The 57671-nt window shown below is 45.9% G+C and carries 52 protein-coding genes and 1 other annotated feature (1 of these 53 cut by a window edge); of the genes, 15 read left to right on the top strand and 37 right to left on the bottom strand.

Annotation, left to right across the window (positions count from 1 at the left end):
* The 5 genes from BK127_RS03750 to BK127_RS03730 form a co-directional block, all read right to left on the bottom strand.
* Positions 1 to 1870 carry the 5' portion of a hypothetical protein gene (locus BK127_RS03750; RefSeq protein WP_076228659.1) on the bottom strand. Its footprint begins 431 nt before the window's first position, so the window shows 1870 of its 2301 coding nt (coding positions 1–1870); its start codon is at positions 1868 to 1870; its stop codon lies beyond the left edge, outside the window.
* A 193-nt stretch (positions 1871 to 2063) separates the two neighbouring features.
* Entirely contained in the window at positions 2064 to 3239 is a 1176-nt protein-coding gene (locus BK127_RS03745; protein ID WP_076228658.1) for an ABC transporter permease, read from the bottom strand.
* Complete coding sequence (locus BK127_RS03740) at positions 3236 to 3958, bottom strand: ABC transporter ATP-binding protein (RefSeq protein ID WP_076228657.1); 723 nt, start codon at positions 3956 to 3958, stop codon at positions 3236 to 3238. Before BK127_RS03740 ends, BK127_RS03745 begins: the two co-directional genes overlap by 4 nt.
* Before the next feature lie 28 nt (positions 3959 to 3986).
* Positions 3987 to 5675 (bottom strand): permuted SH3 domain-containing protein, encoded by a 1689-nt coding sequence (locus BK127_RS03735; protein ID WP_076228656.1) that lies wholly within the window; start codon positions 5673 to 5675, stop codon positions 3987 to 3989.
* A 19-nt stretch (positions 5676 to 5694) separates the two neighbouring features.
* Positions 5695 to 6555: an FAD:protein FMN transferase gene (locus BK127_RS03730; RefSeq protein ID WP_076228655.1), complete on the bottom strand. Its 861-nt coding sequence runs from the start codon at positions 6553 to 6555 to the stop codon at positions 5695 to 5697.
* A gap of 486 nt (positions 6556 to 7041) precedes the next feature.
* Between BK127_RS03730 and BK127_RS03725 the strand changes: the two genes are divergently transcribed.
* The gene (locus tag BK127_RS03725; protein ID WP_076228654.1) at positions 7042 to 7725 is read left to right on the top strand and encodes a response regulator transcription factor; all 684 of its coding nucleotides are present in this window, start codon (positions 7042 to 7044) and stop codon (positions 7723 to 7725) included.
* Positions 7722 to 9182: a sensor histidine kinase gene (locus BK127_RS03720; RefSeq protein WP_076228653.1), complete on the top strand. Its 1461-nt coding sequence runs from the start codon at positions 7722 to 7724 to the stop codon at positions 9180 to 9182. The genes BK127_RS03725 and BK127_RS03720 overlap by 4 nt, the downstream gene beginning before the upstream one ends.
* 15 nt (positions 9183 to 9197) lie before the next feature.
* Here the strand turns inward: BK127_RS03720 and BK127_RS03715 are convergent, their stop codons facing one another.
* The 7 genes from BK127_RS03715 to BK127_RS03685 all read right to left on the bottom strand — a co-directional run bounded on the left by BK127_RS03715 (position 9198) and on the right by BK127_RS03685 (position 17787).
* Positions 9198 to 10829 (bottom strand): response regulator transcription factor, encoded by a 1632-nt coding sequence (locus BK127_RS03715; RefSeq protein WP_076228652.1) that lies wholly within the window; start codon positions 10827 to 10829, stop codon positions 9198 to 9200.
* Positions 10804 to 12549 carry a sensor histidine kinase gene (locus BK127_RS03710; protein ID WP_076228651.1) on the bottom strand — a complete coding sequence of 582 codons (1746 nt, stop codon included), beginning with the start codon at positions 12547 to 12549 and terminating at the stop codon, positions 10804 to 10806. Before BK127_RS03710 ends, BK127_RS03715 begins: the two co-directional genes overlap by 26 nt.
* Positions 12550 to 12654: 105 nt before the next feature.
* On the bottom strand, positions 12655 to 13470 hold the full coding sequence (locus BK127_RS03705) for a carbohydrate ABC transporter permease (RefSeq protein WP_076228886.1): 816 nt from the start codon (positions 13468 to 13470) through the stop codon (positions 12655 to 12657).
* Positions 13471 to 13477: 7 nt separating this feature from the next.
* A complete protein-coding gene (locus BK127_RS03700; protein ID WP_076228887.1) occupies positions 13478 to 14353 on the bottom strand; it encodes a carbohydrate ABC transporter permease in 876 nt (291 codons plus the stop codon).
* 78 nt (positions 14354 to 14431) lie between these two features.
* Complete coding sequence (locus tag BK127_RS03695) at positions 14432 to 15766, bottom strand: ABC transporter substrate-binding protein (RefSeq protein ID WP_076228650.1); 1335 nt, start codon at positions 15764 to 15766, stop codon at positions 14432 to 14434.
* Positions 15767 to 16011: 245 nt separating this feature from the next.
* The gene (locus tag BK127_RS03690; RefSeq protein ID WP_076228885.1) at positions 16012 to 17295 is read right to left on the bottom strand and encodes an MFS transporter; all 1284 of its coding nucleotides are present in this window, start codon (positions 17293 to 17295) and stop codon (positions 16012 to 16014) included.
* A 96-nt stretch (positions 17296 to 17391) separates the two neighbouring features.
* Positions 17392 to 17787 carry a hypothetical protein gene (locus BK127_RS03685; RefSeq protein WP_076228649.1) on the bottom strand — a complete coding sequence of 132 codons (396 nt, stop codon included), beginning with the start codon at positions 17785 to 17787 and terminating at the stop codon, positions 17392 to 17394.
* Positions 17788 to 17998: 211 nt separating this feature from the next.
* Between BK127_RS03685 and udk the strand changes: the two genes are divergently transcribed.
* Positions 17999 to 18640: a uridine kinase gene (gene udk, locus BK127_RS03680; RefSeq protein WP_076228648.1), complete on the top strand. Its 642-nt coding sequence runs from the start codon at positions 17999 to 18001 to the stop codon at positions 18638 to 18640.
* Here udk and BK127_RS03675 read toward each other — a convergent pair.
* From BK127_RS03675 to BK127_RS03645, 7 genes are all read right to left on the bottom strand, one after another.
* Positions 18576 to 18866, bottom strand: coding sequence for a hypothetical protein (locus BK127_RS03675; RefSeq protein WP_179097374.1), 291 nt, complete (start codon positions 18864 to 18866; stop codon positions 18576 to 18578). The two genes, udk and BK127_RS03675, sit on opposite strands and share 65 nt — an antisense overlap.
* An 87-nt stretch (positions 18867 to 18953) precedes the next feature.
* A complete protein-coding gene (locus BK127_RS03670) occupies positions 18954 to 21260 on the bottom strand; it encodes a thiamine pyrophosphate-dependent enzyme (protein WP_076228646.1) in 2307 nt (768 codons plus the stop codon).
* Positions 21261 to 21317: 57 nt separating this feature from the next.
* Complete coding sequence (locus BK127_RS03665; RefSeq protein ID WP_076228645.1) at positions 21318 to 22325, bottom strand: 2-oxoacid:acceptor oxidoreductase family protein; 1008 nt, start codon at positions 22323 to 22325, stop codon at positions 21318 to 21320.
* Positions 22326 to 22480: 155 nt separating this feature from the next.
* Complete coding sequence (locus tag BK127_RS03660) at positions 22481 to 23044, bottom strand: NUDIX hydrolase (RefSeq protein WP_076228644.1); 564 nt, start codon at positions 23042 to 23044, stop codon at positions 22481 to 22483.
* A 153-nt stretch (positions 23045 to 23197) separates the two neighbouring features.
* Positions 23198 to 24016, bottom strand: coding sequence for a hypothetical protein (locus tag BK127_RS03655; RefSeq protein WP_256711160.1), 819 nt, complete (start codon positions 24014 to 24016; stop codon positions 23198 to 23200).
* Positions 24017 to 24237: 221 nt separating this feature from the next.
* The gene (locus BK127_RS03650; RefSeq protein ID WP_076228643.1) at positions 24238 to 24618 is read right to left on the bottom strand and encodes a spore coat protein; all 381 of its coding nucleotides are present in this window, start codon (positions 24616 to 24618) and stop codon (positions 24238 to 24240) included.
* Between the two features lie 18 nt (positions 24619 to 24636).
* A complete protein-coding gene (locus BK127_RS03645; protein WP_076228642.1) occupies positions 24637 to 24861 on the bottom strand; it encodes a hypothetical protein in 225 nt (74 codons plus the stop codon).
* A 306-nt stretch (positions 24862 to 25167) separates the two neighbouring features.
* Here BK127_RS03645 and BK127_RS03640 point away from each other — a divergent pair, with 306 nt between their 5' ends.
* On the top strand, positions 25168 to 25764 hold the full coding sequence (locus BK127_RS03640; protein ID WP_076228641.1) for a class I SAM-dependent methyltransferase: 597 nt from the start codon (positions 25168 to 25170) through the stop codon (positions 25762 to 25764).
* Positions 25765 to 25929: 165 nt separating this feature from the next.
* On the top strand, positions 25930 to 26907 hold the full coding sequence (locus BK127_RS03635) for a YpdA family putative bacillithiol disulfide reductase (protein ID WP_076228640.1): 978 nt from the start codon (positions 25930 to 25932) through the stop codon (positions 26905 to 26907).
* A 306-nt stretch (positions 26908 to 27213) separates the two neighbouring features.
* Here the strand turns inward: BK127_RS03635 and BK127_RS03630 are convergent, their stop codons facing one another.
* Positions 27214 to 27942, bottom strand: a complete 729-nt coding sequence (locus BK127_RS03630) for a phosphonate ABC transporter ATP-binding protein (RefSeq protein ID WP_076228639.1) — start codon at positions 27940 to 27942, stop codon at positions 27214 to 27216.
* Positions 27943 to 28115: 173 nt separating this feature from the next.
* Here BK127_RS03630 and BK127_RS03625 point away from each other — a divergent pair, with 173 nt between their 5' ends.
* Positions 28116 to 29006: a polysaccharide deacetylase family protein gene (locus BK127_RS03625; RefSeq protein WP_076228638.1), complete on the top strand. Its 891-nt coding sequence runs from the start codon at positions 28116 to 28118 to the stop codon at positions 29004 to 29006.
* 67 nt (positions 29007 to 29073) lie between these two features.
* Here BK127_RS03625 and BK127_RS03620 read toward each other — a convergent pair whose 3' ends face one another.
* Positions 29074 to 30867 carry a copper amine oxidase N-terminal domain-containing protein gene (locus tag BK127_RS03620; RefSeq protein ID WP_144026354.1) on the bottom strand — a complete coding sequence of 598 codons (1794 nt, stop codon included), beginning with the start codon at positions 30865 to 30867 and terminating at the stop codon, positions 29074 to 29076.
* A gap of 26 nt (positions 30868 to 30893) precedes the next feature.
* Positions 30894 to 32696 (bottom strand): stalk domain-containing protein, encoded by a 1803-nt coding sequence (locus BK127_RS03615; protein WP_076228636.1) that lies wholly within the window; start codon positions 32694 to 32696, stop codon positions 30894 to 30896.
* A 392-nt stretch (positions 32697 to 33088) separates the two neighbouring features.
* On the opposite strand from BK127_RS03615, the gene BK127_RS03610 reads away from it, so the two are divergent.
* The 4 genes from BK127_RS03610 (at position 33089) to trpS (ending at position 36191) form a co-directional block, all read left to right on the top strand.
* Positions 33089 to 33280, top strand: coding sequence for a hypothetical protein (locus tag BK127_RS03610; RefSeq protein ID WP_076228635.1), 192 nt, complete (start codon positions 33089 to 33091; stop codon positions 33278 to 33280).
* Positions 33281 to 33385: 105 nt separating this feature from the next.
* Entirely contained in the window at positions 33386 to 34564 is a 1179-nt protein-coding gene (locus BK127_RS03605) for a M20 family metallopeptidase (RefSeq protein ID WP_076228634.1), read from the top strand.
* 125 nt (positions 34565 to 34689) lie between these two features.
* Positions 34690 to 34953, top strand: a binding site (T-box leader).
* 57 nt (positions 34954 to 35010) lie between these two features.
* Entirely contained in the window at positions 35011 to 35181 is a 171-nt protein-coding gene (locus BK127_RS43565) for a hypothetical protein (protein WP_179097373.1), read from the top strand.
* 11 nt (positions 35182 to 35192) lie between these two features.
* Positions 35193 to 36191 (top strand): tryptophan--tRNA ligase, encoded by a 999-nt coding sequence (gene trpS / locus BK127_RS03600; protein ID WP_076228633.1) that lies wholly within the window; start codon positions 35193 to 35195, stop codon positions 36189 to 36191.
* Between the two features lie 101 nt (positions 36192 to 36292).
* Here the strand turns inward: trpS and BK127_RS03595 are convergent, their stop codons facing one another.
* The 9 genes from BK127_RS03595 to BK127_RS03555 all read right to left on the bottom strand — a co-directional run bounded on the left by BK127_RS03595 (position 36293) and on the right by BK127_RS03555 (position 44165).
* Positions 36293 to 36619 carry a hypothetical protein gene (locus tag BK127_RS03595; RefSeq protein WP_083689030.1) on the bottom strand — a complete coding sequence of 109 codons (327 nt, stop codon included), beginning with the start codon at positions 36617 to 36619 and terminating at the stop codon, positions 36293 to 36295.
* A 141-nt stretch (positions 36620 to 36760) separates the two neighbouring features.
* Positions 36761 to 37348 carry an NADPH-dependent FMN reductase gene (gene ssuE, locus BK127_RS03590; RefSeq protein WP_076228631.1) on the bottom strand — a complete coding sequence of 196 codons (588 nt, stop codon included), beginning with the start codon at positions 37346 to 37348 and terminating at the stop codon, positions 36761 to 36763.
* Between the two features lie 120 nt (positions 37349 to 37468).
* Positions 37469 to 37687, bottom strand: coding sequence for a YezD family protein (locus BK127_RS03585; RefSeq protein WP_076228630.1), 219 nt, complete (start codon positions 37685 to 37687; stop codon positions 37469 to 37471).
* Between the two features lie 57 nt (positions 37688 to 37744).
* On the bottom strand, positions 37745 to 38554 hold the full coding sequence (locus tag BK127_RS03580; RefSeq protein ID WP_076228629.1) for an alpha/beta hydrolase family protein: 810 nt from the start codon (positions 38552 to 38554) through the stop codon (positions 37745 to 37747).
* 115 nt (positions 38555 to 38669) lie between these two features.
* Positions 38670 to 39731 carry a sulfate/molybdate ABC transporter ATP-binding protein gene (locus BK127_RS03575; RefSeq protein WP_076228628.1) on the bottom strand — a complete coding sequence of 354 codons (1062 nt, stop codon included), beginning with the start codon at positions 39729 to 39731 and terminating at the stop codon, positions 38670 to 38672.
* 6 nt (positions 39732 to 39737) lie between these two features.
* Positions 39738 to 40622 carry a sulfate ABC transporter permease subunit CysW gene (gene cysW, locus BK127_RS03570; protein ID WP_076228627.1) on the bottom strand — a complete coding sequence of 295 codons (885 nt, stop codon included), beginning with the start codon at positions 40620 to 40622 and terminating at the stop codon, positions 39738 to 39740.
* A gap of 17 nt (positions 40623 to 40639) precedes the next feature.
* The gene (gene cysT, locus BK127_RS03565; protein ID WP_076228626.1) at positions 40640 to 41473 is read right to left on the bottom strand and encodes a sulfate ABC transporter permease subunit CysT; all 834 of its coding nucleotides are present in this window, start codon (positions 41471 to 41473) and stop codon (positions 40640 to 40642) included.
* Positions 41474 to 41627: 154 nt separating this feature from the next.
* Positions 41628 to 42722, bottom strand: coding sequence for a sulfate ABC transporter substrate-binding protein (locus BK127_RS03560; protein WP_076228625.1), 1095 nt, complete (start codon positions 42720 to 42722; stop codon positions 41628 to 41630).
* Positions 42723 to 43085: 363 nt separating this feature from the next.
* Positions 43086 to 44165 (bottom strand): CobW family GTP-binding protein, encoded by a 1080-nt coding sequence (locus BK127_RS03555; RefSeq protein WP_076228624.1) that lies wholly within the window; start codon positions 44163 to 44165, stop codon positions 43086 to 43088.
* Positions 44166 to 44444: 279 nt separating this feature from the next.
* On the opposite strand from BK127_RS03555, the gene BK127_RS03550 reads away from it, so the two are divergent.
* From BK127_RS03550 to BK127_RS03540, 3 genes are all read left to right on the top strand, one after another.
* Positions 44445 to 44726, top strand: coding sequence for an ArsR/SmtB family transcription factor (locus BK127_RS03550; protein WP_076228623.1), 282 nt, complete (start codon positions 44445 to 44447; stop codon positions 44724 to 44726).
* A 71-nt stretch (positions 44727 to 44797) separates the two neighbouring features.
* Positions 44798 to 46006, top strand: coding sequence for an MFS transporter (locus BK127_RS03545; protein ID WP_076228622.1), 1209 nt, complete (start codon positions 44798 to 44800; stop codon positions 46004 to 46006).
* A gap of 159 nt (positions 46007 to 46165) precedes the next feature.
* A complete protein-coding gene (locus BK127_RS03540; protein WP_076228621.1) occupies positions 46166 to 47506 on the top strand; it encodes an N-acyl-D-glucosamine 2-epimerase in 1341 nt (446 codons plus the stop codon).
* A gap of 88 nt (positions 47507 to 47594) precedes the next feature.
* Here BK127_RS03540 and BK127_RS03535 read toward each other — a convergent pair whose 3' ends face one another.
* Positions 47595 to 48002: a DUF4395 domain-containing protein gene (locus BK127_RS03535; protein ID WP_076228620.1), complete on the bottom strand. Its 408-nt coding sequence runs from the start codon at positions 48000 to 48002 to the stop codon at positions 47595 to 47597.
* 10 nt (positions 48003 to 48012) lie between these two features.
* On the bottom strand, positions 48013 to 50640 hold the full coding sequence (locus BK127_RS03530; RefSeq protein WP_076228619.1) for a type IA DNA topoisomerase: 2628 nt from the start codon (positions 50638 to 50640) through the stop codon (positions 48013 to 48015).
* A gap of 305 nt (positions 50641 to 50945) precedes the next feature.
* Between BK127_RS03530 and BK127_RS03525 the strand changes: the two genes are divergently transcribed.
* Positions 50946 to 51755 carry a methyltransferase domain-containing protein gene (locus BK127_RS03525; protein WP_076228618.1) on the top strand — a complete coding sequence of 270 codons (810 nt, stop codon included), beginning with the start codon at positions 50946 to 50948 and terminating at the stop codon, positions 51753 to 51755.
* Positions 51756 to 51838: 83 nt separating this feature from the next.
* Positions 51839 to 52348, top strand: a complete 510-nt coding sequence (locus BK127_RS03520) for a TlpA family protein disulfide reductase (protein WP_076228617.1) — start codon at positions 51839 to 51841, stop codon at positions 52346 to 52348.
* A 39-nt stretch (positions 52349 to 52387) separates the two neighbouring features.
* Here the strand turns inward: BK127_RS03520 and BK127_RS03515 are convergent, their stop codons facing one another.
* Genes BK127_RS03515 through BK127_RS03500 form a run of 4 tightly spaced genes read right to left on the bottom strand, consistent with a single transcriptional unit; the run spans position 52388 to position 57508 of the window.
* Positions 52388 to 53704 (bottom strand): ABC transporter permease, encoded by a 1317-nt coding sequence (locus tag BK127_RS03515; protein ID WP_076228616.1) that lies wholly within the window; start codon positions 53702 to 53704, stop codon positions 52388 to 52390.
* 3 nt (positions 53705 to 53707) lie between these two features.
* Complete coding sequence (locus BK127_RS03510) at positions 53708 to 54394, bottom strand: ABC transporter ATP-binding protein (protein WP_076228615.1); 687 nt, start codon at positions 54392 to 54394, stop codon at positions 53708 to 53710.
* Positions 54394 to 55416 (bottom strand): hypothetical protein, encoded by a 1023-nt coding sequence (locus BK127_RS44460; RefSeq protein WP_218638992.1) that lies wholly within the window; start codon positions 55414 to 55416, stop codon positions 54394 to 54396. Before BK127_RS44460 ends, BK127_RS03510 begins: the two co-directional genes overlap by 1 nt.
* Before the next feature lie 37 nt (positions 55417 to 55453).
* Positions 55454 to 57508 carry an alkaline phosphatase gene (locus tag BK127_RS03500; RefSeq protein WP_076228614.1) on the bottom strand — a complete coding sequence of 685 codons (2055 nt, stop codon included), beginning with the start codon at positions 57506 to 57508 and terminating at the stop codon, positions 55454 to 55456.
* Positions 57509 to 57671: the final 163 nt, after the last annotated feature.

Raw genomic sequence — 57671 nt, 5'->3', positions numbered from 1 at the left:
GCTTTAATTTTAATGAATTGGAGCTGTCCAGAATACTCAACTTAAAGTTTCCTTGTGCCGATGGCGGCAGCATGTACGAATAACTGTATACATAAGCTGAATCCGGAATCAACTGCGTGAGAGATGTTGTTTGACGTGTTCCCGGGAAGATAGTTCCCGAGCTATCTGTTAAAGTCGTGTCAAACGTTGGCAATGCCAGCGTGTCATTACTTTTGTTCAAAAATTTAAATTTGGCAATGACGGTCTGATAACCATTGTCAGCGTTGGTATGCCCATTCAACTCCACCATGGAAACATCCAGATTATTATCAATGACATGGCTGCCAGTAGAGAAAGTGAATGGCTGTCCCAACTCATACTGTGGAATGGAGTTCAGATTGGAAGCAGCAGCAAGCCCTTCTTGCAAACTAACTATCGCTATTGGCAACGAACTTGTAATCGATGAAGTGCTATTCGATTGAGAAGCCGACGACGAGTTAGATGAATTGTTAGATGAAGAATTACTGTTTGTTGTCGTGTTCGTGGCAGCACCGGTTGTTGATGAATTTGTTGTCGACGAGTTAGTCGTCGAGGCTCCGGTTGAACCTGATGTGTTCGTATTGGTTGAATTCGATGCAGATGAGTTGTTGGATGTGGAAGCAGTTCCCGTTCCTGAAACCTTGCCAGTATCGGATACCAGGAATTGAAGCTTATCTGCTGCTATCCCTTCTGGCAATACAACTGCGAATCGGTAAATGCCGGATTCTCCAGGCGCAATATATGCCTCTGGCGAGACAACGGTCTCTGCACTCACAGATAGCGCTGCATCACTGGAGATTAATGTGCCTAATAATGAAGGTGTCTGCAAGGTGCTCTTGCTATCGTTGTGAATAACAGCCGTAACTAATGCCCCTTTTTTAGTGGAGATCAACTGTTCCTCCGCTTTTTGCAGCTCCAATGTAACACCTGTCCGGCCTTGAACAAGGTAAGGAGTACGATCACCCATTTTAACTAGTTGAAATATGGAAGACAACGATAGTTTGCCAAATGATTTAATACCAGTATTATCGAGCGAAAGCTCCAATGACATTTTATCGGTAACCGGTACAGAATCCGTTGTGGCAGTTAACAATACATGCTTGGTTTGACCTGCGTTAATGGAGCTGCCGTCTAAAGCATTGGATGCCAGTACCATGGTTCTGCCTTGACCATCACGAAGCAAATATTTTAATCCTGAGGGCAGTGTAATGGTCTCTGAGCCTGTCGGGGTTACAGCTGCGTCTATCAGTATGGTCCATTTCCCATCCTGAGGTACGGTAATCGCCTTGATCGCCTCGATGGATACATACGAGCTTGTGGTCAACGAGGTGTCTACCTCAGCCAGATTCAGCAGCAGTTGCTGAGCCTGCTCACCTAACGAATCTGCATTCGCTACAGAAAGGGAGCCAACATCCTGTGTGCTGGAACCGCTGCGCTGAAATACGGTAACCTTTAAATCACTTGTTTGGAGTGACCCGGGAATTGTTGCTACATAATAGTAGCCTGCCGCAGTGTGCGGTGAAACCAGGGCATCAGCCGCTTGACTCATTTGTGCATAATAGCTGCCACCTGCGGTTGAGGTCACTTTAATTCCGTACTGATTAAAATCAACTACAGTGTCGCCATCATTGTTAAGCTTGACATTGAATCGCATCATCTGTGAGTCAGCACCTTTGGAAATTGAAACCTCCTCCAGCGTAAAATAAACCGAATTGTTAATAAACACGCCTTCTTTACCCGCATAAGTAATCACAGTAGACCATGAGTAAAATATCAAGCAAAGTATCGATACGATAAGAACCGCAATGCGCCCCTTATGTAACAGCTTCCCATCAGGTAATTGAACAACCATGTTGTAATTCCTCCTTAGAGTTTGCAAAGCAAACTTTTCTTCGTAAGCGTCATCTGAGTTTGCAAAGCAAACTTTTCTTCGTAAGCGTCATCTGAGTTTGCAAAGCAAACTTTTCTTCGTAAGCATCATCTGAGTTTGCAAAGCAAACTTTTCTTCGTAAGCGTCATCTTGAGTACTCTCTTCTTTGTATAAATTAATCGGTACGTAAAGCGTCGATCGGCCGAAGCTTGGAAGCTTTGTTCGCAGGATACAAGCCGAAAATGACACCGACCAGAACCGAGAACAAAAATGCATACAAGCTGATATCAAAAGAAACAACCGTTAACTGCTTAGGATTAAAATAAGGCAATAACTTAGCAAGAGTAACACCTAAAGCGAGTCCGATTATCCCACCCAATCCACTGATTACGACAGCCTCAAAAAGAAATTGCAGCAAAATGTTTCGACGCTTGGCACCGATTGATTTACGGATACCTATTTCTCTCGTACGCTCACTCACCGTAACCAGCATAATGTTCATAATCCCTATGCCCCCAACCAAGAGGGAGATACACGCAACACTGACCAGCTGGCTCGTTAACGTGTTCGAGGCTTCTGTACTTGCTGATAATAGCTGGTCTTGATTCGTAAATCGAAAACCGTTGGCGTTTTTAAACTTATAGATCAGGAATGAAGTCAAGGTCGACTGTGCTTTGGTAATGTCATCTTTCGTAGTCGCTTCAACATATGTCGTCCTTATAGCGCCCAGGTTCAGCTGACGTTGCGCTGTAGTGAGCGGAACGATTGCAGAAGTGTCCGCAGAAGCCCCGCCAATCGTGGAGCCCTTCGCATTCAGCACACCTACGACTGTGAACTGAAAGCCATTGATATTAATCTGTTTATCCAACGGATCGACATTTCCAAACAGCTCCTTGGCAACCGTTGTGCCGAGAACAGCTACATTCGTTCGCAGATCCAGATCGGATTCCGTGATAAAACGTCCTTCTTTAAGTGAAGCCTTCAAAATGGTCATGTACCTTTCATTGGACCCCATGACCGTATAAGAGTCTTGCGTTGTGTTGTATTTGATATTGATGTTGGAAGTAACGGTTGGGGCCATCGCGCTGATCTCAGGAAATTGTTCAAAGGTCATGATTTCCTGATAATCCAGCTGTGTGGCACGGCCCGTATTCAATAAATTCACCACTAGCAGGTTCGTACCCATATTTTCGTATTGCTTGGCGATCTGAGCAGATGTTCCTTGCCCGATCGCTACCAGTGTCACCACAGAGCTTACACCTATAATAACACCCAGCATCGTAAGTAATGTTCGCATCCAGCTGGCACTCACGGTTTTGAGCGCCATCCGCAGCAATTCCGTAATTCTCATAGTGTTGCCTCCAGCGCCTTCACTTGTCGCAACTCAGGCTCGTTCTCCATATCACTGACAATTAATCCATCTCTTATGGTGACAATGCGCTTCGCATTCTCGGCAATATGCAGATCATGGGTAATCAATACGATCGTGTTACCCATTTCATTTAAATGCAGCATCAATTCCAGTACCTCTTGCCCGGTCTTGGAATCCAGAGCTCCGGTAGGCTCATCCGCCAGCAGTAAGGAAGGACCAATGGCCAAGGCACGGGCAACGGCTACCCGCTGCTGCTGCCCACCCGATAATTCGCTTGGACGGTGATGGGAACGTTGTGCCATACCGAGCAGTTCCAGCGTCTGCATCCCTTTTTCTCTACGCTCTTTTTTGGAGATACCGGCGTAAATCATTGGCAGCTCCACATTTTCAATAGCTGTCAGCCGCGGCAGCAGATTAAATTGCTGAAAGATAAAACCGATTTTACGGTTCCGTAAACCCGCCAATTCATCGTCCTTCATCTTTTCTGTGGCAATTCCATCGAGATTGTACGATCCGGAGGTAGGCACATCCAGCAAACCGATCATATTCATTAAGGTCGATTTACCCGATCCGCTGGGACCAACAATTGCCACAAATTCGCCAATACCGACGGAAAGTGAAATATCTTTTAAAATGTGAAGCTCTTCAATTCCGCGAAAATAGGTTTTTCTAATTTGCGTCAGTTCGATCATTTTCATTGGTTATCACCGTCCCTTCGAACTATAATCATCGGCCGCCTCCGCCAGCTGGGAATCCTCCGCCTGGGAAACCACCACCAGCACCGCCACCTGCAGCTCCTCCTGTATTTCCGTTTCTCACGCCTTGCTGGTACTGATTTCTCAAAGCGTCGGTTTCCGTTTGGGAAAGCTTCCGCTGCGCACCTGATGCCTGATTGACAAGCACATCTCCAGCAGCCAAACCATCCGTAATTTCAATGAGCGTGGAGCTGTTTGCACCGATTTTCACCTCATGCTCGGCCTCAATCGTTCCATCTGCCTTTTTCAAAGAAACTGTCTTTTTACCGTTGCGTGTTTTCACGTTCTCTACAGGTACAACAAGCACATCTTTCTTGTCTTCAACGAGAATATCAGCCGTCGCGGTCATCGTGTACTTAAGCTCTGAAGCATTGTTTAATGTCACAACAGCCGTATAAAAGGTTACGCCATTCGTAACCGTACCTACAGTGGATACCTGTGTTACCTCGCCAGTGAAGACTTTGCCTGCGATGGCATCCACCTTAACCTCTGCCTTCTGGCCTACCTTGATTTTGGGAAGATCCAGCTCATCTACCTTGACCGGAAGCTGCAGTGTATTCAGATTGGCTACTGCACCCAGCTGTACATTGCTGGCTATCGTGGTTCCAACCGGATAGGATGCCAGCACGTTTTTCTTCTGATCGACAAAATCGGTGGAGAATACACCGTCAAAAGGGGCATAAACCTTCAGCTTTTCCAGCTGATCCTCCAAATCTTTAATGCTTTTCAGGGATTGTGTAATTTGATTTTGTTTATTGGTAATATCCTTTTGCAAGGTATCACTCACAATCGTACTAATCAAATCACCTTTATTAACCATTTGGTTTTCTTTGATTGCCATTTGATCTATGTTACCCGAAACGCCAGCCATCACGTTCACCGAGGTTTTATATTGCAGCGCGGCTTGTACTTTGGATTCCAGCTTCAACCCGTCGACGGTAATGGCACCTTTTACATTTTGTCCAGCATCCATAGTCCCATCGTTGTCCACGCGAATGTTCACATCAATCAGATGATTACCTTTGGCATCCGACTTAACGGATTGGGATACGGACGTTACAACGCCTGACTTGGTCAGCATATAGCCATCTATGGTTAACTGGATCAAATCACCCGCTTTAATTTGCCCAGCTTCCTCCTGAAGAAATGGGAGAGCCGCTGTTAACGTATCGATACTGGCAATCGTGGCAATCTTGGTCGTTTTGGATACGCCGGCTCCCTCGCTGGCCGTTGTCGCCAAAATTAATTTGCCGCTAGCGGGTGCATAGGTTTTCAAAGCTCCTGCCTGCGTCTGTAAATCCTGCATATCCGACTCATATCCACTTAATGTAAGTCTTGCTGAATCCAGCTTTTCATCCAGACTCGAATCGGACACCTCCAGCAGCAAATCGCCTTTTTTCACGGTTTGATTTCTGGTCAGATTGAGGGTTTTGATCATACCTTCCTTGGGAGGGACAATTGTCTGCTGATCCTGCGGCTCCAACTGAGCCGTACCGGAAATCGCTGTTCGCACATTCCCTTTTTTTACCGTGTAGGTTGTTTGCTGCACAGCTACCTGCTTCGTTCCAAGAAGCGTATCCTTTTTTAAATAGGCGTATGTACCGCCACCGCATACCAATATTGCCGCCAATGTGATAATAATCACTTTTTTCTTGTTCATGAAGCTGCCTCCCTAACTGCTAATGATAATAATCAACATTAATTTCATTCCATTTGGAACCAAGTGAAGCTTTATCCCCATAATAATGAAGCTTGCTGTGCTCATCGATCGATAATACTTCACAATAGGCGGCGTGCTGAGCTATCAGTGACAATCCTTTTTCCGAACCGAGCTTCGCTATAGCCTGCGCCCAGATTCCACATTCAACCGGGTCCATTCCGGTAACCGTACACTGATTCCAGTATATGGCATCCGGGTCCTGCGTCGAATAGGTGGCGATGGCTCCTTCGGAAAGGGATACTGTTGCAATAAGCCCCTTTGTTTGCCCTGGTTTATTAATCCCGATTACCCAAGGATCAAAGCTGTCAACAGGTCGGCCCCATACCTTATAGGACTCACCGACACGAAGCAGACCCTGCTTGAGCTTCATGCGGTGCTGAAACATATCGGCTAATCGCAATAAAATCCAGTTCTGAACAATGCCTTGCAGTTCCAGAGTCGTTTCTTCCGGAAGGCGTACCGATTTGGAATCCGAATCGAGAGAAAGCTGAAGATGTGAATTCGATGACGAACTCACCAACGGGTTGTACGTATTATGGGTCGCTTTCCGGTACGTTTCAGTGAGAGCCAAAATCTCCATCATTTGATCCGAAACCTTGCAGCGTTCCCCAGACAGCGTATTTAAATGGTTTAATTCACTATGAGGATAGTCTCGGCAAAATCGCAATTCAGTGTCCCTGAACCATTCCACCGCTAGTCTTTCAATAACTGCGATTTCCTGTGATTCGGCCCAAATCATAATGTCTACATTCGTATTCAAAGCGTGAAAATGAAACCGATGAAACATTTCTGAAAAGCGATTTGATGTGCTGGCTATCATAAACCTTCACCTCTTCTCTCTGCTAAGCCTTGCTGATATGTTCATTATGAAGGGCATACCTGAAATGAACTTGATTATTGACTGAAAGATTGCTGAAGAGATTTAGTCTATTAACTAACCAAGCATTCAGCAAACATTCAGCTGGCGTTCAGAAAACTCCAATAACCCGACCAATTAAGGTCGGGGTCGTCTGTGTCTTTCATTAAATACGGATATCGATTGATGTATTATTGCAGCTCGCTGAATTTGATGCTGAAGAGCTTTGCGAAACAGAATAAATGCTCATATTTTCCCGTTTTTAAGATAATCTTTCCCATGTCACTCAGTTTACTCTTCTTAAAGCCTATTAACCTGAGTGCCACCTGAAATCTACCTGAAAAATTGCTGAAGATTACATTTTCAACGTATTTTCAGTTATCTTTCAGTGGCATTTCAGTTGAGAAACAGATACTATTACGATAACACTTGCTTGAGGGGGATTAACAAATGCAACCACTTAAAGGTATCAAAATATTGCTTGTCGATGATGAGCCGAATATCCTGCAGTTTCTGGAATTAGGGTTACAAAATGAAGGCTTTGAAGTAAGGTGCGCCCAGGATGGGATCGCGGCCATTAATATAATTAAGCAGTTTCAACCGCACGTTGCTATACTTGATGTCATGATGCCGGGTATGGACGGCTTTGAAGTGTGCCGGATGCTCAAAAAGACTGAAAATGTTGCCGTTATTATGTTGACAGCCAAAGATGAAGTCGATGATCGGGTCAAGGGTCTTACACTTGGAGCCGACGATTATATGGTCAAGCCTTTCAGCTTCGATGAGCTGTTAGCTCGCATTCATGCGAGAATCCGTAATCAATTCCCCAACTTATTTGGTGAGGTGGTCATCGGCCCATTCCGAATTGATGATCGCCGCAAAGAAATTAGCCTGGAGAACCGGGTATTGGAGCTGTCGCCTACAGAGTATGAGCTGTTAAAATTTCTAGTACTGAATCATGGTCTGGTACTTAGTAAATCAATGATTTTGGAAAAGGTGTGGAGTTACGATTTCGGAGGCGAGGAAAACATTGTTGAGGTGTATATTCGTTCCTTGAGAGATAAGCTTAACGACAAGGATCGCCAATTGATTCGGACTTTACGGGGTTCGGGGTATCGGGTGGATCTTTCATGATTGCGAAACCTGGATTTAAATGGAAGCAGTTTTTTGCCCCAAACTCGTTAAAAATCCAGCTATTGTCCCGCTCATTGATCATTCTGGCCGCTCTGCTCGTTCTGATCGGGGTGCTGCAGTACGTATTTATGAAAGACATTATTTACAAAAATAAAGCGACCAGTGTACAAAGCCAAATTCTGTCGCTACCTCGCGACGCTTGGCAGCAAACCGGCAGGACGAACGAGGGTGGAAATGCGCGCGCACCTTTTTTCTTTATGCCGGAAACGTCCCTCGCCTATATTGATGCTGCTGGCAATTACACGGCAATGGCAAGCCGTTCAGGAATAGAAAATGGTCCACGATTGGATACTCAGGAATATCTTGATGCGTTGAAATTCAGGAAAAAGCCTGAACTGAACTACCGGGTTATGTTGGATGAGAACGGAGTCGAGTACCTGGTTGTGCTGCAGCCAATATTCACCGGTCCGGGTCAAATGAATGGATTAGTGCAGGTCAGTACGATGACAGGCCCGCTCAAAGAGCTGCTCATTCGCCAAATGCTCACTTTCTTGCTGCTATCAGTGGCGGCCATGGTGTTTGGTTTGCTTGGATATTTGCCCTTGCTTCGTAAAACACTCGTGCCGTTGTCCAATATGGGCAACACCGTAGAGCAAATCAATGCAGGGAATTTGGATCATCGTTTCCCGATTCATCAAGGACAGCTCGAGGTGGATCAACTGGCCGAATCGTTCAACGGGATGCTGGAGCGGTTGGAGGCTTCCTTTCAAGCAGAAAAAGAAACCCAGGAGCAAATGCATCGTTTTATCGCAGATGCTTCACATGAGCTTCGTACACCACTGACTTCTATTCATGGTTTTCTGGAGGTGCTCATGCGCGGCGCGGCCAACAATCCCGAACAGCTGCATAAAGCTCTCAAAAGCATGCACAGCGAGTCCGCGCGGCTGAATAAATTGGTGAATGACCTGCTGCTCTTAGCTAAGCTCGACCGTACTCCGCAAATTTTACTAAAAGAAGGCTCGTTAGATTTGGTTATTCGTGAAATGGAGCCTCAGCTTCACATATTGGCAGGAACGCGCAAACTTAGCTTGCGGATCGAGCCTCAGATGACCTGCAAATTCGTGACAGACAATATGAAGCAGGTCATTCTCAATTTGTTTCAAAATGCCGTCCAACACACAGATTCTGAAACCGGACATATCGAGGTTTCCTTGACCCACAAGGATCAGGGTGTACTGCTGTCAGTTAACGACAACGGCCCAGGGATTAGTGAAGCCCATCTGCCTTATGTATTTGATCGTTTTTATCGCAGTGATTCCTCACGTGCACGCCAATATGGAGGCGCGGGCCTTGGTCTATCTATTACCCAATCGATCGTCGAATCCCATCATGGAACGATTCATGTAACCTCCAAGGTCGGCCAAGGCTGTTCGTTCCATGTATGGATTCCCGCGTAATGCAGTTCAATGCATTCACAACTTTCCCGCCGTATGAATATCCCGATATTCCTGCGGCGTCATGCTATAATGCTTTTTAAATACATGAATAAATGAATGTGCCCGCTGATAGCCCAGCTTTTCGGCAATTTCATAGATTTTATCTTGGTTGTTTTTCAACAAGTACGCCGCTTTCTCCATACGAAGCTGAAACACATAATCCGTAATATTTTGGTTCGTCTCCAGCTTATATATTTTTGACAAATAAACAGGATGCAGATAAATATGATCTGCAATGGTTTGCAAGGAAACATCCTCGCTTAGATGCTGATCAACAAACTGCTGCACACGCTGAACGATCAATGAGCGTGAATCCTGAACCTCCTTATCCATATCCGCCTTAAGTTGGTCAAGTACACGCAGACTCCAATCACGCAGCATCCCTACCGAACGAAATGGCAATCCCTCCGTCAGCTTATAATAATCCGGGCCCATAAGCTCGGCAAGCTGCTTCCCATTTTTGTGAGTAATATAAGAAAAGGCAGCAGACACGGTAAAAAATACTTCCAGCACATACTCTTGTGACTGTGACCATTGGTTATTTAATTCTTCGAATACGGCCAGCAGTTTTTCTCTCGCATCTTTCCAGCGTCCGGCTTCGAGTAACTGCGTTAATGTTGGAAGCTCATACAGCCGCTGCAGGGTTCGATACGGTTCATCATTGATCTGAGTATCCGCAGCTGTCATAAACAGATTGTGTTCGCTGCCAATCCTTTTGCGAAATAACGACAAGGCTTGATTATAAAGGGTCGTCACATCTTCAGGAAATTGACCCCAGTTACTCACAAGCACGGAAATTTTCCCCTTCAAATACGTCGATACCGCTTTTTGCAGCTCGCTGGATGTACGCTCCAAATGCTGCTGCACCTCGGTTTGGATACTGCTGGTTTTACATTTCAACATAAACACCAAATAATCATGACTATCTTTACAATGCCATAAATCATAATGCGGCGAAAATAATTCCTCAGCAATATTGCTTACCGCATATTCAAACAAGGAAAGACTATGAGCGTCATAATGCAAAAATTGCTCTTCCATCCGCACCATAATCATAGCAAAAGGACTGTCCTGAAAATCCGGAATACTTAACTCGCGCATTCTCGGCTTCCAAGTATCAGCCCCGTATCTTCTTCCCTGCAGCAGTTCATTCAACAGATTCCCTTTCAGTAAAGGCAAGTTTTCCTTCAGTGTATGCTGAATACGCTGCTGGGAAACAATATCTTCCCATTCGGCTTGAATCTGCTGAAGCACACGCTGGACCGTTTCACGAACCTGCTCCTCGGATACAGGCTTCAATAAATAATCAGCGGTTCCATGATGAATCGCTTCCTGAGCATAGCTGAAATCGGCATAACCGGATAACAAAATACATTTTGTTCGTTTCCATTTTTCCCGCACTATGGCGATTAATTCGAGGCCCGTCATACCCGGCATTTGAATGTCTGTGATCAGGATATCAATCGTCGTTGTTTGAAGCAGGACCAAAGCCTCTTGAACGGAATACGCCCTGTGAACCGTTTCAACTCCGAGCGATTCCCAATCCATCGTTCCCGCCAAACGTTCCACCACATGCATTTCATCATCCACGATTAAGATCTGGTACATCCGGGGATTCCCTCCATATCACAATTACTTTGAAGCCTTCTTTCTCCGCAGCCATCAGCCTAAGACCTGCCTCTCTGCCGAACTGATACCGGAGCCGCTGGTGGATGTTCCATACACCGCAGCCTATTTCATCGGACATGGGCGCATCTAACGTTTTTTGAAGCTCACTCAGCCGTTCTGCAGAAACCCCTTGGCCATTATCTTCGACAATAATTCGATGTTCCCCACCATCCGACTCGCCATAGATTCGGATCACACCTTTACCGACTTTTCGCTCCAGGCCGTGGACAATTGCATTCTCCACCAGCGGCTGCAGCAATAACCGGTGAATTTTCAGCTGCAGCATGGATTCCGGGATTTGCATATTGAAACACAAGCGGTTCATCCGTAAATTCTGGATCGTCAGATAGTTAGTAACGAGCTGCAGCTCTTCGCTGACAGTAACAAGCTGCCTTTCCACCCTTGTGGTATAGCGATAATAATCACCCAGATTATTAGCCATTTCTACTACCGATTGTTTATCCTCCAGCATAGCCATGTTACTAATAAAATAAAGACAATTGTATAAAAAATGAGGATTGATCTGTGCCTGCAGCTGTTTTAAGGTAGCCTCGCGAGAACGCAGCTGCTCTGCATGAACAGTCTCTATCAGCTCCTGCATTTGTTCAGTCATCTCATTGAAACGGCGAATCAGAAAGTCGAACTCATTATGAGTCTGATATTGAATCCGTCCTGAATAATCGCCGCGTTTGATTTGCTGAACGCTTTGCAGCAGCTTGCCGATAGGAATTTGAACATGTCTGTACAACAAATAAGCGGCAGCAATTCCTGCGATCAGAAGCAGTCCCATCGAGACATAGAAAAAGTTCTTACTGGCATTAATGGGCTGTAATGTTTGCTCCAATGGCACATAATCGACCAAATACCAACCCAATGTATTGGATTTCACATAATTGACCAGAAATTTATCATTCTCCAAATCCAGCAAACGATTACCGGAATCTGATTGGAGCGATTTCAGATCCAAATCCTTGATAACTTCTTGAGTCAGCTTGGGATCAACACTGTGATTATGAATAGCAGCGAGTCCAGGCGCATATAGAAAAGGATCCCCTTTGCCACCTGCTTTGAAGTGGTCCAGCATCAAGCGTATGTTTTCCGCATATAAACGCACTTCATACACAACTTGAGCCTGCTGTAAAGTGGTAGCGGACGCAGGCTGTGCTATTTGCCGGACCCATGTATCGCTGCCTGACTTGCCATTTCCTCTATCATAGGACCAGTTCACCTGGATCGGCTGCTTCATATAAGCATCATTATAGGTCACAAAAATGTTGGAAGATAAAGCCTGCCGATCCTCAGATAAATAAATACTTAATTCATTCGTCCAATCGCTTGATACACTCTGCAGACCCAGCTTTTCGATTACACGTGATTGCAAACGAAGCCGATCCATGATATCGCTGTCTTTCTTATCTACATATTGACGGATGAAAGGGTCCTGAGCAACAATGACAGGAAACATAGCTAATTGGTCAACAGCTCCATCTACCTGTGAAATAAAAAACTGCTGACGACTCAGCAGATTTCCCTGTATCTCATCTCGAAGTACCTGAACGCTAACCTGATGCGAATACATGTATACACAAGCTATCGGAATCAGCAGGAGAAAGATGATGAGTACCATTTTACGATACGTATTCCTTTTGGCTACAGTCATATGATCTCCTTTTTCCTGCTGATTATTAACCACACAAAGTATTGTTACCAAGAGCTTGCTTGGAGCATACCAACAGCAACAGGCTCCCCACTTTTCTAAGCATGACTATCCTTTTACCGCTCCAGCAGCCAAGCCGCTAACAATATACCGCTGCGCCAATAAAGCGATAATCAAAACCGGCAATGTAATGATGCAGGCTGCAGCCATAAGTGCACCCCAGTTAATATCCGAATAGGATAAAAAGTTAAATACGGCAATCGGCAGTGTCTTTGTTTTATCTCCAGCCAGTATAATCGAAAACATAAAGTTGTTCCATGAGAAAATGAACGATAGCAATGAGGACGTTATGATTCCCGCTCCCGAGATCGGTAAAATAATTCTCAGGAACACCTGAGACCGTGTACAACCGTCAATCATCCCCGCTTCTTCAATTTCCAGCGGTAGCCCCTCAAAGAACGAAATCATAATCCAAATAATAAAAGGCAGTCCGACCAGCATATGGCTTAGGATCAGTGCCATGTACGTATCGACCAAATGCAGGCTTGAGAAAAGAATAAACCATGGAATCAGAAACGTAATACCCGGAATAATTCTTGCCACCAGAATCACCAGTCCAAGCCCCTGAAGACGGTATCTGGCAATAGCATAGGCTGCCGGTAAACCGAGCAGCAACGAACCAAGCGTGGACCCTACCGCAACAATAAAGCTGTTCACGATAAAACGCATAAATTCGTACTGCTCGAACACGTTCACATAATTTTTAAAGGTCGGTTTGAAAAACAAAAACTGTCCAGACGACAAGATCTGTGCCTGCGTCTTAAAGGAAGCCAGCAGCATCCAGATAAATGGGAATGAAAACACAGCCATCACGATAATTGTAAGCAAGGTGTATACCCAATTATTAGCGCCTTTCTTTTTCATCATGCATCTACGCCTCCAGCCTTTTACGAATCCAGATCATCATGAGTGTAAGGCCCATAACCAAAGCGAAAAACATCACAAGCAGTGAAGAAGCCATCCCCAGCTTAAAATACTGGAAGCCCAGCACGTAGCCATATACATTCAATGTTTCTGATGCCAGATTAGGACCGCCTTGTGTGGTCGCATAAATAATATCGAATGTTTTAAGCACATCAATCAGGCGCAGCATGACGGCTACGATGATCGTCGGTCGCAGCAAAGGAAGAGTAATGTAAAGGAACTTTTGCCATAGCGTAGCACCGTCGACATCGGCCGCCTCATAAGGGTCGCTAGGTAGAGTGGACAAACCGGCCATTACGATCAGTGCGATCATTGGCGTCCATTCCCATACGTCTACGATGACTAGCGAAGGAATAACCTGAGAGGGCGAAGCCAGCCACAGCCATGGATCAAGCCCAAGTGATTTAAGCAGCGTATTGGCAATCCCGATCGTAGGCTCGTAAATCAACATCCATACTAGCCCCATCGCAACAGGTGTCGCAACCATCGGCAGCAGGAACAGCGTTTTCACAATATTTTTACCACGAAAATCCCGATACAATAGCAAGGCTATCGCTATAGCCAGTATCGTTTCAAGAATGAGCGCAGCAAAGGTAAAGTAAAAGGTGTTGCCAACAGATTGCCAAAACCGACTCTCTGTGAGCAGAGCACTATAATTGCTGAGACCGACCCAAGTAGGCGGAGTCGTCGCGGACATACTCCACTCATAGAAGCTGATCCTAAGCGTATACACAATTGGAAATACCATCATAATCAATACAAATAACACTGCGGGCATCGTATAAATCCATTTAATATTGCGATCAAACCAGCTCTCACTCATCTGTGTAGCTTCCTTTCCTGACTGGAATACGGAAAGGGCCAGCATAGCCACCGGCCCTTCCTTCATGTAATTAATTATTTATTTACCTTTTTCTTTATCGATAATAACCTGCAGCTCTTGATTCGCTTTATCTGCGGCTGCCTTTATGTCACCACCTGTCATACCTTGAAGCACAATACTGCCCACCACGTCACGTGCTTCGCCTACACCGATCACAACCGGACGGTCATGATCGACTCCACCTTTGGACGAATCCTTAATAACTTGAACCATTTCGGCCGGGAAGCCAGATACTCCATCAGGTTTATCCCACACCGACGCGCGAGGACCTGGATTACCCAGCTTTTGCGTTTTCAATACGACATCCTTGCCGGTTGCCCATTTCACAAACTCCCAGGAAGCATCTTTATTGGCTGTTTTTGAATTCATTGCAAGGCCCCATGAGGTGATGTTATAAGGCTTCGAGCCTGCTTGACCACCCGGGAAGAGTGCGTAGCCCACTTTATCGGCAATGACGGACTTCTCGGGATCCGTCGTGTTTTTGTAGAGTGAATTGGCATCTGTGATAAAAGCAACCTTACCTTGTGCGAAAATACCGAGTGCCTGAGGCCAGGACATATTAAGAACACCTGGAGGCGCATAATCTTTTAATAAGGTACTGTAGGTTGTAAAAGCTTTAATGGCTTCGGGCGTATTCAGAGTTGCCTTGTCATCTTTAGTGAAATCGCCACCTTCGGAATACAAGAAGGACGAGACCTGGGTAACCAGCGGAGACCGTTGGCCACGGGCTACGAATCCGTACATTTCCGACTTTGGATCATGCAGCTTTTTCACGGCCGCTGTCAGCTCGTCCAAGGTTTTGGGTACGGCAATGTTCGCTTTTTGCAATAGATCTTTACGATAATAAAGGATTTCCTGCTCAGTGATGATGGGAATACCCGCCAGCTTGCCGTCTACCGTCGTTGATCCTATGGACGATTTCGTAAAGTCTTCAAAGTCGTAGCTGGCATCTTTTTTTACGTATTCATCCAGTGCTTGTACCCATCCATTTTTGTAAAAAAGCTTACCTTCCTGTAAAGGACGATACATGAACACATCAGGCGTAGCCGAACCGGAAGTAAATTGTACAGTCAGCTTCTGTGTAAGCTGATCCTCGAAAAAGCTTTGGACCTCCACTTTCATTCCCGTTTGGGCTTCAAACTCCGGTAGCAGCGGTTTGATTGCCTCACCCCATGGATGGTTAGCGGTAACGACCGTAAGCTTCTTGCCCTCGAATGGCTTGGCAGCTGCCGTTTTCCCTGAATCTGCTGCTGGAGCTGGTGCAGGGGTATCATTCCCACAGCCGGCTATTATACTCATTGCCATGACGGCAGCCACACTGGCTGGAAGCCATTTTTTCATTTGTTGATTCATCTATTGAACCTCCCTGATATATGCTCGATCGTATGTCCGATCTATAGATATAGCGTAACTGATTTAAGACGTCCTCGAAATAACGCAGATTCAACATCGATAACGGGAACACAATCGATTTACACTTCTTGGGCATAAAAATATCCCCTTGCTGTTCACTCTTTCCTTCATGATCACATGAGGTTTTTTTGGAGTGTCCACTACAAGGGGATCTTATTGTCTATAATTTTCTGAGTGCAAACGAATTATACCTTTCTAAGCACAAACGACGATGCAAGAGCCACCAAGCTAGCTATAAAGCCATACATGAATAAGGCATGAAACCCGCTGTATACATCCAATCCTTTTGTCAAAAAGGCACCCATTACCGTCACACCAACCGCCGTTCCGATATTACGCGAAAACAACTGCATGGAAGTCGAAACTCCTTTTTGATTGGCATCTACCAGCTGTTGAGACCCAATCGTAGCCACCGTGAAGATCAAGCCAAAAGCAAGTCCCTGAACGACCATCACCGAAAATACGTACCAGAATCCAGTCCCCTGCTTTAATAAGAGCAGCATCACACCCGAACAGATCAGCAGGACATTGCCGATAATAATCAGCTTCCCGTAGCCCCATTTCACTGTCCACTTACCACTTGGAACCGCAACGACCATCCACCCAAACGATACCCCAAGCAGGGCCAAGCCGCTAACAAATAAACTATGACCTTCCTCCTGAAGAAATAACGGGACATAGCTGGAAACACCGAATAATGCTGCACATGCAAGAAACGAATTCATATTCATTCCCGAAATCGAGCGATTCGCAAACAAGCTTAAGGGAACAATCGGAGAAGGATGCTGCCGTTCATACAAATAAAATCCAAAAAGGATGATGACACCTACAACAGCATAGGCCCATATATAATTTTCAACAACGGTTGTTAGCAGCAGCATACTGACTCCAGCAGCAAACAGCACTGCACCCAAGCTATCCACCTTGGATTTCTTCGGTATGTACACTTCCTTATACGCTCTAAGCAATAGCAATGAAATCAGACATAAAGGAATATTGATATAAAAAATCCAGCGCCATGTCGTATACTGTACGAATAATGCCCCAAGCATAGGTGCCAAAATAGCAGATAACGCCCACATGGCTGTGAAAAACGCTTGAATCTTGCCTCTCTTTTCTGGTGGATACAAGTCTCCCGATATAATCGAAGGAAACGGCATCATGACACCCGCGCCGATTCCCTGTACCGCACGATACAGTATTAACTGTAACATCGTATTTGCGAAACCGCACAATAAAGAACCCAATAAGAAAATGATAATACCTACTGCAAATATCGTTTTACGTCCGTACAAATCGGATATTCGTCCTGCTACTGGAGCGACGACTGTAGATACGACCATGTACGAGGCAAAGCTCCATGCATACAGCTCAAACCCGCCCAGCTCCTTGGCAATGATCGGCATCGTTGTGTTAATAATTGTCGTATCCATAGAAGCGACCAGCATAGCAATAACTACACTGGCCATAACAGGCAGTTTACTTTTGGTAGTGATGCTTGCGGTTGATGCGTGTGTAGCCAATAGTTGATCCTCCCTGCAATTCCTCTTCCAACTTCATCGTATTCAGATTTCAATTCCACTTAAACCCGCATATTTGGAAATCGCTTTAAGTAAATCATTCACAATAGGCAATATAAATTGAGCATTTCCCAATTGAAATATACCGCTGCGATTATGCACATAAGCCTGACTCACATGAAAACGGTAATGCGGTATGCCTTGAGACATGGTTATGATTTCACTACCCGAGGAACGCCGATTATGAAAAGTGATCTTCTTGCTCTCGGAAGTATCGAACGGAACGATACTTGTAATGTGCGCAAGCTTGAAATAATAGTTAACATGCGGTTTCTGATAGACCAGCTCTTCGGTGGAAACGGTAATACCAAAATCACTTTTTTTGTGCGAAATTTTCAAATCACCCTGCAAGGACTTAATCTGGATAAAATCGTTATTCATAATAAGTACCTCCTCAATGCCCACAACCGTAGGATGGGATAATTGGTTATGACAAGTATAAATTGTGTTTGCCAAAGAGCATACCACAATCCTTGCTTGTACGCTACAGAACCCTGCACCATCCTTTTACTCTCGTCTTCACCTTATGTTTATGATAGAATAACGAGATTGACTCGCAAACCAAGCGTCCACGCAGGAGGATTACTTATTTATGCTTATCATCGGAATTGCAGGCGGTACCGGATCAGGAAAAACCACCGTAGCCCGCTCCATCATCGACAAGCTCGGCAGTGAACAAATTACTTTCATTTCCCAGGACAATTATTATTGCGACCATAGCGAATTACCATTGGCTGAGCGCGAATTGATCAATTATGATCACCCTTTCGCTTTTGATAACGAGCTGCTGCTGCAACAATTAAAGTTGTTAAAGCTTAACCAAACTGTCCATTCCCCAACCTATGATTTTGCCAAGCATGCACGCTCTGAGCAAACGATTGAGTTGCTTCCAAACCCGATCGTTATACTAGAGGGACTGCACGTCTTATCGGACGAGCTGTTGCGCGGTATTCTCGATATCAAGGTGTTCGTAGATACAGATCCTGACGTGCGTATTCTCCGTCGTGTCCTGCGTGATATTCAAGAACGCGGCCGCAGCATTCAATCCGTATACAATCAATATCTATCCACCGTAAAACCGATGCATGAAGCATTTATCGAGCCCTCCAAAAAATATGCCGACATCATCATACCCGAAGGTGGGCACAACGAAGTCGGCATTAGCCTACTTACAATTCTGACGGAGAAATACTTGCAACCGCCGCTTGCACCACTTGGTCCCAATGAAGGATAAATCGCGAATCATTTTTAAGCTTCACATTGCACATTTTCAACTGATTTTCGGTGAGCTCCAGCAGTTGCCATGAATCCGGATCAGCCACGCCCTGTATGTTCAAAAAATTAAGGTAATCAAGCTGGGCAGCTTCTTCATCATCCCAATATTTGGTCCCATAATAAGGCAGCCTATAGCCGTTAACCAGCATACAGGTATACAGCTTTGATGTAATTGCATGCTTCATCACATAAGGCAACCTGATCTCCTCCATTTTCCAAAAAACAAAAGGCATTTTTCTCTTTGGGAGAGAATGCCTTTTGCCTTTACGAACTTATAGATACGGGCTTTCGTGCTTGGCCTTCAGCATACTCCAGCGTCGTTCCACTTCCCTCTCGAACTCTTTATAGGAATCCTCGTACTCAGGTTTAGTCATATGCTTCGTTTTACCCATGGTAGTGAGCCACTCTGACAAAGGAACCTTTTTACTCTTATCCTCCGGATTGTAAGTTATCGTTGTAACCCCATGCTCTACCTCATACAACGGGAAGAAGCAGGAATCTACTGCCGCACCAACAATATTGGACCCGTCCTCGTCTTCGGACAGCCAATTCAATGGACAGGCAATCAAAATCTTGCCGTATACCAAACCTTCATTCTGAGCATACCATTGAGCCTTGGCACCTTTACGAACCAAATCCTGCGGGAACGCCTCTGAGCCTGTAAATACATAAGGAATGTGGGTTGCTGCCATAATTTGCGCAGTGTCCTTGTGATGGAACACTTTCCCCCCCTGCTTGGAGCCTACATTGGAAGTCGATGTCCGATGGCCCATTGGCGTGGAATAGGACAGCTGTGCACCTGTATTCATGTAACCTTCATTATCGTACTCCAGAATGATCATTTTGTGATTTCGCAGCGCTGCACCGATTGCTGGCCCCATCCCGATATCCATACCACCGTCCCCGGTGATCATCACGAATGTGAAATCGGCAGGCAGATTATATGCATCCAGCTCACCGCGGCGTTTGCGCTCCCAGAACATTTCAACAACACCCGACATGGTAGCTGCACCATTTTGGAACAGGTTGTGAATATAGGTCGCCTTATGTGACGAGTACGGATACCCTGTTGTGACTACCATGGCACAGCCTGTGTGGAACAACGCTACGATATCACCCTCGATCCCCTTGAAGAACAATTCAAGACCTGAGAAAATACCGCAGCCCGGACAGGCGCCATGACCCGGAGCAATTCGTTTTGGCTTCTTCGTTAGAGCACGCAAAGGCGGAATGCGAACATTCAACTTCTTCGTCTCTTCATCCTGCTTGACCGTGATCAATCCAGTATTTAATTCCTCATATTTCATCGGGTTCAGGACACGTTTCATGGTTCGATTCGGATCCCCTACCGAATGACCGTAATAATCGAACGGTACTTCTACCTTGCCTTTTTCCACCGCGTCTATAGCGAACTGGAATAATGCATGACCATCCTCATTGTAAAAATCCTTGCCACCCAGACCATAGATACGGCTTATGACCATCGTGTCATGATTGCCAAGCGTGAACAGCGCAGCCTTGATTTCATTGACCATATTGCCGCCATGACCACCATAAGAATCAGCGCGGTCGCCTACGGTGACAGCCTTCACATTTTTCAAGGCTTCAGCTATCGCCTTTTGCGGGAATGGACGAATCAAATTGGGGGCAATGGAACCCGCTTTAATGCCCTGAGCACGAAGCTGATCCACAACGTCTTTAATAATTTCCGATGCTGAATTCATTAGGAACACAGCAACCTCTGCATCCTCCATACAATACAAATCAAGAATCGGATAGTCGCGTCCTGTCAGTTCCGCATATTCGGTACGAATACGGTCAAAGACATGCTCCGCCCTGTACATCGCCATGGACTGCTGGTAGCAGTTATTAATATAGTCGGGTTCATTCATATAAGGTCCGACTGTGATCGGATTGTTACGGTCAAGCGTATCGGCAAAACCAACAGGCGGCTGTGCCCCGATAAAAGACTGTACATCCTCACGTTTGGTGAACGTTTGTACCCGGCGTTTTTGGTGTGAAGTGAAGTATCCATCGGACGCAACAATAACAGGCAAGCGGACTTCAGCATCCTCAGCCAGTTTAAGCGCCATAATATTCATGTCATACACAGCCTGCGGGTCACGGCACATCAGGATTGGCCAGCCGGTATTCAATGCATAATATAAATCGGAGTGGTCTCCGTGAATGTTCAAAGGTCCGGATACGGAGCGACAGACAAGGTTCATTACCATCGGAAAACGGGTTCCCGATTGCACCGGCATTTGCTCCAGCATATACAAGTATCCATTCGCGCTCGTCGCATTAAATACACGACCGCCAGCTGTGGATGCTCCATAGCAAATCCCTGCTGAACCGTGCTCGCCATCTGCCGGGATCAGCTTGATGTCGTGCTGTCCATTAGCCTTCATCATATCAAGAAATTGAGCAACCTCTGTGGAAGGCGAGATCGGGAAATATCCCATAATGTGATAATTGATTTGGTGCGCGGCATATGCCGCCATTTCATTACCGGATTCATATACGATCCGCTGCTCCACCGTACCCTGAGGAATCTCTTTATTAATCTCAATTGCCACTTTGTTCTCCACCCTTCAATTTACATGTAATGGATTATGATATGCGATTTACACGAATCAGGTTGCAGCCAAATCGAACCGGTGAGGTACACGATGCTCATCCGCATAGCCGTCAGCTTCCCTTGCACTGGAAAGTGCCTCCGTTGGACAGGCCTGTACACATTTCAAGCAGCCCTTGCAGTATTGGTAATCGATTCCCTGGAGGAACATTTGCGGCCTGCCCTTTTTATCTGCTTGCTCATCCCACACAAAGCAAAAGTCCGGACAGACCGTGTCACAGGCTGCACAGTGAATACATTTGTCATCTTCAAAATGCGGCATCATGCCCGCCCGCGATATACTGAGATCCTTCAATACACTATTTCCGGGATTCGTAATGACACCGCCCATAGGCTGTGTACCAAAACCTAGAACAGGAGTATCCTGCCGGATATATGAAGGCATTTGATCACCTTCCGCCAGCTCAAAAGTTTGAAAGACAACCTCGTTGTAACCCCTTTCAAATGTATTTAATGCTGGCTGTACAGCTAAAGGATACTTCTTCTCCAACGATTTGCGGATAACATTTTTCATCGTATCGGGATTAAGAAAAGGACACAACCGGAATAATGCACCTAACATTGCCATATTAACCCGATTTTTCTCTTCTAGCGAAATGCCAATCGCATCAATCACGGCGATCGTTCCGCCCTTCATATTCATCTTGGCCTTCAGCTCTTCCGGAGTTTTCGTCGAATTGACCAGCACCAGTGTATCCTCATAAATGCCACTAATCACATTGATCGTTTTCGACAAAGATTCATGAAATACGCCTACGACATGCGGACGTTCCACGGGTGAGGTATCCCGAATATTCGTGTTGATATCGCAAAAACGGATATGCGCCTTGACCGCGGAGCCCTTCTTCTCCGAACCATAGGAGGAAAAACTGACGCCGTTCAAGCCGGCACCTACCACGCCAGCCTCTGCCAGCATTTTGCCAGCCAGGTTAGCTCCGAGTCCTCCAATTGATTCCAATCTGATTTCAAAAAAACCCAGTTCATTAGTTCTTGGTAGCGTAACCATTGCAAGACCCCTTTCGAGAATAAACTGAAAATTAGATTAGTTTTCTAAATACTATTTATATTCTGAATAGATCGACAAATTCCTCTATTACAAAAATATTTTTATAAAAAAAGCTATTCTCCAAAGTCAAAGACTTGGGAATAGCCTGTCCAGCCTTACAAAACCCTAAAAAAACCATTGCCATTCGTCGGCACAATCGGCTCCCGATCATGCTGCAAGCCAGCTCCGTTACCGCGCAATGCTGCATCAATCAGCCACTGTGTGAAGCTTGCCACCTTCATCGTCTGCATTTCTTCCATAGAGTAGAATCCGGCCCCATCTACTTCAACACCATCAGGAATAGGCTCTCCACTTATATAATCCATCTCAAAAGCCACATACAAATTATGTACCGAAGCTCGCGGCTGGTCGCGCAAGGCAATAATTCCCTTAACGCTAGTTTGAACTCCACACTCTTCAAGCACTTCACGAATTACCGTTTCCTCAATAGGCTCCAGCTGTTCAATATAGCCTCCAGGATTAGTCCAATTCCCTTTGCCAGGCTCTTGCGCCCTGCGAACAAGCAGCACTTTATCATCTTTTATAACAAGGGCTCCAACCCCGATACTGTAAGATCCCCAATGAACTGCGCTGCAGCTCGTACATGCACGACGTTCTACGCCATCTATGGTCCGTATTTCCATAGGCTGGCCGCATTCCGTACAAAAATTGATCGCCATTCGTTTCTTCCACCTCTCCAAATGCATCCTGTATGTATGCGCCAATTATGGCAGCTAATCGTTATCATAGCTTGTTTGCGACTATCTTTCCAGACCCATTTTGCATGGTAGCTGCTGTGAATGTCAATGGAACCAGTTAAGCCGTACAGCGCTTTATTTTTTCTTGAGCGCAAGCATCTGATACACCTCTCTCGTGTCTCCTTTAAGTTGAATCTGTGCACTGCGCATTTGCGAAGAACCATCGCCATCGAGGAATACTCCATCCACGACCTGGGTGCGACCTACCCATTCTATCGCCGCTGTGCGAAATTGTTCTACCGTACAAGGAGTCTCCGAAACTAGCAGCCATAGATTCTGGGACTTGTCATAAACCGCACCTGAACGAAGCCGGGCCTCCGCAAACGCCGGCATATCCTCAGCCAACGCCTGCTGAACCCACTGCTCATCGTGCTGCAATGACATACTGACCCCACCTTGCGCCCAATAGTGTCCTTTATCTGTTACATGAAGCTGCTCTGCATCAATCGCGACTTGTACGCTAAAGCTGCCTGTAATTTCATCCCATACCAAGGTACCTTTCGGAACATCAATATTATACCACCCCGATCCATAGTCCCACTGCTGGCCAACTAACGGTTGGTCATTGACAACGGCAATACTAAGCAAATCTCCATTCCAAAAAAAACCGCCATTAATCCCGAATTCATCGGTTAACGTTACATTCGACTGAATATGCTTCAACACAATATTATTAGGCCGAGTGCGCAGCGCATGAAGTTTAACCCCGTTCTGGGTCGTTGTTTTCTGATAGGTATAAGTCTCGGATCGCAGATCCGCTCCAGAGGGCTCAAGCGCTGTGAATACAACAGCAATCAAATTCCCAAACAAAAAAGCCATCACCAGCAGCGACAACCGTGCTCGGATAAATCGAACAATACCGGCAGCCTCCTCTTTACGATTCCATTCCAGCATGGAACGAGCACCTCTTCTCGTTAAATAAGTGAATAACCTCTGAATCTAGCAAAAACAACCTGCTAGTTTTTATGTCTATTGTAACTTTATGAAGCATAATATGAAATATGCTTGTCCATTCGTATAGTAAGCAGATACGTAAAAACGCCTTGCGCATCGTACGTACGCAAGACGTTTATCTGGGTCTTTCATTCACCGTATCACAACGGCGCTATCGGGCACTACATCATGAAGGCCTGATGCTGAGAGGGAGTATTCCCATTATTGGGAAATGGAGCGCCGTATGGCTGCCGTCCTTGCAGCCTGCTTTGTACAAATTGGCTTTGTTCTTGCTGTGCTTGTTGATGCTGCATGAATTTCTTTTCAACTTCCTGGCGAAGTACCGGCGATGATGCATTATACATATTGTGCTGCTTCATGTAACCGTACACTTTGGCCTGTGATTCCAGGGTGCTGTTCAATAAGGAAGTAAGTGTTTGTCGGATAGCGCTGCAATTGGATTCCGTCACAGCTGTCGTATATTCACGACTTGTCCGTTTCAGCTCGCAGAGAATGGTGAGCAGCATTTCTCTTTCCGGTAAAGCACCTGTACTCTGATTCATATTTCAGGTCACCTCTTTCTAATTATAGTTTTGTGTAGGAGCCATGGGTACATGCTGATGAAGAGTTTGCATCAGGGTGTTATAATGGTGATTATGCACATTGATAATGTCCATACACAGCGAATGGGTAGCATTTTGCTGTGTGCTTGCTGCGAGAACGGCACATTGCTTAATAATCAAATCCTCATTAGACATCGAATCCGTAACGTAATCCAGCTCTTTGGTAGATATCGGTTCCATCATCATATATTCTCCCTTTTAACGATATTTATTACCGACAATATCATACCCTAACCCAATGATATTATTCGGGCTGCTACTTTAAAATTTAAGCAGGTGATACACAAATTGGGATTTTTTCGAACAAAGATTAGGCGAAAATCCATTTTCGTAGTATGATAGACACTAATAAAAGTAGAGCAGATGCAACAAGACTTTGGAAAACCAGACTTTAGTCCAGTTCAATACAGTACTCTGGTCCGTGTGCAAAGTGGCTTGAAGACATTATGCTTACAGATAGCTTTAATGAATCGAAAAGGGGATTTTTAAATGAACGCAAACGAGACAACTGCGCTTCAAAAAATGTTGTTCTTCTATAAATTTATCCGAACCCCCAAAGCAATTGGAAGCGTTACTCCAAGCTCCCGGCATCTGGCCAACAAAATGGTATCAGCTGTGCAATGGAATGAAATCACGAGCGTAGCCGAGCTTGGGGCAGGAACAGGCGTCATTACGCAAGCTATCCATCGTTCGTTAAAGCAAGAAACCAAGGTTATGCTGTTTGAGCGTGACTCCCATCTTCGGAAACAGCTGGAACAGCAGCACCCGGGCTTTACTACCCATTCCGATGCCAAAAGCATTCACAGCGTTGTAAGGCAGCAAGGCCTTGATCATGTTGACTGTATTATCAGCGGGCTCCCTTTTGCAAACTTCCCGCAGCAAGTACGTAACGATCTGATGGAGCAGATCGTCAATTCATTAAAACCGGACGGTCTCTTTATCGCCTTCCAATATACACTCCAAATGAAGAAACAGTTAAGCAAGCATTTTGAAATTGAGGCCATACAGTTCGTTATGCTCAATGTTCCACCAGCCTTTGTCTATGTATGCCGTAAAAAGCAGTCAAGTGTCACTGGCCATTACTAGCCTAAGTATCTATCAGCTTCCGCAATATCTCAAAGCCTGTTTCACGACTAATGAACGCATTCCCTGCGTGGAATCCTCCTTTTGCATCGTTTTATTGAATCGGTTACTATGGAATACAAAGCCTTGTGGCTAGTAACTGATTTGAACGAAATGAGGTGTCACGGTTTGGAAGAGATTATTATAGTCGGAGCAGGCCCTTGTGGATTGTCTGCAGCCTTGGAGCTGCAAAAACTGGGTTATGCACCTTTGATCATCGAGAAATACAGTATTGCACACTCTATTTACTTATACCCGACCTACATGCATTTTTTCAGCACTCCGGATTTACTAGAAATAGGCGGCATTCCATTTACAACCCCCAACGAAAAGCCATCGCGCCTTGAAGCGCTTCATTATTATCGAAATGCTGCTTTACGCAGCAAGGTCCGAATTCAGTCGTACCATACTGTCCAATCGATTACAAAGACAGATAACGGCTCATTTGAGCTGCAGCTGAGTGATCGGTTTAATAACATTTCGATGATCAAGGCCCGTTATGTCATTGTGGCTACGGGATATTTTGATCATCCGAACATGCTGGGCATTCCTGGGGAGGAATCCGCCAAAGTCTCCCACTATTTTCATGAGGCCCACCCTTACAGCGGCACAAAGGTTGCAGTAATTGGTGGAAGTAACTCCGCTATCGATGCAGCCATGGATTTAATGCGTGCAGGTGCAGATGTCACGATTGTTTATCGGGGAGAAGGCTTCTCATCAAGCATTAAGCCTTGGGTTCTTCCCGTATTTGAAAGCATGATCAAGAAAGGGAGAATCAAAATGCTGTTCGGATCACAGATCATTCAGATCCATGACCAATCCATTCTAGTTCGGACTGGAGACAACGAGCAGCTCCTGGATAATGATTTTGTACTTGCTTTAACCGGGTTTCGCCCTGATCGAGGACTTCTCGCATCCGCTGGTGTACAGATGGATGAGACGTCCACAGCTCCCATACATAATCCAGAAACCATGGAAACCCCGATTCCCGGCTTGTTCATTGCAGGTGTCGCCGCTTCAGGAAGCGATGCCAACGAAGTGTTCATTGAATCAGGGCGACTGCATGGCGGTATGATTGCTCGCCGTATTGCCGAAAGCAGCTTGTAAAGAACTCTTATCCGTTATTCTTACATAATTAATACCCATATTTTAAAGAATAAAATTTTAAAAAAGGATTTTTCTATGGAGACAAAAAGAGCAGTTTTCTGAGATTCACAGAAAACTGCTCTTTTGTCATTTATTATTTGAATTTCAAATCAAGCACAATCCGTATTCAGATTGTGCTAATTATCCCTACACCCCGGAGATTGGTGAATCAAGAGCGGAGCGACCGTGGTGTTCTGTAGAAGCGACCAACAACGATCGGAAGAACATTACGGCCGCGCAGCAACACTTATTCGCCAATCTCCCCCCTTAAAAGATCAGATTCTTTTCACGCTGCGTCAGCCTTCTCCCGGCAATGTCAACGACTAGCTTGCCTTCGGCCAGACCCCATATGCGCGAGCCAAATTTTTCGGCCATCTCGACCTGATGCAAACTGCAAAAAATGGTCACCTTATCCTTGGTACAAATGTCTTTCAAATCCTCCATTACACGCAAAGCGGCTTCCGGGTCCAATCCGGATATAGGTTCATCTGCATAGATAACTCTCGCTCCCCGAATCAAAGCCTTAGCAATCGCTACACGCTGCTTCTCCCCACCGCTCAGCTTTTCAACAGGATCATGTGCTTTTTCGAGTAAGCCAACCTTGTCCAAATAGTCCATCGCAGTCATATGATCATCGCCAGATGTGGTCCCCGAAAGAATGCGCCACCATGCTTTGTGAAAGAACAAGCCACTAAGTACATTTTTTAAAGCAGATTTACGCGGATTCAAATCAGGCTTTTCCTCCAGAAAGGCCCAATCCTTACGAAGCTTGAATTTCTCCAGCCCGTTCACTCCCGAAATATCTTTCCCTTGGTATATGTATTGACCTTCGTCCCAATTCAGCTTTAAGGATAAACAGCGAAACAGTGTGGTTTTGCCGCTTCCGCTACCTCCAACTAAAGCAATAAGCTCACCCTCGTCCGCTTGAAAGCTTAGCTTGTCTAATATTTGGTGATTTGGTGGAAATGATTTAGATAAATTACGTACAATAATCATCCGATTCGTTCTCCCTTTCCTTGTGACCCGGCAATAATCTTTATTATATAACATCTTGCGTCAACAAAAAAACTTTAATTACTAAAATGAGTTCCTATTCCTTGTTTTCATACATAAAAACTGCTTTTCAGCACAAAATAAGGAAAATCGGGATTAAGAAAGGATGAGTTATTATGAACGGCTCAGGCTATAGAATTGGATTATCCCTGCTGGCAGCTGCAGCTCTGCTGGGAACGGGTGCATGTGGAGCTAATACTGGACAAATGGAGCAGCAAGGCCAATCAGGTCAATCCATATCGCAAAATCTGAGTGTTCAAAAAGAGTCATCCTCCACACCCCACCTGCTGGCCGGAAAAGAGAACAAAGAACGCGTGAATACGCCATTAACATTGGCCGATTTGCACCATAAATATCGCAGTACTTTTTTGTTCAACGGGCCCAAAAGCTTGCGTCAGGCTGCACTTACCTTTGATGATGTCCCGGATACAACGTTTACCGCTCAAATATTGGATGTTCTCAAAAAATATGGAGTGAAAGCGACATTTTTTGTCGTTGGCAACCGTGCCCAAGCGCATCCCGAGATGATCCGGCGTATAAAGAATGAAGGACACATTATTGGCAGTCACAGCTACACGCACCCGAATTTATCTAAAACGAGTGATGCTGACTTTCATGATGAAATACATCGTACAGAAGATGTCCTTGCTGCCATTACTGGCGCCAAGCCAAAGCTTTTTCGTCCGCCGTATGGCAATGTCACCGAATCGCAAATATTATGGCTAGCCAGTCAACAGTACCATATTATTAACTGGAATGTAGATTCACTGGATTGGAAGGGACTCAGCGCCGATCAGGTGGCAGATAATGTGTTAGGTCATGTTGTACCAGGAGCAGTGATTCTGCAGCACGGAGCCGGCGGTGAAGGCGAGAATTTGGCAGGCACAGTACAAGCGCTTCCAAGGATCATCGAAAAGCTCCAGGAAGCCCATATCGAGCTGGTCACGATTCCACAGTTGTTTCAAATTAATGACAGTGTCAAGGTGGATAGCCCCATGCACGAGTAAACTCATCTCCCTGAAACTTGAAAGAGAGAAGCCAGTTTGTGACCTCTCCCCCCTTCTGCAGCTTACTTTATTTGTCCTCCAATGGGTAAAAAATGACATCCACAGGAAACGCAGAACCCGCTGCGGGTGTGAATTCGATATCGAGCGACGGCTCCGTGCCGTCTGTGCGTGCCAATATGGTATAACCTTGATAATCCATCATAATGCCGGATGGCGGCGCTTGAACGATATTTCCGTTAATCTCGAAGGGACCTCTAAATACGCCTCCCCGAGGCAGAAGCAGCAGCGCCATTTTCGGTGGATGATCCATATGAATTTTATAAACAACACCATAGTTGCCCAAATTCAGCGAATGCTCCTTCACGTAGGCATCCACCCCTGTCACGAATTGATCGGACGTACCGTCTCCAATAGCGAGGGAGGATGGCTTCTTCAATCCCGTCAGATCCACGTTCCAGGACACATCCGAGCCATCAAATGTTCCCCGCACATTACCTGTGTAATCCAGCTGCTTGTACATACCGACAGATTCAATACCGGCACCTGCGTCCATGGCGACGAAGGAGAAATAGACTTCTCCACTTGTTTCAACATCATACATCACGTTCATCCCTTGGTCGGGATAAAATTCCGGCATTTTTTTGTAATACATCGTTTGATAAGGTGCAACCGTAATCGATTCTGGCGAGCTGTCGCTTTGCAAAAATTCGATTGAGGCCTCGTTTCCAATGAGATTCGCATATATCGAAGGATGTACCTCGCCATGACGCGTAGTCTTGATCGTTACTGGCTTATCGGGACTTGGATTACGAACAATGATTGCGAACTGCACCTTTTCCTTCATGCCATTTACATGATCCGCATACAGTCTAGCTTTTCCATTCACTTTTTCCTGATATAAAAATCCTTTTTCAGTAAAGGTTTCCGGGCTATCACTTACGATCAAAGGCCGGTCCTTTTCAAGCGTTGCGATGTTAGGAAGCTGCGGAATTCCTCGTAAGTAAGCACGAAGCGTTGCTTCCTCTTCCTTCACATACGTACCTACTGGCTCGTGGTACACTTTATATTCAAATTCATCCAGATAAGGCTCGTCCACAATTTCTACGTTGTAGGAGAAGGGCTCACTGACAGTACCTTTACTATCCGTAACGGAGAGCGAAACCTTGAACAAACCCGGTTGAAAAATCGCTTCGGCTTTTCCTGTCCACTCAACGTTTTTAATGGTATCCCCATCTGGATCATAGCTCGTATTCGAATAAATAATCGGCTCACCCAAACGATACGATTTCTTATTTACGGAAAATCTGGCTACCGGCTTCGTATTCGGCATCGTATCATTGAACAAGCTGCCAGCCTCAGCCCGTTTAATATACAACAGCTCCACTCGCTGCAGTTGTTCATTAACTGTCGCTTTGAATCCGATAAAACGATTTAACCAGCTCAATTCGACGTACAACCGATCATTCAACAGGAAAGCAGCCTGCTCAAAATTCTCCATCTTACCATTAACACGCAACTGCTTGGCAGCAAGTTGAAGCTGAATAAATGCTGTAGGCGTCGTCACCTGAACACTTCCGGTAGTAGCATCCCACTCTACTGGAACACCAAGCAATGACGGAAGACTCGCTGCAGGCAGATAAGTACGGTTGTTAATTTGAACAACGGGTGCCTCCAAGGCAAGCTTGGTACCATTGAGGAAAGCTTCACTCTTGCCATAATACAGCAGCAGCGATCTACTTTCAGGCACAGGCGCGTCGGCTGCAGAAGCATAGGGAGTCATAGAATTCGGTAACAAACAGCTGATGAATAGGATCAATGTGCCCATCGCGGCGAACCACTTTTTATATAGAGATGATATCACTTGACGAACTCCTTTATGATGGAATACTACTGCTTATCGGGCAGTGGATAAACAATGAAATCTACGGGCAGCTGGTTGCTTTCCGAGGCCATTAGCTCGATCTCGATTTTCTTTTCAGAAACTGTTGTGCGATGAAGCAGCAAGGCTTCATTAGAGGTTAATCCACCTGCAGGTATCGAAATGACATTGCCGTTGACCCGAACTGAACCTTCAAAAAAGCCACCACGTGGATATAATGCGACCGCTGTCTTACCGTTAAATTCCAGACCAATCCGATAACGGACTCCGGCATTGCTTCCATAGGTAACTGCTTGCACAGAGTCGGATCCCATTTCCTTGGTGACCCCATTGAGCAGCGGTTCAATAGAACCATCACCAATACTGAATGAAACCGGCTCCTTTAGAGATCTTGTATCTAACTGAAAGCTCACCTCGGAAGCCGGAGATACGGTATGCCGCAAATCTTTGGATTGCACGGTTCGATAAGCTCCAAGCTGATATGGTTGTTCACCAGGCGAAATCATCACATAAGATACCTCGACAGCTCCATCTGTTTGAATATCATAAAGTCCTTGAAAGCCCTGTCCAGAGCTTAACTCCTGACTTACCTTATACAAAACCGCAGTACCGGGATTTACTGTCATACTGCCCGACTCCGAATGATTCGTGAGAAAGCTTTCAACTGTTTTACTTCCGAGAATAGGTGTGTAAATGGAAGCCTGCGACTCAGCAACAGCTGTTGTGCTGACAGTAACAGAGCGTGTATCACTTTGATTACGTATCATAATGGCAAGCTGTGCAGCGCTGCTCATCCCATTGATATATTGGGTGTACAAACGGGCACGTCCATTCATATCTTCCTTGAATAAAAACCCTTTCTCAACAATTGGCTTTGTACTGCTCCCAAGAAGCAAACGCCGTTCTTCCGATGGTCTTGGCAGCACCGACATGATTGGGTTCTCCAACGACTGTCTCGCGGCAATGGATGCTACTGATTCCTTGGATAATAAACTACCTATCGGTTTAAAATAAAACGGATACGCCTGATCACTAATGTAAGGGACGTCGAGAACCGTTATTGTCTGCGAGAACGGCTCGCTTTCATTTCCTTTACCATCCTTAACCTGAAGCGTTACTGTATAAGTGCCCGGCTTAAAAAAGACTTCCTGTTTCCCAATCCAGTTATACCCAGGCAGCCCTTCCGAATCCGGGTCATAGCTTAAGTCCGTGTAGGTCACAGGCTCACCTAATCGATAGGAAGCTTTCCCTAATGCGAATTTGGCAATAGGTTTCGAATTGGGCTGGGTATCGTCATTATGAAGCGTTGATTCTTTATAAGCGGAAGCGGGCTCCCCAAGACTGCTCAGCTCTACACTTTGGGATGCAGAATCATAGCGATACGTCATATTCGTATAAGGGGCAAGCCAGGTCAGCTTTACAAGCAGCCGCCCATTACGGATCTCGGCGACAGAATCGAACGGAATCGGTTTGCCATTAATCTGTATCTGATTCAGTGACGGATTGAATTGTATGAATGCCTTTGAAGTCAGCATTTGTGCGGTCTGCGTGTCATGGTCCCAAAAAAGCTGAATTTTAAGTGCGTCTGCAACCCATTTGGCGGGTAAATAAAATTGTCCGTTAATAATTGCGGGCGGTTCATCCAGTTTAATCTTTTGAGTATTTACGATAGCTTCGGAATTTCCAGCAAACAGCTGAAGTTGGATCGAGGAAACGGAAACAGCAAGAACCGAGGGAACGTTCATCATTCCAACTGCAAGGGCAGTACTCATTAATAATGTTGCTTTTGCGGCAGCAACCATTCGAAACATGTGCGGTAACTCCTTTTTTGTGAATATTTGTTTTCGAACCATGATCTCCTATGCATAGTACCATGTTCGAATCGTAACCGTCCAGTTGAAACGGCAAAAAACGCTGTGTTAAAATCGTGAACAAACCTATTGAAACCGTTCTCTTCCAAATCATTCCTTATTCATTTTTTATTCAATTAGGATCAAAAATTGAGGAGAATTTTCCGATTTTCCCCTCGAAAATAAATGACTTTTATTTGCAGAAGCCCTTGCTTAACATTACACGTTATGTTATATTTAAATCAAGCAATATCAAGCTTTTCTTACAAATCCGGCACTCTAACTGTCGCTATGAATTTATATGTTTAGGCACAATCCAGCATCATAAATCAGCTTGTGAGGAGCGATGAACAATGACTTACGGACAACAAAATAATGGACAAGAACAGACGATTTCGGTAGAGCTTACTTTAAATGAAGCACTTGCCTTAACAGGTGTTCGCTTTCGTGAAAACCATCAGTTTGAAATCGAAGGTATGCACAAAATTAAAAAGTCTTTAGAAAATCGATTAATCACGGAACCGAATCGTAAAGAAGTCCAATAAAACTCTACTTTATCTCATCCAAGACCTCCTGAGCTCAGCATATTGAGCCATGGAGGTCTTTTTGGTTATAATGAACGTAAGTGAATGACAAAGGAGCGACGACGGATGAAAATAACGATTACTACGACGATTGATTTTCATAAAGAGCCACTCATTCAAGTCGCCCGATTTATTGGAGAGCATCCCGAGCTTGGACACGAAGAATGGCTGGCTTCAGCCCGACTGATGGATGAGCTTAGGAATTACGGCTTTGATATACAAAATCCTGTACTCGATTTACCTACAGCCTTCATTGCTACGTATCATTCTGGTATTCCCGGTCCTACTGTCGCTTTCCTGTGCGAGTATGATGCACTACCGGAGCTTGGACATGCATGCGGACATCATCTGATCTCAACGATGGGACTCGCAGCCGCAATCGGTCTTAAATCAGTTCTTGATACAGTCGGTGGAACCATTCGTGTATATGGAACGCCTGCGGAGGAAACAAAGGGTGCCAAGGTGCCCATGTCTGCGGCCGGTTTGTTTGATGACGTTGACTTTGCGTTGATGGCCCACCCTTTTTATACGTATGAAAAATCAGGACATTCCCTTGCGATGGACGCGCTGCAATTTGAATATGTAGGCAAACCGGCACATGCTGCAGCAAGTCCGCATGAGGGAATTAATGCACTCGATGCCGTGCTGCTGCTCTTCCAATCGATCAATGCTTTAAGACAGCAAATGCAAAGTCATGCCCGTGTTCATGGCATCATCAGCGATGGCGGGAAAGCACCTAATATCATACCGGAGACAGCCGCTGCGCAATTTTATATCCGAAGCGACAATCGCCCTTATACCGATGTTTTGGTAGAAAAAATCAAACGCTGTGCAGAAGGTGCGGCCTTGCAAACCGGATGTACGTTAAAGGTGTCCAACTACGAGTACTCCTATGATGAAATGATTTCAAACGAGGTTTTGTCCGATTTGTTTACAGCTAATTTAGTGGATTTGGGGATCAATGAGGCGGATATTCGCAGCGGCAAGGATCATGGTTCAATTGATTTAGGGAACGTATCCCGGCACTGTCCCGCTATTCATCCCTTCATCCAGGTAACCCGTGGCGGAGAGCTTCTACATACGGAGGAATTTCGTGATCAAGCGATGACGCCTCAAGCGTTCGAAGGCATGCTGCTTGGCGCTAAGGCGCTTGCCAACACAGCCTATGATGTTATGATCGATCCTGCAGTGCTTCAGTGTGTACGGAACGAATTTCGTGAACATGTACAAGTTTTCAATTCCTGATTCCAGCCTTCATTTTCTTGGAATTGTTGAACATACTCTCCGACCACGCAATTAAACAGGCCAAGAGCAAGTTTCTGTTCATACTTGACGACTCCCTCATGCCGGCGTATACTTCCTTTCATAACGTATCGACGATGATGAAGGGTAAGTAGCCGTTGGAGGCGGGTTTCAGAGAGATGGTGTTTGGTGCGAACCATCCCCGGCCGACGTGTGAATGGACTTCGGAGTTGCTTGGCCGAACGTATTTGTTTGTAGGCAAAGCCGGGATTCCCTCTCCGTTACCATGAGGGCTGTATCGATAGTGTTCTTGATGAGCCTGTCCGTACTTGAGAGTGCATCTTCATACCGGAGATGAATAAAGGTGGTACCACGATAACTTCGTCCTTTGCGATGAGGTTTTTTTGCGTTTCATAAAAGGGGGTGATGGCCATGGAGGATGGCTGGTGTTGGCGTATCTCAGATTGGAAGGATGCATCCATAAGTTTGCTCGCAACCCCATTCATGCTTGCGGAGCCAGCTTTGCTTCGCAAAGCTCAGTTGATGCTTACGAAGTCGGCTTTGCTTCGCAAAGCTCAGTTAATGCTTACGAAGCTAGCTTTGCTCCGCAAAGCTCTTAGGAGGAATTTCAATGCAAGAAAGAATTTTAACAGGAGATCGTATTACCGGCAAGCTGCACCTTGGTCATTACGTCGGGAGTTTGAAAAATCGAGTCGAATTGCAAAACAACTATGAGTGCTTTGTCCTGTTGGCCGATGTTCAGGCACTGACAACGCACTTCGATCATCCTGCTATTGTGCGTGATAATCTGCGTCATGTTGCCATGGACTATTTGGCAGCTGGTATAGATCCCAACCGTTCTACCTTATTTATTCAGTCCATGATCCCGGAAATTGCCGAGTTGACTGTATATTTTTCGATGTTCGTCACGGTTAACTCTCTACGTCATAATCCGACGATTAAGACAGAAGCTGCTGAGCGGGGTTATAAGCAGTTGAATTATGGCTTTCTTGGCTATCCCGTCAGTCAGGCAGCAGACATAGCCATCTGCCGCGCAACGCTCATCCCTGTTGGCGAGGATCAGGTCCCCCACATCGAACAAACGAGAAAAATCATACGCCGTTTTCATGACCTCTATCGACCGGTATTTCCCGAGCCTCAAGCCTTGATCGGCGAAATTCCACGTTTAACCGGCCTTGATGGAGGTCGTAAAATGGGTAAAAGCTCTGGCAATGCCATCTCCCTGGATTCGAGCCCACAGCAGGTCAAAGAGCTCATACAGAAAGCTGTTACCGATCCAGAGCGGATTCACAAGAATGACCCGGGCCATCCTGATATATGCCCGATCTATAGCTACCATCAAGCCTTTAATGCTCCACAGGCAGATGATATCTACAAGAATTGCACCCAAGGGACCATCGGCTGCTTCGAATGCAAGACAAAGCTTACAGCCAAGATTAATGAGCTGTTGGAACCGATGAACGAGCGGCGCGAAGCCATCAGCAAGCACCCTAAGCAAATTGACGAAATTTTGATAAGCGGTACCGAGCGTACAAGAGCCTTCGCTCGTGAAACGATGCAGGAAGTACGCGAAGCTATGGGAATCGCCTATTTCGCACAGCCCCGCTGAAAACCAATCATTTAAACATTATAAAAAGCGGTCATCATTTAGATGGCCGCTTACCTTCTGATCATCCATAATGTGACGTCCACAATCCCGCATGAACGAAGTTAGCTGTACATAAAAATCGGCTTGGGCAGATGTATAAAATCATACAACTGCTTCGTTAAGCCTCCCTTGCCGAACCGAAGGATACTGCTCTGGTCCTTCCCATGCTTTTGTTGAATATCCTTAAGAAAATTAATCGTTTGACTGCGTCTTGATGTAATCTCACGATAACCCGTGCTGTAAAGCCATTGGTCAATCGTATTATAAATACCACGATTAAGCCCAAAGGTTTGAAAGCAATAATTGACAAACTGAATGTCTGGCAAATGAAGGGCATCTGCCTCGCTTACTTCCAATTCCGAATGGTCTTGGACTATCACATCATTCATAGTCATTCACCTCCTAATCTAATAAATAGAGACTTCACCCTGCAATAAATGCAGCTTGAAGCCTCCCGATGTCAGGTAGACAAGACTGGTATTTCGTTTATAGGTTGTCGTTCCATAAATGGATCTGATAAGACCGTCTACTTAAGATACAGGTAGTTCATTAACCGATTCAATTGCATTCGCATCCGTTCTTTCTTTACGCCATACCGTTTCGGTAATGAACGATTGCACCACACCCTGTAATCTATCTTCAATTTCCTGAACAAACGTGAAGCTGTTGTCCTCGGCGCGAATAACCTGGGAATCTAATATAAATGCACCTGACAAAATATGATGCGCACCCAATGCAGACAACACGGGCTTGAACGCATGATCAATGGCAAGCAGATGAGCTATCGTACCGCCAATAGCCAACGGAAGTACCACCTTCCCATCCAGACCTTTTTGCGGTATGAGGTCGAGGAAGCTTTTTAATACTCCTGTGTAAGACGCTTTATATATGGGAGAAGCAACGACGATTGCATCGGCTTCGGCAACAATCCGATTGGCATTCGTGATCGCTGGACTGTCAAATCGTGTATAAAATAAATCTTCAGGCGGCAGGTCACGTACATTTACCCATTGCACCTCCAGCCCTTTCTCAAGAATAGCGTTACTCACAAACTGCAGAACTCCATCTAAACGCGAAGTTGCTGAAGGACTACCAGATATTATTGCAATACGTGCCATTGAGTTCACTCCTTTTATATGAATCGTTTACTGCATAATAGTTACCAAAATGAATAATGATTAATGTCCCCAATCATTATGGTTATCAATCATCGAATGAACGGTTATCTATAATGGCGATCAGCTATTTTTGCGAATCTGCTGTCTGTTCACTCCGCTATGCTCGCGATCACGAGCTCCGGCTCCGGCTTCAGCTTCAAAGCGTTTGCGCTCGGTTCTTTCTATCTGTACTATTCTACCATCATGAATCACGATTTGCACAGTCCCATATTCCAAACCATTCACGGAATTAAGTATCCTTTGTGTCCATATGTCATCAACTTCCAACGGTTTTGCCATATCATAACCTCCACTCATATTAATAACATGTGCATAGTCGGAATTGAAGCGTAACTATTAAATAGTCCAATCATGCCAATCACTTTTTTGTTTTTCTATTGAAGTTAACCAGTTTTGGGTTGTCGATAGAAGCTGGGTATAGGACTGGTGCGATGAATACGTATGATCTGCTTGAAAAATCACTTCTTTATCGCATTGTCCCTGAGATCTCATCCAGAACAGCTTTTGGTACAAGAAGCAATAATCAACCGGAATCACATCATCATTCGTACCATGAACCAGCAATACATCCCCATTAAATTTCCTGGATTGTTCAAACGGCTGATGTTTCGATAACGATTCAAAAAATTGCGGCTCAAACGAATAACCCAAATAATCAGCAGCACCAAATTGCACCGCATCCTCATACACTTTTTTACCTGTAATTTTAATAATATCATTAAAAGGATAAGCTACTGCGGACCATAGTACGAGTGACTTGATTCTCTTGTCTCTTGCTGCGGTTAATACCGAAATTGCACCGCCCAAGCTATGTCCAAGCAAAATGACACGTGTCGGATCAACGCACCCGATTTGCATTGCATAGTCTATTACATGTCGGGTTTGTGCAATCATAGCGTCCACATCACTTGATCCATAATTACCTGTGCTTTCACCGCATCCTGCATAATCGAAGCGAAGTACCATAAATCCTTGTTTGCTGAATTCTCTGGCAGCCTTTAGAAATAATCGATCCACACCAATTCGATTGCCTACGAAACCGTGTGCGATAATGATAATCGGGTTCTTATCTCCAGTAGATGGGGGATAGTGCAGCGTAGCCGCTAATTCCACTTGGTCACTGCTTATTGTAATATGATGCTCCATGGCTGCTCTTCCTTTCTGTGTTAAGCCCCAGATGTTTGGTAAACGAAGCTTGTGCAGGTTTCCTACTAGTATTCCACGTACTGCTCATTTACCAAACGTCCCAGCCCGATTTATTTTAGATATGAACCGGCATCGGATCCGTTTTGAGTGCATTTTCTACTGTCAGATGCTCTTGCTCATGAAATAAATAAACGCGATGTATCAACACAAGCACAGAATCGGATGGCTTTAGCGTTTCCAGCTCCAGGGAGCGATAAGCAAACAGGATTTGTCCGTTAACCTCTACTTCAACTTGCCAATTCGTTCCGCGGAAATAAATATTGTTAACGATTCCGGTTTCTGCTGCGGATGGAATTGAAATTTCACCTAAAAAGCCAATTTCCACAAATTCCGGCCGAATCGTAGCTTTTGTCTCGCTGACTGCCACGTTATTGAAGCCTTTAAAGCGATGAATATCACTCACCTGATTCGATTCACCGATGAAGCCGGCGACAAATGGCGTTTGTGGATGCTGATAAATCTCTATCGGAGACCCCTTCTGCTCCAATCTGCCTTGGTTAATAATCATAATCTGATCGGCAACCTCAACGGCTTCTTCCTGGTCATGTGTGACAAAAATCGTCGTAATACCTAACCGATTAATCATGCTTTTCAACCATGTCCGCAATTCTTTACGAACCTTGGCATCAATGGCGGCAAAAGGCTCATCCAGCAGCAGCAATTGCGGCTCTGGTGCAATCGCTCTGGCAAAAGCTACCCGTTGACGCTGACCTCCCGATAATTGATGAGGCAGACGTTTTTCAAGACCCTTCAGTCCTGTAAGCTCAACCAGCTCCGTGACGCGGTCCTTGATCTGCTGCTTACTGCGTTTTTGTACCGTTAAACCAAAAGCGATATTATCATATACACTCATATGCCGGAACAGAGCATAGTTTTGAAATACAAGGCCGATCCCGCGCTGCTGCGGCGGAATATCGTTGACTTTTTTGCCATGAAAGAGGATTTCTCCCGAGTCCGGATCTTCGAGTCCAGCCAACATTCGGAGAACAGTAGTTTTGCCACCGCCACTGGGTCCCAGCAAACCAATCAGCTTGCCTTTTTCGATTTCAAAACTGACATCCTTGGTGGCCTGAAAGCTGCCAAAGCTTTTCATCAAGTGTTTGGCTACAATATGCATGCTCCCCTACTCCCCTTCTATCTGCTGTGTCCCATTAAATTTCCATTCGATGATGCTTTTAACCGCAAGGGTCACTACCGCCAATAACAGCAGCAAAGAGGCCATCGCAAAAGCTCCTGCGGAATTGTATTCGTTGTAGAGAATCTGGATATGCAGCGGCATCGTATTCGTAGATCCCCGGATATGACCGGACACGACGGAAACCGCACCAAATTCGCCCATCGCCCTCGCATTACACAAAATAATTCCGTACAGCAGTCCCCATTTAATGTTGGGCAGTGTTACCTTCCAAAAAATACGCCAGCCCTTGGCTCCAAGTGTTACCGCCGCTTCTTCCTCTTGTACTCCCTGAGCCTGCATGATCGGAAGCAGTTCGCGGGCGATAAAAGGAAAAGTCACAAACACGGTAGCGAGAACTATACCCGGTAGAGCAAAAAGAATCTTAATGTCATGATCATCCAGCCACGGGCCAAACCAGCCTTTCGCGCCAAATAATAATACAAATATTAGTCCCGAAATAACTGGAGATACGGCAAAAGGCAGATCAATCAAAGTAATAAGCAGGTTTTTACCTTTAAAATTAAATTTGGTGATTGCCCAAGCTGCGGACAAGCCAAACAGCAAATTTAGAGGCACCGCAACTGCAGCAGTCATTAAAGTTAAACGAATTGCTGAAGCCGCATCCGGATCCGTCAGTGCCTTGAAATACACTTCAGCACCTTTACGAAACGCTTCAACGAATACTGAAATTAACGGCAGTACGAGTAAAAGTCCCAAAAACAGCAAAGCGATACTAATTAAAACCCACTTTACGACCGCCGGTTCAGTAATATGTCTGGGTCTGTCCAGAGTAACCGAACCTGCTTTTGCGGTTGCCACATATCCGGCCATGGTGTTTCCTCCTGCTTCTAAGTTACATTAAAGCGGTTAGCCCGCCATTGGATGAAGTTAATGACCAGCAACAAAAAGAACGATATCACCAGCATAACGAGGGCAATGGCTGTAGCACCTGCATAATCATATTGCTCGAGCTTGGTCATGATCAGAAGTGGAGCAATCTCTGTCTTCATCGGCATATTGCCCGAGATAAATACTACAGAGCCATATTCACCGACAGCACGAGCAAAGGCCAATGTAAATCCGGTAAGTGCGGCTGGCAGAAGCTCCGGAAAAATTACCTTGGTAAAAGTTTTCCATCGATGAGCGCCTAGGCTGACCGCAGCTTCCTCGGTTTCCTTTTGCAATTCTTCAATTACTGGCTGCAGGGTTCGAACCACAAACGGGATACCGATAAATGTCAAAGCGATCATAATACCTATCGGTGTATAAGCCACCTTGAATCCGAGCGGTTCCAGAATACTGCCGATCCAGCCGTTTTTCGAATATATCGTCGTCAGGGCTATCCCCGCTACTGCTGTTGGCAGTGCAAACGGTAGGTCCACCAGTGCATCGACAAAGCGTTTACCCGGAAAAGAGTATCTGACCAGCACCCAAGCAACGATAAATCCAAAAATCGTATTGATAACTGCAGCCCCGAAAGCAGTCCCAAAGCTGATTTTGTAGGAAGCAACCACTCTGGCATCACTAATTGTTTGCCAAAACTGCATCCAGGTCAGACCCGAGGTTTTGATAAAAATCGCTGACAAAGGGAATAAAACAATCAGGCTTAAATAGAGCACGGTGAATCCCATTGATAACCCGAATCCGGGCAATACACTTCGTTCTTTCCATTTACTTGCCATGGATTCCTCTCCTCTGACTTAAGAGTTTCCCTTGGGAAACTCCACATCGTAAGCATCAATTTAGTTTTCCTTGGAAAACTCTACATCGTAAGCATCCCACATATACGGAACCCCTGCAGATTACCGCACATGTGGAACGAATCTCGTTTATGACTTATGGTTTGTAGATTTGGTCAAATGTGCCTTTATCTGCGAAATGTGTTGCCTGTGTCTTGGTCCAGCCGCCAAATGGCTCATCATCGATGGTGAACAGCTTTACCTTCGTAAACTGGTTTTCATATTTCTTCGCTACGGACTCCAAACGAGGACGGTAGTAGTTTTTAGCTGCAATATTTTGGCCTTCTTCAGTGTACAGGTATTCCAGATACGCTTGCGACACTTCACGAGTACCTCTTTTGTCGACAACTTTATCTACAACCGCTACTGGTGGCTCTGCCAATACACTAAGCGATGGTGTAATAATTTCGTATTTGTCTTTACCAAATTCATTGATGGAAAGGTACGCTTCATTCTCCCATGCCAGCAATACATCACCAATGCCGCGTTGTACAAACGTATTTGTAGCATCACGAGCACCTGAATCCAGTACCGGCACATTTTTGAAAAGAGCTTGAACAAAGTCCTTCGTTTTGGCTTCATCTTTATTAAACTTTTGGTAAGCATAGCCCCAGGCTGCTATATAGTTCCAGCGTGCGCCTCCGGACGTTTTGGGGTTAGGAGTAATGACTTCAACACCTGGCTTGATGAGATCATCCCAATCCTTGATCCCTTTCGGATTTCCCTTTTTCACAAGGAAAACAATGGTTGAGGTATATGGTGTGCTGTTTTGCTGCAGCTTTTTTTGCCAATCCTTTTGAATCAAGCCCGCTCCTTGAATTTCATCAATATCATAAGCGAGCGCCAATGTGACAACATCAGCAGCCAAGCCATCGATAACGGAACGTCCTTGCTTGCCTGAACCTCCGTGTGAAGCTTTTACGGTTACTTTTTGGCCAGTTTTCTTTTCCCAGTAAGCGGAAAATGCTTTATTATATTCTGCGTAAAGTTCACGAGTCGGATCATAGGAGACGTTTAAAATTTCAACGGGTGGTTTGGGTGTTGGCGCCGGTGTCACTGCAGCCGATTTATTGTCACCTGCTGGTGCTGGAGCTGCCGGTGTGGTTGGAGCTGCTGCTCCGCAAGCTGTCAATCCCAATAAAGATAGCGAAATGGCGCTGATTAACGTAAGCTTACCCCAATGTTTGTTCATAATTAATCTCTCCCCTGAGTATCAATATATCTTATAAATAAACTAGACAAGATAGTAAAACCAGCCGCTATGTAGAAGGTCTATTATGATATGCGCCGGTTTGCTTCGAAATTATTACTATATAGCTCCGGTTGTCCGGTAGACGACATATAATTCCGATGTGTTTACTATGTTTTATATTCAGTATATTAGCATCGTCAGAGATTGGTGTCAATGCGTTTTTGGAAATTTTTTTAAGATCGCAGCACCTCTTTTGCACAAATAAAAACCGCTTCTCTGCTGTATATGCACGGCAAGAGAAACGGTTTCTTATGGATAATCGTTGTCGATTCAATATGATGACTCAGGATATCTCAACATATCTCAACTCTCAGTAGTTGCAATATTTTCCAACGCTGCCAAATCAGCTGCCAGCTTGGTTTTCGAAAAATGCTCGCCAATGAATACAGCTACGCTTGGAACCTCTTCCTTCGGAGTAATTTTGACAAAATCCATCTCACGATATGCATATTGAAACAAAAACAGGCTTGATGTATCGGAGAAGCGTAAAATGCCTTTGGCCCGATAAATCTCAGCCGGCAGCTTGCTTACCAGGTTTTCGAATTGTTCACTATCGATGGATTGTTGAAAATAATGCGTATATACCATAACATGATCGTGAGAATGATGATGCGCATGCTCCTCATGTTCATGAACCTGCTCGTCAATATGTGTATGTGCAGTATGGCTGCAGCTCTCATCGTGATGATTATGGTCATGGGAGGGCTCGCTGCACGAGGTATGATTGTCATGCTCGATAGGTGCTGGAGTCGCGGCTGCCATCTTCTCGTCAGTGCCATCCAAACGATCAAACATCCCCAAATCAACCTGACAGCGGATCGTTGCCGTCATGGGAGCGGTCGGATTCCATTCACGAATAGCCTGCTCCAGCGTGAGGAAGTCGGCCGAGCTGATTAAATCCGTTTTATTCAAAATAAGCTCGGAAGCGCAGCGAATCTGATCCTGCATCAGCTTGTAGGTTTTGCCATGCCCTTTGCTGTGCCGCTCAAGAAGCTGCGCTGCATCAACTACCGTAATGAGCGATTTCAGCTCCATCTCTGTCAACAGCGAAGCATCCGTAACTCCATCCAGGATTTCAATAGGATTAGCCGCGCCAGTACATTCAACGAAAATAACATCGGGTGTATGATCCCTGATCAACTCTCTCAGCTCCATACCGAGATCTCCACGTATCGTGCAGCAGATACATCCGCTTAGCATTTCTGTCATTGGCACCTCGTCATCCACGAGCATACCGTCCAAATTCACATCCCCCAGCTCATTCATCAACACAGCCGGTTTCTTCCCGCTCAGCCTGTAATAGTCCAAAGCTTGCGTTAATAAAGTTGTTTTTCCGCTACCCAAAAAACCTGAAAGTATATGTACAGGTACTGTTTTTATCATGATCAGTCTCCTTAAAATTTTCGTAGAAAATTGGCTTCGTAAGCATTTGCAGCTGTTTTCGTAGAAAACTTACTTCGTAAGCATCCACCTTGTTTTCGTAGGCAATATGATAGAATTGTAGCTTCCTTTGTTGCAAAAGTCAATTATTTGTAATTATTACTATTATATTTAACTTAAATTTTATCTTTACTCTTTTTTTCTATTTACAATCGAGTTAAGCTGTGATACTTTAATTTCTACGGATATAGAAATAACAATCAAAAAAAGGGTGCGATCACAATGATGGAAGAACATGCAGACCTACGGCAAGCCGTTAAAGTATACAAAGCGCTTGGAGAGCCAACCCGACTCAAAATCGCTATGATGCTTACTGATGAAAAGAATCTGTGCTGCTCCGATATTGGAAGCAAGCTGGAATCTGTCGCTGGCTCCACGCTGTCTCATCACCTGAAGCAATTAACGGAATGCGGCTTATTGGACCTTCGCAAGGACGGAACCTATATCTTCTATAGTGTGAATCGCGAAATGGCACACAAGTATGCCCCTTATTTGCTTGTGTAATTTTTTTGCTTGTTATTTCTATATATCTAGAAATATAAAATTATTGTAAACGTGAGAGGAGCCGTTTGTTCATGTCAAATACATGGAAAATTTATATGCTGGCTATTGTCAGTTTTTTGGTTGGAACATCGGAGTTTATTATTGCGGGCATTCTGGATAAGGTAGCTTCCGACAGTGGAGTGTCAGTAGCTGCAGCAGGCCAGCTTATCACCGTATTTTCTCTGGCGTATGCGTTCGGTACACCTTTTCTGATGGCCGTCACAGCCCGTGTCGAGCGGCGTAAGCTGCTGCTATATTCACTGGCGGTATTCGTTATTGGCAATGGAATCGCCGTCACCATACCCGGATTTGATTTTCTGATTGGATCACGTATTATTTTGGCGCTGAGCACGGGGGTATTTGTCGTTACCGCATTGACTGTGGCAGCCAAATTGGCACCTCCTGAGAAGCAGGGCAGCGCAATAGCCACGCTCGTTATGGGTTTTAGCACCTCGCTGATTATTGGTGTTCCGTTAGGCAGAGTTGTCGCATCGGTCTATAATTGGAAAATGATCTTTGGGGGGATTGGTGTACTCGGTTTGTTAGCCATACTCATTATTGCTTATGTAATTCCACGAACAGATGGTGAGGCACCGGTACCTCTGCGCAAACAACTGGCACTGCTTAAAGAGCCACGAATTGCCGTCGCGTTGTCCATAACGTTCTTCTGGATTTCCGGCTACGCCATTGCCTATACGTATATTTCCCCATTTTTGCTTACGGTAACAGGAATGAGCGAGCAAGGTGTAAGCGCAGGATTGTTCGCATTTGGGATCGCAAGCCTGATCGGTTCCAAATTTGGAGGCTTCAGTACAGATAAATGGGGCGTTCCTCGTACCTTGATCAGTGGGATGACTCTTCATACCGTGGCACTTATTCTATTATCATTAGCCGCTCATTCCCCTGCTATTGTCTTCCCTCTGCTCATGTTATGGTCGTTCGCAGCATGGTCCTCCGGTCCTACGCAGCAGTACCATTTGATCAGTCTGGCTCCGGAAGCATCAGGTATTATGCTAAGCTTGAACAGTTCGGTGCTTCAGCTCGCAATGGCAGCAGGAGCGGGAATCGGTGGCATCATCGTGGAAAAAGCATCACTTTCGTCGATTAGCTGGATCGGAGCCGCGGGTGTTGCTGTAGCTGCCGGTACCGCTGTTGCCTCCCTTGGGCTTTCCCGTTCACACTCAAGACGGAAAGCTCTGCAGCAAAGTCTGCTTAAAGCAGAAGCTCAAAAGCTCGCTTAAACACTTTGCCCCTTATAACCTTATGCGTTAGTATAGAAGGAGGCATATCCATTCAGCTTGTGGAATAAGCTTGGTACGAACATCACAACCCGGCACAGTCCGGCAAGCAGAATGAATGGAATAACTCCTTATATATAGTCAACCAAAGGGGCAATTATAATGCACAAATGGGAAGGTCGTTCCATCCAAATTGATCCGGTTTTCCCTTACTATACAGGCCGTTCCGAACAAAGTATTGTCGATGAGCTGGAGTTAGCTGGATATCGGTCGGTCCATTATTTTGTAACGGATGAAAATAAGGTGAACGGCAGGCTGGTTGAGCTGCTTCGGGCACGGGGTATCATGGTTTGGGCTACGCTGCTTGGAAATGGAACTTATATCACGGATCATTTGCCGAAGGATTGGCCCGATTGGCAGATGACACTGCTGAAGCCGGTGAATGATGGATATTTCCGCCTCTCTCCACACAGCAACCGTTATGTAGAGTGGAAAAAGCAGACGATGGCCGCTTTGGTCAAGGCTCATGAGTTTGATGGATTGGAAATAGCGGAGCCTTATTTCCCTGAGTGGAACGGGATTGCAAGCGGGGTGTATGGCGATGTCGGACCTTATGCCAGAGCTGCGTTCAAGCAGCAATATGGCAGTGAAATTCCCGATTTCAAACAAAAGAGCTCACCCTTGTACTACAAAAGAAACACCTCTCTCTACAGGGACTGGATCGAATTTCGCGTAGCGACTGTCAATCGTTTTTTGCATGAATTAATTAACGGTCGAGGGGGTGTTCGCGAGGCTCGTCCCGATATTCAAATCGCGACCTGGTCGCTTGGTGTCAATGCCGGGGCTGACTCTGTGGATAAGGTTAGGGAATTTCATGGACTTGATGCTGCTTCGATGATCTCTTATGTTAAGCCTGATTTCCACGTCATTCAAACCCATTGGCCCGATTGGATGCGTTGGCGGCTTCCTGCTGATTACATTAAGCATTATGAGCCATTTGCTGCACGGATTAGAGCGGTACACCCTGATTTGCCCCTCAGTGTGCAAACGGATATCGGTTCACTTCGTCCTATGCGGCGCAGTCGAGCCTGGCTGGAGAGCTTCTCGACACACAGTCAGTCACTCGGCTACCGAACCTGGACTGCATACGAATATCATCTCGGAGCCTATATGTACGATGAAAAACCAAAGCTAATGGCAATTAAGCGTCAAGGCCGGGATAAGCTGCTGCTGCAATTCCAAAAAAGAATTGATCCTGCTTCAGCTGCAATAAGCGATAACTATAAGGTGATTCAGGATGCAGGCATAAGATCCGATGTGCAAATCGGGGTTATAAAAGTTGATGGCTGCAACGTGCTGCTTCAGAGCGGGCAATTCCCCACCGAACCGTTCATACTTTCCATATCAAAGCTTAAGGATACACCGAAGCTGTGGTTATTTCCGAGTAATCGGGCTAATGAAATGGCTAGTCCTTGCCAAGTCGAGGTTGAATCTTATTCATAAAAAGACGCTCCGTTGCAGTAGCTTAACTGCAAACGGAGCGTCTTTTGGTTTTTTTTAAAATGTGAATGATACGGAATATGAACAGCCGTTATCTGGTTCTGCTTTTCCACTGATAATATAAAAAGCAGCCGATACAAAAGCCGCAGATTGCAATGGAAGCCGCGATCCCAACCATTGCGGCAAACAAATAACCCGCGATAGAAGACCAACTGAAGCAAAAGCAAATGACAGCAATCGATAACAACACAACCGCAATCGAGTTATTAAAACGAAGCAGCTCTTGCGATTCAGTCTGTGCTCCCTGTATTTTGTTGGTCAAGAAGGGCTTGGCAATATTAATAAAAAGGTTTGCACGCAGACCCAGCACCATCGGTATCACTTGAAGGGCCCATAAAATAATAATCAAAATTGGCTGCTGCAGCAAGATCGCCAGAAGTACGAACAGCACAATACCCACCTGATTGGAACGTACGTATGGAATCGGTATTTCCTTCATAATTAACCGTTCACCTCCGATTTATCGTAATGGATGGTTCTAATGCAAGCTGTCCGGTATTGGTGTCTGATAGATATAACCTGTCTTCCGTCTGATTGCCGTTCTCATCGATTCTGCGGATTGGAGCTGTATGGCCTCGCTCGATTAAAGAGCGGACATCCGTTTCGGATAGCGAGGCGCCTAAGCTGTCCTTCCAGAGTACAAAGCCGCAGCCGGCTTTGTATGCCGTGCATCCATAGCCGCGCTTGCCGGCGATGATCCGCCCCGCGCAGCCGCTGCGCGGGCAAGCCGCTATGCTGCCGCGGGCCATGGCAGCCTGCGCAGCGCTTGGCAGAGCGGGCTCGCTTGCGGCTGTACGAAAGCGAGCCCGCTCTGCCAAGCGCTGCGCTCCTGTCGCGATGCTTCCGCTCGCCTCCGCACCGCCGTCACTGCTTCGCGTGCGCGTCGTCCGCTTCGCGCCTCCGGCTGCTCCTGCGCTTCCGCTCGCTTCCGTAACGCCGTCACTGCTACGCGTGCGCGTCGTCCGCTTCGCGCCTCCGGCTGCTCCTGCGCTTCCGCTCGCTTCCGCAACGCCGTCACTGCTACGCGTGCGCGTCGTCCGCTTCGCGCCTCCGGCTGCTCCTGCGCTTCCGCTCGCCTCCGCACCGCCGTCACTGCTTCGCGTGCGCGTCGTCCGCTTCGCGCCTCCGGCTGCACCTGCGCTGCCGCTCGCCTCCGCACCGCCTTCGCTACTTCGCGTGCGCGTCGTCCGCTTCGCGCCTGCGCTCGCTGGACCAGCCGCGCTTTCGAAAGCTTGCTTGGCTGCTTTCGACTGCACCCGAACCTTCTCGATGATCAGGTTTGTGAACTTCTTCACGTTCGCCATAAAAGCTTCGTCAGACGCGACACCGCGTGCAATTTCATTGAGCCTGCGTTCCCAATGACCTGTCATCTCCGGCGAGGTTAGCAGATCCACACCTGCGGAACGAATTAGCTCGACCGCTGTGCGTCCCTTTTGCGTGATAATGATTCGTTTGCCCTGCATCACGATGTAGTCCACCTGCTTCAACCGCTCAATAACGGAAGCACGCGTAGCAGGGGTTCCGAGACCTGAATCCTTCATCGCATCCCGAAGCTCCTCATCCTCGATCTGCTTCCCTGCGCCTTCCATTGCCTTCAGCAGCGTTCCTTCTGTATACGCCTTAGGGGGCTGGGTTTCTTTTTCCTTAGCTGCAATTTTTGCGCATTTTACAGCTTCAGCTGCCTGCAAGCTGAACGGGGTTGTGATCTCCTCCTCCGGGACCTCATCCTCGTCCGTCTTGTCTGCCTTGCCGCGAGACATCGGCTTGCCCTTCTTTTGATCCGCATAAATGACCTTCCAGCCCAAAGAAAGCAGCTGCTTGATCGTACTCTTAAACATTTCCCGCTCTACCTCGGTTAACACCGTGTGGATTTTGTACTCCGCGGGAGGGTAAAACTGTGCCAAAAATCTCCGTACAATCAAATCATAAACCTGCTGTTCGTCATTAGATAACCCGCCAGCCTTTTTATGCGTTGGCAAAATTGCGTGGTGATCCTCCACCTTGGTCGGGTTGCAGATGCTTTTGTTGTTTTTATGCACGAGACGCTTGTCTGCCTGCTCGGCAAGCTCGCCATAAGAGGTCCCCTTCAGTTGGTCCAGCGCCTTATACATCTCGGGAATATTAGCTTCGGTCACATAGTTGGAGTTCGTCCGCGGATAGCTGATCACCTTATGCTTCTCATACAGTGCTTGCGCCGTATCAAGCGTCTTTTTGGCGGAAAAACCAAGCTTCGCATTCGCTTCCCGCTGCAGCAGCGTCAGGTCATACAGCTTAAACGGATACTCCTTCGTATCCTTGACCTCATAGCTGGCGATCACGCCCATTTTTCCTTTTACTTTTTCAACAATTGCATTGGCTTTCGCCGGATCGGTAATCCGTTCGCCCTGCCATAACGCCTTATACTCGGTTTCTTGTTGCTTGAACAGAGCCTCAACATCATAGAACTTGTTCGAGCTGAACGCTTCGATCTCCTTTTGACGGTCATACAGGATAGCCAAAACCGGGGTCTGTACCCGCCCGACGGACAACAACACCTGATGCTTGGTTGTAAAAGCCCTTGAGCCGTTCATTCCGATCAGCCAATCCGCTTCACTGCGAACCCGCGCAGCTTTGGTCAAATTCTCGTATTCAACACCCTCACGCAATTCGGCAAAGCCTTTACGAATCGTCTCTGGAGTCAGGTCCGATATCCACAGCCGCTTTACTGGCTGCTTTAGCTTCAAATGCCGCTGAATCAACGAAAAAATATGCTGGCCCTCACGCCCCGCGTCACATGCGTTAACGAGCTTTTCGCTTCGCTTGGCAAGCTCCCCGATCTGCTTTAATTGATCCTTCGTCCTCGCATTCGGAATCAGCTTGAAATGATCCGGAATAATCGGAAGATCATTAAAATTCCATTTTTTATACTTGTCGTCATAGGCATCCGGCTCAGCCAGTCCAATCAAGTGCCCGATGGCCCATGTAATGATATACTGCTCACCTTCGATATAAGTTCTGAAGTTTTTGGCCTTCGGATCAATGGCTGCTGCAATATTGCGTCCCATATCGGGCTTTTCAGCTATAATTAGCGTTTTCAAATCTTCTCTCACTCCCAATGAACACAAACCCATTCTCCGCCCCATCGTACCCGAAAAACAAACCTGTTGTAAACCTACAACGCTCTAGTTCGATGTATATCTAGCTTTATCTATGAGTTTACCATGTCTAATTCTCTGGTAGCAATGCTGCTTTATACTCATGTGTCCTACTGCTGGTTGTTTACTTTTTTCAATTTGTAGCAGCATCTATATAGTCAATACCTATAATATATATATTAATTATATATTTCAACAATAGACATTTAAACGATAAGATCATTACATCCATACTAGGAGGGATCATGATGGACAACAATACGGCTCATAATCGGGCGGAATTATCAGGAAAGCTAACCAACGTGTTAGATGCCAGATCGTTAACAAACTCTCATAAAAGGCTTGCTGAGATACTGACTACTGGCATGAAGGTACTTGACGTTGGTTGTGGGACCGGAGCAATTACTCGCGGGATAGCAGAAGCAGTAGGACCAACTGGCTGTGTGATAGGCATGGATAGCAATCCAAACCTGGTCGATAAAGCCCGTCAAGCTCATGGGAGTATACCGGGGATAGCTTTTGAAACAGGGGACATTTATAATATACCTTATGACGGAGTGTTTGACATCGTCACCTCCGCTCGTGTTCTCGTATGGTTGTGTGAACCGTTACAAGCATTAACCATGATGAAATCGGCCGTAAAAGTCGGTGGACGTGTTGTGATCGCTGATTATAATCATGAAAAAATATGCTGGGAACCGCAGCCTCCCTCCAGTATGCTTTCTTTCTACTCTGCATATTTGAAATGGCGTTCCGATGCAGGTATGGATAATGCGATTGCCGATCATCTTCCTCACATGTTTCATACAGCTGGCTTTGACAACATCACGGTAACTCCCCATCACGAAGTCACGAATCGAACAAACCCAGATTTCCTCGCTAGAATCGGAATATGGGCGGATACCGCTTCAAGCAGAGGCGTTCAAATGGAAAGAGACGGGTATATCACTAAACAAGAATATGTGACCGCGGAAAATGAATATCGGGAATGGATGCTTAAAGACGCCCAGTCCTTATCGATGTATATGCTAGCCGTTGAGGGTGTAAGACTGTCATAACCAACACATTCAGCTGTCTACCAGCATCAGCCACAAATATATGATCTCTCATCTTACATCTAGCGAAATTAGGTGCTCTATCCATGAAAAAACAATGGGTGCTTGCTGTTGTTCTGTGTCTGGCGCTGCTAACCGTTATTCAACAGCTGACAACCACAAATAAGCAGCTTCCCAAAAAAGGCTACACAGCCCCAGCCTTCACACTCACAGCTTTAAATGGTCAATCCTATTCTTTGGATTCGCTGAATGGCAAGCCGGTATTGATTAACTTTTGGGCTTCCTGGTGCGAGCCTTGTCAGGCGGAAGCGCCTGAGTTTTCCAGACTTTATGAGCTGTATAAGGATCAGATCGAGATTCTGGCTGTTAATGTCACATCCAAGGACCGTGTCGATGACGCACAAGTCTTTGTCAGTAAATACCACATACCTTTCCCTGTTTTACTTGATGCCAAAGCAGCGGTTACCGAAACCTACAACATTGCTGCAATCCCCACTACTTATTTTGTAGACAGGAACGGCATCATCGTTGACAGACTTGTCGGAACCACTGACCCTAAGCAGCTAGAGCTCAAATTCAAGCAATTGCTTCGTTAACCTTATGTTCCTATGATGCTGTACACTGTAAAGCCATGATCATTGTGAGTTTAAATACCGTGCAGCCTCCATACGATAGGCGCTCATAGCAGGCATAATCCCTGCGAGTATCCCTATACACCCAACGATTCCAACGATACTCAGCAGTTCCCAATTGTACATCGGTATAACGGTAATCGATATTTGTGAGCCTATATACCTGGACAAAGCCACCGTTAACAAATAACCACCAGCAATACCTCCGACGCACCCAAGCGCGACAATCAGCACGCATTCCAGCAGAACGATGGACAGCACCGATCTCCGACTTGCGCCAATGGCCCTTAATATCGATACGGTGCGTCTTCTTTCTATGGTCGATCCATACAAAGCCAGTACAATCGTCAGCCCTGACATCCCAAGTACGACATAGCTGATATATTTCAATACCTGTTCTCCGCTGCCCATCATATCGAAGATTTTGGCAATAATCTGTCCGGGAAAAACTGCCTGCGCTCTGGCTCCCTGATTGATTTCCTGATACATTTTCATCAAATCCATATAGCTTTTTGGTTTAATCAGTGCAGCCGTGACACCCTGAGGTGCTTCCAACTGGTTGGTGGTCCAGGATAATGTCGCTTGTCCCGGTTTGCCCGGTGCCGTTGTGGGAGCAGCAGAGGCTTTGGCCGCCTCGCCCTGACCATGATTTGTCTCTGTATCTTCATCATGGCCATGCTGTCCGTGACTGACCCAGTAGCTATCCATCGTTACATAGATGCCTTTGTCGGATGGAGCTGAGACACCGTTTAATATACCAACGATCGTATAAGGGGTTTCCTTGTGCTCATCCTGCTCATTGGACATCGCTACGCCATGCCCAGAAACAAATGTATCGCCAATGGCCAGACCTGTCTCTGTGGCAACCTTTGAGCCAATTACAGCTTCAAAGGCTTTGTCAAAAATTCTTCCTGCTGCCAAATGAAAATAAGGTGGATCTGCAGGTTTGCCTCTTAAAGTGAAAAATTCAGCACTTGTACCCACGATTCGAAAGCCTTTGTAATTATCACCCAGCGCAAAAGGAACCGCCTGATTCACTCTTGGATCTGCTTCAAGCAAGCGATAATAATCAAGACTGATGTTGGACAATGGATTATCCATCAGAAAAATCGTGTTGAACACAAGCTGATTGGCGCTGCCTTTGGAACCGACGATCATCCCGTATGGCTCACTAGCTTTGACAATTCCCTGCTTGATGCCGTCCGAGAGCATCATGATGCTTAAAGCCATCGATACGCCGATTATAATAACTATAGCTGTTATCAACGTCTGTACACGGCGATTAATCAAATTACGCCAAGCCATTTGTAGTAAGGACATATCTTATCCCGCCCTCCCTGCAGCTGTTTGGGAAAGCTCGCGTATATTAATGATTCGATCCATGGTACCTGCCAGTTCAAGATCATGACTGCATAGCAGCAGCGCAGCACCATGACTTCGACAAGCCTCATTCAGCAGAGCTGCTACTTGCTCCGCATTCGCATAGTCAAGACTGGCCGTTGGCTCATCAGCCAGCACTAGCGCCGGATTATTAACCAATGCCCTGGCAATGGAAACACGCTGCTGCTCACCGTTGCTTAATTGTCCCGATTTATGATGAAGCCGATGAGACAATCCGACCTGATCGAGCATATCGGCGGCACGTTCCTTATGCAACTTAGGCGGGATGACTTGACCGAATCGCATTGCTGCCAGCACGTTCTCCATTGCCGTAAACCCGGGCAGCAGATTAAAGCTTTGAAAGACATAGCCGATATGCTTGGCCCGAAATCGATCCAGCTCTGATTCGCGCAAGCTGTCCAGTTGCTTGTCAAGCAGACGAATGGTACCGCTTGTCGGACGAAGAATACCCGCTATCATATGGAGCAGCGTACTTTTACCAGAGCCGCTCGGACCCACCAATGCCACTTTTTCCTGTGGCGACATCTGAAAGTACGGAATATGCAGGACAGGAACGTGCTGCCTACCCGGGATGATATAGCTTTTGTCCACATGTTCAAGCAGCAGCATTATTTGAGCACCTCTACCTTATCAGCAATAATTCGTATCAGACTTACAAAACCTGTCTCTTCATCCGTTTGAGAGCCAATACTCAAAGTCCCTGTTACTTTGACCTGATGCTCAGTTGGAATAACCTCTTTTCCCTTCGGCATGGACACAACTACGATATCAATCGGCCAATCCGCGTCCGTGGAGCAGAATGGACAAATCGACATGGCCACACGGGTCAGCACAAAAAAGTTAACCTTTGCGGTTAGCGGAGGAGCCATGAATCCGGTCATTTCCACTTTTTTATTGGCAAGCTGTGTAAGTTTATCCGAGAACTTTACACCTCGAACGGTCATATCCGAGTAAAGATCCTTGAAGGTAATCGTGGCTGCTTTGGTTATATCCTTAACAATATTGACTGCGGCGGTCTTATCAGCTGCAGGAGTCTGCTCGGATGACAGCGGTTTGGATGGAGTTGAAGCTGGCTGTGATGCGGCTTCGGAAGGAGCAGGTTTGGTCACGGTCTCGACTGCAGACTCAGAAGCTGTAGATGCCGTCGCTGATTTTTCCGGCATTGGTAGGTCTGCTCCTGACTCCCCGGATACAGGTGGCTGTTGCTCAGATGCCGTCTTGGGTTCAGGTGAAACAGACTTATTGACATCCGCCACTGATGCAGCGGGCTTATTTTCCTGCTTGGTTGTGACCTCTGATTGCTTCAAATCCGGTTGATTGGATTCTGATTTATCCGTATCCAGTTTATTTGCTTCTAAATGGTTCGTCTGTGCATCTGCTTTCGGTTGGTTCACTTCTGATCTTGCTGCTTGTTCAGCATTGGTTTCCGTTGTATTCGAACTCTTATTCATATCGCCTTGGTTAGAACTCGTCTGATTGGTTTTCCCTGTTCCTACGGCTGTCTGCTGAAAAGACAAATCAACCGCCCCCCCATCACGTAGGGGAGCCGGTTGATTGCATCCGGAAACAAGTAGGGTCATACCCACTAGACAAGCACCCAAGGTGATCATGCATTTACTGTCCAGTAACATGCAAATCCCCTCCGGATCATGCTAAGTTTGTATTGGATTATTTGCTTGCAAGTACTTCCAGAATAGAGCTGGTCGATACATAAGTCGTGCCATTATTAAACTTGAAATCAAGTGCTACTTCTTTACCCGCTTTAGTCGCTTTACCGCTAGCCAGGTTAAGAATTACGCTGCTGCCATTGACCGTTACTGTTATTTCTCTGGTAGTAGCTTCGTATTTAACCGTACCGCCAATCACATTGACAAAAGTGGAAAGCTGAACCCAGTTTTTACCATCGGACTTAGCGTCTGTCAGATTAACACCTAATGCATTAGCTAATCCGAAGAAAACTTCGGTATTGTCCATGGTACCTTTAAAATAGCTGGAGCCTGGCCCATATGCCATTAAAGGAACATCGTCAGCGGTATGAACGCCTGTGCTGTCTGTCGTTTGGTTCAGAATGCCTTTACGCAAGAAACGATCACGATCCGGATCATCCGGGTTTGCTAATTTAGCTGGGTTGGCAACATAGAGACCTTCTTTATTTTTCACAGCCGGTGAAGTTGGAATGGGATCGAATTTGTAATCTTCATAGTAGTCGGTACCCGATCCGAATACGACCCCCAGCTTACGGTCAACATCCGGACTATCCGGGAAGCCGTCTCCATTTGCATCTACATAAGTCGGGAATTTGGCCTCTTCATACGTGCGGAAGCCTTCTCTGCCCGATTTGCCGTCACCCTCCCAATACGTGCCGGCCAAGCTAACAGAGTGAGCATGGTCTGCCGTAACTACAATCATCGTGTCGCCATTCTTCTCGGCAAATCTCTTGGCAACTCCAAGAGCCTTATCCATCTCAATCGTGTCATAAGCAGCACGTTCCCAATCCATCGGATGAAGCTGCTTATCGATGCTGGCGCCTTCTACCATTAGGAAGAAGCCGTTCTCGTTTTTACTCAGCACTTCAATCGCCTTTGACGTCATGTCCCACAAATTCGGTTGATCCGTAAAGCTTTTCAATTCAGCTGTATTGTTCGTAGAACGGTCGTAATATACACTCATATCTGATGGATGGAACAAGCCGAGCAGCTTATCTGGTGCATTAGCAGCTTTTAGCTGTGTTGCGTTCTCAGCGATCGTGTAGCCCTTTTTCTGGAACATATCGAATAAATCCTGATCATCTTTACGCTTGGAGCCCGGTGTTGATTTAGGCAAGAAGTAAGCAGAGCCTCCACCCAAAATAACTTCCGGCTGCAATTTGTACAGCATTTCAGCGATTTCCGGCTTGTCGGCACGGCGGCGTGTGTGGGAAACAACTGCAGCAGGTGTTGCATCTTCAATTTCGGAAGTCGATACCACGCCTACAGACATTTTCTTGCTGCGTTTTAACATCTCAGCCAGCGTCTCTACCTTCGGATCATCCAAAGAGCTTTCTGTGTTATCCGGATAAATGCCAAGACCGTTTACAGCCGATTTATGGCCTGTATTATAAGCACTTGCGCTGTTCGCAGAGTCTGTAACGATGGAATCCATCCCTGAGGTAGTCACTACTGCCCGCTGTTCAAATTTATCCATTTCCAACAGACCGTTATACTTACCTTCAGTCAGTCCTTTGGACATCACCCTGGAAATGGTAATGTCCGGGAATGCCATTCCGTCACCGATGAACAAAATCACATTCTTTGCCTTCTGTCCGCCATTGTCCGCCAATACAACCTCATATTTTACGGTTTTAGACAAACCATCCGCTTTTACTGCTACTTCATATGTACCTGCTGTGCTAATCATCACATCACGAATGGTAAATTCCTGGCTCTTGCTTGTGTTCGTTTTAACAAAAGGCTTATCGAAAAACTGCTCGGCGTCCTTGCCGTTAACCGTGATGCTTACGGAACTCGGCATCGCCGTTAAATTGTTCAGCTCTACGCGGAAATCAAACTTGCCGCCAGCTATAAATTTCGCGCGATCGATTGGGGCAATGTACACGGATGGTGCCGCAGCTTGCTCTGCCGCCTGTACCGTTGAAACGCCAATCGGAAGTAGCTCAGGACTGTTAACTAATAATCCTCCTGTCAGTGCGATACTTGTAATGAGCTTTAAAGTCTTTGTTTTCATTCTGACTCAACACCTCCAACAGTTTTGGCCAAACATATGTATAAAGTGGACATATGTTCAATTGTAACTATCAAAGATTTAACAGAATGCCTGCTTACATTATCACTATGTAAAATTTGCTCGAGATCATCAACAGAATGTAAATTAGAGGTGTAAGCAGGTT

The organism is Paenibacillus sp. FSL H7-0331, assembly GCF_001956045.1.
Note: the sequence above shows the minus strand (reverse complement) of the source record. Positions and strands in the feature narration are given on the sequence as shown.

Excerpts from the sequence above, each read along its gene's own strand:
- BK127_RS03745 (WP_076228658.1), bottom strand. The coding sequence starts at position 3,239 with ATGAGAATTACGGAATTGCTGCGGATGGCGCTCAAAACCGTGAGTGCC.
- BK127_RS03740 (WP_076228657.1), bottom strand. The coding sequence starts at position 3,958 with ATGAAAATGATCGAACTGACGCAAATTAGAAAAACCTATTTTCGCGGA.
- BK127_RS03735 (WP_076228656.1), bottom strand. The coding sequence starts at position 5,675 with ATGAACAAGAAAAAAGTGATTATTATCACATTGGCGGCAATATTGGTA.
- BK127_RS03730 (WP_076228655.1), bottom strand. The coding sequence starts at position 6,555 with ATGATAGCCAGCACATCAAATCGCTTTTCAGAAATGTTTCATCGGTTT.
- BK127_RS03725 (WP_076228654.1), top strand. The coding sequence starts at position 7,042 with ATGCAACCACTTAAAGGTATCAAAATATTGCTTGTCGATGATGAGCCG.
- BK127_RS03720 (WP_076228653.1), top strand. The coding sequence starts at position 7,722 with ATGATTGCGAAACCTGGATTTAAATGGAAGCAGTTTTTTGCCCCAAAC.
- BK127_RS03715 (WP_076228652.1), bottom strand. The coding sequence starts at position 10,829 with ATGTACCAGATCTTAATCGTGGATGATGAAATGCATGTGGTGGAACGT.
- BK127_RS03710 (WP_076228651.1), bottom strand. The coding sequence starts at position 12,549 with ATGACTGTAGCCAAAAGGAATACGTATCGTAAAATGGTACTCATCATC.
- BK127_RS03705 (WP_076228886.1), bottom strand. The coding sequence starts at position 13,470 with ATGAAAAAGAAAGGCGCTAATAATTGGGTATACACCTTGCTTACAATT.
- BK127_RS03700 (WP_076228887.1), bottom strand. The coding sequence starts at position 14,353 with ATGAGTGAGAGCTGGTTTGATCGCAATATTAAATGGATTTATACGATG.
- BK127_RS03695 (WP_076228650.1), bottom strand. The coding sequence starts at position 15,766 with ATGAATCAACAAATGAAAAAATGGCTTCCAGCCAGTGTGGCTGCCGTC.
- BK127_RS03690 (WP_076228885.1), bottom strand. The coding sequence starts at position 17,295 with ATGGCCAGTGTAGTTATTGCTATGCTGGTCGCTTCTATGGATACGACA.
- BK127_RS03685 (WP_076228649.1), bottom strand. The coding sequence starts at position 17,787 with ATGAATAACGATTTTATCCAGATTAAGTCCTTGCAGGGTGATTTGAAA.
- udk (WP_076228648.1), top strand. The coding sequence starts at position 17,999 with ATGCTTATCATCGGAATTGCAGGCGGTACCGGATCAGGAAAAACCACC.
- BK127_RS03675 (WP_179097374.1), bottom strand. The coding sequence starts at position 18,866 with ATGAAGCATGCAATTACATCAAAGCTGTATACCTGTATGCTGGTTAAC.
- BK127_RS03665 (WP_076228645.1), bottom strand. The coding sequence starts at position 22,325 with ATGGTTACGCTACCAAGAACTAATGAACTGGGTTTTTTTGAAATCAGA.
- BK127_RS03660 (WP_076228644.1), bottom strand. The coding sequence starts at position 23,044 with ATGGCGATCAATTTTTGTACGGAATGCGGCCAGCCTATGGAAATACGG.
- BK127_RS03655 (WP_256711160.1), bottom strand. The coding sequence starts at position 24,016 with ATGCTGGAATGGAATCGTAAAGAGGAGGCTGCCGGTATTGTTCGATTT.
- BK127_RS03650 (WP_076228643.1), bottom strand. The coding sequence starts at position 24,618 with ATGAATCAGAGTACAGGTGCTTTACCGGAAAGAGAAATGCTGCTCACC.
- BK127_RS03645 (WP_076228642.1), bottom strand. The coding sequence starts at position 24,861 with ATGATGGAACCGATATCTACCAAAGAGCTGGATTACGTTACGGATTCG.
- BK127_RS03640 (WP_076228641.1), top strand. The coding sequence starts at position 25,168 with ATGAACGCAAACGAGACAACTGCGCTTCAAAAAATGTTGTTCTTCTAT.
- BK127_RS03630 (WP_076228639.1), bottom strand. The coding sequence starts at position 27,942 with ATGATTATTGTACGTAATTTATCTAAATCATTTCCACCAAATCACCAA.
- BK127_RS03625 (WP_076228638.1), top strand. The coding sequence starts at position 28,116 with ATGAACGGCTCAGGCTATAGAATTGGATTATCCCTGCTGGCAGCTGCA.
- BK127_RS03615 (WP_076228636.1), bottom strand. The coding sequence starts at position 32,696 with ATGTTTCGAATGGTTGCTGCCGCAAAAGCAACATTATTAATGAGTACT.
- BK127_RS03610 (WP_076228635.1), top strand. The coding sequence starts at position 33,089 with ATGACTTACGGACAACAAAATAATGGACAAGAACAGACGATTTCGGTA.
- BK127_RS03605 (WP_076228634.1), top strand. The coding sequence starts at position 33,386 with ATGAAAATAACGATTACTACGACGATTGATTTTCATAAAGAGCCACTC.
- trpS (WP_076228633.1), top strand. The coding sequence starts at position 35,193 with ATGCAAGAAAGAATTTTAACAGGAGATCGTATTACCGGCAAGCTGCAC.
- BK127_RS03595 (WP_083689030.1), bottom strand. The coding sequence starts at position 36,619 with ATGAATGATGTGATAGTCCAAGACCATTCGGAATTGGAAGTAAGCGAG.
- ssuE (WP_076228631.1), bottom strand. The coding sequence starts at position 37,348 with ATGGCACGTATTGCAATAATATCTGGTAGTCCTTCAGCAACTTCGCGT.
- BK127_RS03585 (WP_076228630.1), bottom strand. The coding sequence starts at position 37,687 with ATGGCAAAACCGTTGGAAGTTGATGACATATGGACACAAAGGATACTT.
- BK127_RS03580 (WP_076228629.1), bottom strand. The coding sequence starts at position 38,554 with ATGGAGCATCATATTACAATAAGCAGTGACCAAGTGGAATTAGCGGCT.
- BK127_RS03575 (WP_076228628.1), bottom strand. The coding sequence starts at position 39,731 with ATGCATATTGTAGCCAAACACTTGATGAAAAGCTTTGGCAGCTTTCAG.
- cysW (WP_076228627.1), bottom strand. The coding sequence starts at position 40,622 with ATGGCCGGATATGTGGCAACCGCAAAAGCAGGTTCGGTTACTCTGGAC.
- cysT (WP_076228626.1), bottom strand. The coding sequence starts at position 41,473 with ATGGCAAGTAAATGGAAAGAACGAAGTGTATTGCCCGGATTCGGGTTA.
- BK127_RS03560 (WP_076228625.1), bottom strand. The coding sequence starts at position 42,722 with ATGAACAAACATTGGGGTAAGCTTACGTTAATCAGCGCCATTTCGCTA.
- BK127_RS03555 (WP_076228624.1), bottom strand. The coding sequence starts at position 44,165 with ATGATAAAAACAGTACCTGTACATATACTTTCAGGTTTTTTGGGTAGC.
- BK127_RS03550 (WP_076228623.1), top strand. The coding sequence starts at position 44,445 with ATGATGGAAGAACATGCAGACCTACGGCAAGCCGTTAAAGTATACAAA.
- BK127_RS03545 (WP_076228622.1), top strand. The coding sequence starts at position 44,798 with ATGTCAAATACATGGAAAATTTATATGCTGGCTATTGTCAGTTTTTTG.
- BK127_RS03540 (WP_076228621.1), top strand. The coding sequence starts at position 46,166 with ATGCACAAATGGGAAGGTCGTTCCATCCAAATTGATCCGGTTTTCCCT.
- BK127_RS03535 (WP_076228620.1), bottom strand. The coding sequence starts at position 48,002 with ATGAAGGAAATACCGATTCCATACGTACGTTCCAATCAGGTGGGTATT.
- BK127_RS03525 (WP_076228618.1), top strand. The coding sequence starts at position 50,946 with ATGGACAACAATACGGCTCATAATCGGGCGGAATTATCAGGAAAGCTA.
- BK127_RS03520 (WP_076228617.1), top strand. The coding sequence starts at position 51,839 with ATGAAAAAACAATGGGTGCTTGCTGTTGTTCTGTGTCTGGCGCTGCTA.
- BK127_RS03515 (WP_076228616.1), bottom strand. The coding sequence starts at position 53,704 with ATGTCCTTACTACAAATGGCTTGGCGTAATTTGATTAATCGCCGTGTA.
- BK127_RS03510 (WP_076228615.1), bottom strand. The coding sequence starts at position 54,394 with ATGCTGCTGCTTGAACATGTGGACAAAAGCTATATCATCCCGGGTAGG.
- BK127_RS44460 (WP_218638992.1), bottom strand. The coding sequence starts at position 55,416 with ATGTTACTGGACAGTAAATGCATGATCACCTTGGGTGCTTGTCTAGTG.
- BK127_RS03500 (WP_076228614.1), bottom strand. The coding sequence starts at position 57,508 with ATGAAAACAAAGACTTTAAAGCTCATTACAAGTATCGCACTGACAGGA.